The following is a 56,457-nucleotide window of genomic DNA, read 5'->3' on the forward strand; positions in this document are numbered from 1 at the left end:
CCGTCATCGGGTTGATGTCGCCGCCGCGGCACAGTCGCTGACCCGGCTCCGTTCGCGGGGCCGCCGTGGGACAGTGGGCGGCATGGATCGGACCAGCGTGATGGAGTGGGTGCGCGGCTACGAGCGCGCCTGGCGCGACGGCGACGTCGGAGCCGTCGAGCGGCTGTTCACCGAGGACGTGCACTACCGGCGTTCGCCGTACGCGCGCTCGCTGGTCGGGCATGCCGCCGTGCGGGGGTTCTGGCTGGAGGACGAGGGGCTGGCGTTCACGGTGACGGCCGAGCCGGTCGCCGTCGAGGGGCGCTCCGCGGTGGTACGCCTGGAGGTCCACTATGGTCAGCCGGACCCCCAGGAGTACCGGGACCTGTGGGTGTTGCGCTTCGCCGCGGACGGGCGGGTCGAGGACTTCGAGGAGTGGGCCTACTGGCCGGACAAGCTCTCCGTCCCCGGCTGATCCCTACTCCGGCACGAGGATGTGGCGCACGGCCGGGTCGGCGTTCCAGACCCGTTCGGCGTCGCGCAGCGGCACGGCGGTGTACGGCGCGTCGAAGCCGGCCGCCAGCAGTTCGGCCGCACCGGCCACGAGGTCGGCGACGGCCACGCTGCCGACGCCGCTGCCGAGCAGTTCGAGGCCGGAGCCGCGGAGCGTGTCGGCCCGCAGCGGGATCTCGGCGCCGGCGTCGTTGCCGAGCTGCACGTAACGCAGCCGCGGTTCGCCGGTGCGGGAGCCTCGGCCCTCGGTGGCGGCCCGCAGGACCCGTTCGGCCGGCGCGCCCCACACGAAGTCGAGCACCACGTCGACCCCGCGGTCGAACTCGGCCCGCAGCGCCGCGTCGGCCCCGCCGTCGAGCCCGATCCGCGCGTCGGCGTCGAGCCGCGCGAGCCGGGCCGGGTCGCGGCCGACCGCGACGACCCGACCCGCGCCGAGGTGCCGCGCCGTGCGCAGCGCCATGCCGCCCGCGGCACCGGTCGCGCCGACGACGAGGACCGTCTCGCCGCCGTGCAGCGGCGCCCGCCGGGTCAACGCGACCCACGACGCGAGCCCGGCCGCGGCGACCGTCGCCGCCCGTTCGGACGGCATTTCCGGGGGAACCGGCACCGTCGAGCCGGTCGCCACGAGCGACCGCTGCGCCATCGACCCGAACGGCGCCTTCGGGAAGAGGAAGTACACGCGTCGCCCGTTCTCGTCGACGCCCACGCCGTCGACGCCCGGCACGAAACCCGCGGCGGCGCCGCTGGTGTAGTGCGTGCCGGCGGCGAGCTTGCGCACGATCGGACTGAGCGGCGCGGCGTGCACGGTGACGACCGATTCGCCCTCGGCGGCCTCCGGCTCGCGGAACTCCTGATACGTCGGCGTAGCGCCGAACGAGGTGACGACCACAGCTCTCATGTCTCGAACGTAGGTAGCATGATCCGTACGAGCTATGCTCCAGAATCGCGATTTCCTTCGCGATCGTCCGAGGGGGCCGGGTGAACGGGATCGACCCGCTGTCGGAGGTGCTCTCGCTGCTGAAGCCGTACGGCTACCTGACCGGCGGCTTCGACGCGGGCGGCCCGTGGGCGCTCACGCTCGACGACCTGGCCGGGCGGATCAAGTGCTACGCCGTCATGCGGGGTTCCTGCTGGCTGACGCTGGAGGACGCCGCACCGGTCGAACTGTCGGCCGGCGAGTGCTTCGTGCTGGCGAGCGGTCGGGTCGTGACGATCGGGAGTGCTCCGGGCGTTCCCCCGAAGAGAGCGAGCGAGGTGCTCGACCCGGACCGCGCCGGCGAGACCGTGACCTACAACGGCGGCGGCGACGTCTTCCTGGTCGGCTGCCGCTTCGAGGTGAACAGCCCGCACACCGAGGTGCTCCTGCGCACGCTGCCGCCGCTGATGCGGGTCGCCACCTCCGGCGACCGGGCCCGGCTGCGCTGGTCGATCGAGCTGATGACGGCCGAACTGCGCGGGGGCCGGCCCGGCTCCTGGCTGATGGCGCAGCAGCTGGCGCACATGATGCTCGTGCAGGCGCTGCGCCTGTACCTGGCCGAGGGCGGCGGCGACGACGTGGGCTGGTTCGCCGCGCTCGCCGACCCGCAGCTGAGTGCGGCGCTCGGTGCGATCCACGCCGACCCGGCGTTCCCGTGGACGGTGCACGCCCTGGCGGTGCGGGCCGGCATGTCGCGCTCCATCTTCGCGGCCCGCTTCCGCGAACGCACCGGCGAGACGCCGATCGTCTACGTCACCCGCTGGCGGATGATGCTGGCGGGGGAGCGGCTGGTGCGCGGCGGAGAGACGCTGGCCCGGATCGCCGGATCGCTCGGCTACGCGTCGGAGGCGGCGTTCAACACGGCGTTCAAGCGGGTGATGGGCGTCTCCCCGGGCCGCTACGCCCGATCCGGTTCTGGGGTTTTCGGCAGCGTTCGTCGTTGACATTCGTGGCGACGTGGGCCGATCCCGCGCGTCGGGCGGACCCGTTTCCCGCGCACATCACCAGCGGTGATCATCGTCTGACGGCCGGGCCGGTGGTGGTGGGCGACCCGGCCGCGTGCGCACCGGGCGCACAGGGCTCGTGCGATCATCCCCGCCGTGAACACCGAACGGTGCTGGGAGATTGTCGAGGCCGCCCGCGAGGACGTGAAACCCCTGTGGGACGAACGCACGGGCGACGACGACACCCTGGACATCGTTCTGAGCGAGGCGCTGGTGGCGCGGCTGGGCCGGCTGAGCCCGGCGGAGATCGTCGCGTTCGAGTGCCGGTTCGCGGCGCTGTGCGACCGGATCGCCGGCCGCGACGGCATCCACATGGCCGCGCACCTGATCATGCGGTTCGTCGGCGACGACGGGTTCAGCGACTTCTTCGCCGGGCTGGTCGGCCTCGGCCGGCACTGGTACGAGCGCGTGCTGGAGAACCCGGACAACCTCGCCGAACATCCGGCGGTGCGACGCGTCGCGGCGGGCACGCTCGGCGAGTACGTGCTGCTGATGGAGGGCGTGCAGTTCGCGGCCTCGACGGCGTACGAGCAGCTCACCGGCGAGGACGACGCGTTCCACGAGCACGTCGAACGGGTCGCCCGGGCGCTGGCGGACGACCTGGGCCCGGCGCCGGAGCCGTTGCCGAGGCCGCTGCGGATGCCCCGGCTGGAGGCGATGTTCCCGGCGAACCTCGCCGTGCTGCACGAGGTGTACGACGAAGAGTGATCCGCGCGGTGGGACCGGGCCCGGTAGGTATGCTTCGGAGTCCTATGGACGAGCGCGGTGACCTGGACCGGCGCCTTGCCGACGCGGTCGAACGCCTCGGGCACGGCCTGCGTTCGCTCGCCCAGCACAGCGCCCGCGCCCAGGGCCTCTCGCCGCTGCAGCAGCAGGCCGTGCTGGCTGATCGACGTTCCGGTCGAACGTCGTGAGCCTACCGAGACCCCCAACTCCGCCTGCACCCTGGACGGTGCCTGCACGTGACGCCGGGCGGCAATGCGATAGTCGGCCGCATGAGTCGCACGATCGTGGTCACCGGGGCGAGTTCGGGCATCGGGCTCGCCGCCGCGGAACAGTTGGCAGCACAGGGAAATCACCTCGTGGTGGTGGGGCGCGACGAGCGCCGGCTGGCAGCCGCGGTCGCCCGGGTCCGCGCGGCGGGGCAGGGGCGCGCGCCCGGGCAGTTCCGGGCCGACTTCGAACGCCTCGCCGACGTCCGCGCCCTCGCGGATCACCTGCTGTCGACCTGTCCCACGATCCACGTGCTGTGCAACAACGCCGGCATGTACGTCGGGTCCTACCGGCGCACGGAGGACGGCCACGAGGCCACGATGCAGGCCAACCACCTGGGGCCGTTCCTGCTCAGCACCCTGCTGCGCGAACGCCTGCGCGGCGGCCGCATCGTCACCACCGCCTCGGGGCCGGCCCCCGGCTACACGATCGACCCGGACGACCTGGGCGGCGCACCGGAGCGCTACCGCGGCGTCTCCGCGTATACCTCGACCAAGACGGCGAACATCCTCTTCGCCGACGAGGCCGCCCGCCGCTGGCCGGACATCCTGAGTGTGAGCTTCTACCCGGGCCTGGTGCGCACGAACATCGGCGGCACGTCGGCGCTGCGGTTCGTGTTCCGGTACGCGCCGTTCCTGATCAGTGCGGAACGCGGCGGCGGGCACCTGGCGTGGCTGGCCACCGCGCCCGCCGAGGAACTGGCCAACGGCGGCTTCTTCACCAAACGGCGCCTCGCGAAGGCCAAGGGCCGCGTGTTCAACCCCGAGACCGCGGCGCGGCTGTGGGAGGCGAGCGAGGCGGCGGTGCGTTAGCTCCCCGCCAGGATCCCGTCGAGGATGACGCCCCACACGCAGCTGGTGTCCGGCACGCCGCCGGCGCAGCACCTCCTCGGTGATCCGCAGCGCGTGGCGGCCGGTGCGCAGCCGGGCGAGCGCGACCGTCGTGAGTGCCGTCGGGCTGCTGACCCGCGCACCCGCACCCGCACCCGCACCCGCGTCCGCGACCGGGGCCGCAGAGCCGGGCAAGTCCTAGCAGCGGCCGTTGCGGTCCTTGTCGTCGTCGCCCTTGCCGGGTTCGGTCAGCCGGCGCTGCATGGCCGCCTTGGCCGGTTCCGGCATCAGCCGCCCGGAGGCGACCATCGCCTTGTTCACGAACGACGCCGCCACCACGTGGTGCTTGCCGGCCATCAGCGCCTTGAAGCCCCGTTCGGCCACGTCGGCCGGGTCGTCCTTGTGCGCGGTCTCGCCGGCGCGGGTGTCCTCCATGCCGGCCCGGGCGAAGAACTCGGTGTCGGTGGGCCCCGGCATGAGCGCGGTCACCGTCACCCCGGTCCCCTTCAGCTCGTCGCGGATCGACTCCGACAGCGAGTACAGGAACGCCTTCGACGCCGCGTACGTCGCGTAGAACGGCCCCGGCGCGGTGGCCGCGATCGACGACGTGAAGAGCACCCGCCCGTGCCCGCGCGCCACCATGTCCGGCAGCAGCCGCTTCGCCAGCACCACGGGCGAGGTGATGTTCAGGGCGAGCAGGTTGAGCTCGGCGCGCAGGTCCGTCTCCACGAACGGGCCACCCACGCCCACGCCGGCGTTGAGCGCCAACGAGTCGACCGGCCGTCCGGTGGCGGCGATCGCGGCGCAGAGCTGCTCGACGCCCCGCTCCGTGGCGAGGTCGCACCGCACGGGTAACACGGAGCGGCCGTGCGCACCCAGCGACTCGGCCGCGGTGCGCAGTTCCTCGTCCTCGGCCGCGATCACCACGTCGAAGCCGTTCGTGGCGAACTGCTCGGCGAGCGCGTACCCGATGCCGCTCGACGCGCCGGTGATCACCGCGAGCGGCGTCTCGGACGGAACCGTCATCGTCACACTCCTTCGTCGGATGCCCGTGGGTGGCCTCCCTACCCGCCCCTTCCGGCGCCAAACGGTGCGTTACTGTATCGACGACCGTCAGCGATCAATGGGGAGGTTCGCACGGGTGAGCGCCGTGGAGATCGACGCGGTCAGCCGCACGTTCCGGATCGACGGCCGCACGGTCGAGGCGCTGCGCGAGGTCAGCTTCACCATCGGCGCCGGCGAGATCGTCGGACTGCTCGGGAGCAACGGTGCCGGTAAGACCACGTTGACCCGGATCCTGTCGACGCTGCTGCTGCCGACGAGCGGCACCGCGCGGGTCTTCGGTCACGACGTGGTGCGGGACGTGCGCGCGGTGCGGGCGGCGACCGCCGTGGTCTTCGGCGGCGACCAGGGCCTCTACGGCCGGCTGACCGGACGGCAGAACATGACCTTCTTCGCCACCGTGCAGGGCGCGCCGCGGCGCGGGCTGGCCGGCCGGGTCGACACGGCGCTGGGTGAGGCGGGACTCGCCGCGGCGGCCGACCGGGCGGTGCAGACCTACTCCAAGGGCATGCGCCAGCGCCTGCACCTGGCGATCGGCCTGCTCGCCGCGCCGCGCCTGCTGCTGCTCGACGAGCCCACCACGGGGCTGGACCCGATCGAGGCCGAACGGCTGCGCGGCGTGGTCGACGCGCTGCGTTCCACCGGTGTCGCGGTGCTGCTGACCAGCCATTACCTGCTCGACGTCGAACGGCTCGCCGACCGCGTCGTGGTGCTCGCGCAGGGGCAGGTGGTGGGCGACATGACGACCGCCGAGTTCAGCCGCACGGGGGAGTTCGTCGCCACGGTGACGGTGCGCGGCCGGGGCACGCCGCCGGCGCCGACCTCCGCCGCGCGCCTGCTGTCGCTGGGCGAGCCGGTCGTGGACGACGGCATCTGGACCGTGCGGCTGGCGGTGACGGACTGGGGCGTCGACTCGTTCGGCGAACTGAGCGGCCTGCTCGGCGGCGCCGACGTCGTCGACGTGCAGGTGGCGCCGGTGCGGCTGGAGGACGTCTACGCGGAGTTCCACCGGCGGAGCCGCGCGTGAGGCCGGGCGCGGCGCTGTGGATGGTGTGGACGGCGGCCGTCACGCAGGCCCGCATGCAGGGCCTCAACCCGGGGATGATCGTGCTCGGCATCATCCAGCCGGCGGTGTTCCTGGCGATCACGTTGCGCACCGCCGAACGGCTCGACACCGCCACGACCCAGCGGATCACGGTGGCCGTGGTGCTGACCGTGCTGTGGAACACCACCATCTGGGTGGCCGGCGGGATCCTGCGCGGCGAGGTGCGCGGCGGCACCCTCGCGGCCAACCTGACCGGCGCCCATCCCGGGTACCTGATCCTGTTCGGCAAGTGCCTGGGTGCGCTCTCGCACGCCGCGGTGGTGATCGTCGGCTCGACGGCGGCGACGCTGCTGGTGACCCGCACGCCGGTACGCGTCGAACGCCCCGGCTGGGCCCTCGTCGGCGCGGTCGTCGCCCTGCTCTCCGGCACGGTGCTGGGCACCCTGCTCGCGTGCCTGTTCATCCGCACGCACTACGGCACGCAGCTGTCCGGTGTGCTGATGTACCCGATCTACCTGGTGGGCGGCATGCTGATCCCACCCGACGTGCTCCCCGAGCCGGTCGAGCGGTTCTCCGCGCTGATCAGCCTGCGCTGGGCGAACGCGTTCATCACGCACGCCGTGGGCGGGAGCGTGCGCCCCGGCGAGCTGACCGTCCTGTGTGGACTGACGCTCGGCTACGCGGTCGCGGCGGTGTGGCTGTTCGGCCGCGTCACGCACAACGCCCGGAGCGAGGGCCGCCTTGTCCTCGACTGACCTGCTCGGGCGGCTGCGCGGCGTGGGGCGCTTCGCGCTGGTCGAGTTCCTGACGATGAACCCGCCGTCGATCGTCGCGACGGCGCTGCTGCCCCGGGCGGTGGTGCAGACCCTCTTCTTCACGGTGCTCGGCGGCGTCCTCTCCGGCGCCGACGGCCGCCGCTTCGCCTTCGTCGGCGGGCTGGCGATGAGCCTCGTCGCGGTGCTGATCGGCGACGTCGGCGAGGTGCCGGTGGCGGACAAGTGGGCGGGCACGTTCGGTCGGCTGCGCACCGGCGTGCTGCACCCGTTCGTGCTGTTCGTCGTGCGCTGCTGGCCCTATCCGGTGACGGCGACCGCGCTGACCGCCGTGACGATCGTGTGCGTCGGGCCGCTGACCGGCCAGTCGGGCCTGGTGCTGCCGCTGCTGTCCTGGCTGCCGGTGTACCTGTTGATGGCGCTCACCTCCGCGGCGACCGTTCTGGCGGCGGCGCTGCTGGCGCTGGGCCGGCGGGCCGAACTCCTGGCCACCAACGCGGTCAGCTTCGGCATCCTGCTGGCCGGCGGCGTCTTCCTGCCGCCCGGTCGGGTGCCGGTCGTCGACGCGGTCGGCACGGTGCTGCCGATCCGGCACGGGCTGCTGGCGCTGCGGGCGGGGCTCGACGGGCGCCCGTTCGCCGGTGAACTGGCGGCCGAGGCGCTCGTCGGGGCCGGGTGGCTGCTAGTGGCGTTCGTCGTGACGGTGGTGCAGGCCCGACGCGCGCACCGGCTGGGCATCGACGACTTCGCCTGAGCCGCGTGCGGCGTGGTCGCGGGCCGGCAGGAGCACGCGGCGCAGCATCCCGGGGGCGAAGAGCCGGCTCGGCGGACGGGTCAGGTTGATCGTGCGCAGGAACGCCCGGGTGACCGCCGGATCCGTCTCGGTCGCCCGCAGCACCCGCCGCAGGTAGGCGTTGAGGACGCGCACCCGCACCGTTCGCGGCCCCTCGACGGCCGGGAACGCGAGGTCGCCGCCGACCGCGATGTCCCACGGGATGTCGATGACCTTCGCGGCCCGCGCGTAGAAGCGTTGCGGCACCACGGTTCCGTCGCGGCGCACGCAGTCGCGCAGGGCGAGGCTCTCCACGGCGGCCACCGTCATGCCCTGGCCGTAGATCGGGTTGAAGCTGCACAGCGCGTCGCCGAAGGTGAGATAGCCGGCCGGGTGCCGGCGCATCCGTTCGTAGCGGCGCCGCACGCTCGCCGGCGCGCGCGAGCGCAGCGGGGCGGTGAGCGGCTCCGCGTGGTCCACGACGGCGTGCAGGTCCGCGATGGACAACCGGCGCGCGAAGGCGGCGAAGCCGTCGTCGTCCACCGGCGGCGCGTCGTGCGCGAAGCCGACCAGGGTGAGGATCCACCGTTCGCCCTCCAGGGGCAGCATCGCCGCGCCGTACGGGCAGGCCGGGGAGAGGCCGGTCACGATGCCGGCCGATCCGCTGGGCAGCGGCCGCCGGCGGAACTCGCGGGTGACGTAGACGAGACCGGCCCGCACGACCTCCTCCGTCGGGGCGTCGTAGCCGAGGGCGCCGAGCCACACGGCGCTGCGGTTACCGCGGCCGGTGGCGTCGACGACGAGGTCGGCCGGAAGTTCCGCGGTGCGGCCGTCGGCGAGCGTCACCACCGTGGCGCCGGTGACCGTGGTGCGGTCCGGCGAGGCGAGCAGCCCGGTCGCCTCGCAGCCGCCGCGGATGTCCACATTGGACAGCGCGCGCACCCGGGCCCGGATATGGTCCTCCAGCGCCGGACGGCTGGAGCCGAGCATGAGCGAGTCGAGCCGCCGGCGCCGCATCGGCCGGGTGCCGTTGTGCCAGTTGAGGTCGGCGAGGTCGGCCACCAGCGCGCCGGCGGCGGTCAGCTCGGCGGTCAGGCCGGGGAAGAGTTCCTCGACCACCTCGCGCCCCTTGGCCAGGATCGCGTGGGCGTGCAGCCCGTGCGGGACCCCCTTGCGCGGGCCGGTGCCCGCCAGGTCGTCCCGGTCCACCACGACCACCCGGTCGAACGTCTCACTGAGCGCACGGGCGGCGAGCAGCCCGCCGATGCTGCCGCCCAGGACGACGGCCCTCATCGGCCCGGCTCGATCCCGCGCAGCCGGTGCGCGAACTCGGCCAGGTCGGCCGCCGACGCCTCGCCCCGGCTGTCGCCGAACCCGTTGACGAGGCGCACCAGCGCGTCGTACGCCTCGGTGTGGTCGTAGCCGACGTCGTCGGCCATCTGCAGCGACCACCGCCAGTATCCGCGCAGCGTGTCGGCGAGCGGCATCTTGAACGACGCCAGCACGTCCTTGAGGTCCGGCACGGTCCTGGCGAGCCCGTGCCGCGCGACGTAGGCCTCGACGAGCCGGCTGTAGAAGGCGAAGTGCCGCGCCTCGTCCCGGGCCAGCCGGCTCAGCAGGTCGCGCAGCAGCGGCTCGCGCACCACCTCCCGGAAGCGTTGGTAGAACAGCTGGGTCGCCTTCTCCTGCACCAGTGCGTAGGTGAACGCCTGCACCGGTTCGCCGTGCGGCAGCGTGAACTTCTTGCGCCCTTCCTCGGCCAGGTCGACCATCAGCGTGTCCGCATCGGTGATGCCGGCGTCGACCTGGTAGCGGGTCAGCACGGTGGCGTGGCGTTCCTCGTCGTAGGCCCACGCCACCAGGAAACGGAAGTACTCCCGGTTGAAGCAGAACTCCTCGACGCTCTCGGCGCCGGTGAGCGGGAACAGTTCGAGGAAGTAGGTGAGGTAGCCGGGGATGTGGTCCTCGATGAAGGTGAGGAACCGCACCGCCGAACGGTCGTTGCGGGTGAGCCGCTCGGGGCGCAGCGCCGCCCAGTCGAGGTCGTCGACGGCCCACTGCCGGGCGGCGCCGCGGGCGACGGCGTCACCGACGAGCGCCCGCATCTCGCCCAGGTCGACCAGCCCGCGCCACTCCCGCGGCGGGTCCACTGTGGACAGCGGTGCCACGGTGGACACGTCCGGCGCCCCGGTCATGCGGCGGCCCGGCCGGTCGTCGCGAGGTGCCCGCGCACCAGGGCCACCAGGTCGGCGAAGGTCGTCGCGCCGAAGACCTCCTCGTCGCTGAACTCGACGTCCCAGTGGCGTTCGAGGCGGGTAACCACGCGCAGCAGGCGCAGCGAGTCGGCCCCGGGCAGGTCGCCCAGCACGTCGTCGTCGGTGATCTCGGCCGGCTCCAGGTGCAGTTCGTCGGCGAGCAGCGCGCGGATCGTGTCGGCCGCGTCGGTCATGATGACGTTCCCCTCTGATGGTCGAAGTAGGGCTGGAGCGCGGCGAACCCGGCGGCGTCGAGACCGAGGTCCCGGGCCTCCTCCGCGCGGATCGGGGTGTAGGTGCCGCTCGCCGCGACGCGCACCGCACCGTCCACATCGGACACGTCGGCCTCGGCGCGGACGGTCGTGCGGCCGGTGTCGCCGGCCGTGCCGCTCAGCAGCCGCGCGGTGACGAGGTAGCGGCGGCCGGTGTGCAGCGGCGCGAGCATGCGGGTGCGCAGCGTCGCGCAGAACGTCAGCCGCCCCCGTTCGACGGCGACGAGCGTGCCCATCACCTCGTCGACGACGGCGCCGATCACCCCGCCGTGCACGATGCCCGGGTAGGAGGCGAACCGTTCGGGGACGGTGAACCACGCACCGGTGCGCCCGTCGGGCAGGCGCCGCACCGCGAGCGCGAGCCCGTCGGGGTTGTGCGGCGAACAGCCGAAGCAGCGGATCCGTTCGTCGGCGAGCCAGGGGAGCGCGAGCGTTCCGGTCACGGCCGGTCCGCGCCGATCCGCTCGGCGGCCAGGGCGCGCTGCCACTTGCCGCTGGTGGTCCGGGTGAGCCAGCGCGGCCGCACGACGTACACCCGCACGGCGGCGAGGTCCAGTTCGGCCGAGACGCGCCGGGCGACCTCGCGGCGCAGCGCGGCACCACCGTCGGCGTCGGCGACGCTCTCCACGATGACGCCGATGTGCTCGGCACCCTCGTCCGAGGTGTCGGAGAACGCGACGCACCGGCCCCGGTACACGCCCGGGGTCTCGCGCGCCACCCGTTCGACGTCGTCGGGGAAGAAGTTCCGGCCGCGTACGACCACCATCTCCTTGAGCCGGCCGGCCACGAACAGGTCGCCGTCGAGCGTGAAGCCGAGGTCGCCGGTGCGCAGCCAGGCCCCGTCGAACAGCCGCCGGGTCGCCTCCGGGTCGCGGTAGTAGCCGCTCGACACCGCCGGCCCGCCGATCTGGATCTCGCCGAGTCGCCCCTCGCCGACCGGTTCGCCGGACGGGTCGACGATCCGCAGCACGATGCCGTGCACCGGCCGGCCGACGCTCACCACCCGCTTGGCGCCGGGGCCGGGCCCGGGCAGGATGCGCACCGTGCCGCTGGTGGCGAGCGCCGTGCGGTCGACCGGCACCGCGCGCGGCACGCTGCCCGGTTCCGGGAACGTCACCGCGAGCGTCGCCTCCGCCATGCCGTACACCGGGTACATCACCGACGGGTGCACCCCCAGCGTCGCGGTGAACCGCTCGACGGTCTCCGCGCTGACCGGCTCGGAACCGTTGAACGCCAACCGCCAGCGCGAAAGGTCCACAGTGGACAGATCGCCGGGGCGCAGCGCGTCGAGGAGGTAGTCGTAGGAGAAGTTCGGCCCGTTGAGGATGGTGCCGCCGACGGCCGCGAAGTGGCGCAGTACCTCCACCGGCCGCCGCAGGAACGCCGTCGGCGTGAACACGTGCACGTCGCTGCCGTTGAGCCAGGAGGAGAGCAGGCCGATGAGGCCCATGTCGTGGAAGAGCGGCACCCACTGCACCACCACGTCGTCCGGCGTGAGCCGGCCGGAGACGACCACGGCGCGCAGCCCGGCCAGGAGGCTCGTGTGGCTCAGCATCACGCCGCGCGGTGCGCTGGTGCTGCCGGAGGTGAACTGCACGACCGCGAGCGCGTCGGCTGGCACGTCGGGCAGGCGGGTGTCGGACGGTCCCACGCCGGGCGTGATGACGGTCAGGTCCGGCAGCAGGTCGCCGAGCACCGCGCCGAGCGGCCGGAACTCGTTCGCCAGCACCAGGTGCCGCATCCCGGCCGCCTGTGCGATGCGGGCCAGCCGCCGGCCCGTGGCGGCCTCGTCGCCGAACCCGGGCTGGATCGGCAGCAGGCTCACCGCCGCACCGGCCCGCCACAGCCCGAAGAGCGTCACCGGCACGTCGTTCAACGGCGGCAGGAGGACCCCGACGACGTCGCCCGGGACGACGCCGGCCGCGCGGAAGCGGCCCGCCGCAACGGTTGCCGCGCGGTCGACCTCCGCGGCGGTGATCCGTTCGGCGGTGTGCGGGAAGTGCAGGGCGGCCCCGGGTGCGGTGCGGGCCAGGGCCGCGAGGCCCGCACCGAGTGTCGTTGCGGTCATGCCTGCTCCAGACTCGGGTCCGACGTGGCGGTGGAAGGGTTGGTCGACGGGGACGGCCGCCGGTGACGGGTGCGCACGGCGGTGAGGAGTTCGCCGGCGGCGGCGCGGGCCTGCCGGCGGGAGGGCATGTAGGCGAGGAAGAAGACCGCCCGGGTGAACCACGCGAGCCAGCCGGTGAACGGCACGCCGTACAGGTGCGCGGCGCCCTTGCCGACGCCGAGGCACGCCGAGCGGCCCAGCCCCGGATAGCCGAACCGGCGCGGTGTGCGCCCGCGCAGCTGCCGGACCAGGTTCCGGCCGAGGCGGCCGCCGTGCTTGATGGCCCACAGGGCGTTCGCGGGGCTGGGGCGCCCGGAGGCGATGTGCGGCACGGCGGCGAGGTCCCCGCCGGACCAGACCTCGGGACGCCCGGCCACCCGCAGGAACGCGTCGACGCGCAGCCGCCCGTCGGGCAGGCGCGGCAGCTGCTCCGTTCCCGGGACGGCCACCGGGCGCTGGCCCGAGGTGCTGACCACCAGGTCGGCGGGGAGCAGCGTGCCGTCGGCGAGTGCGACGCCGGTCGGGCCGACCTCGCGGACGGCCGTTCCGGTGCGCACCCGCACGCCGTAGCGGTCGAGCTGCCGGTGCACGTAGCGGGCTAGGCCGCGGTAGCGGGGCAGCAGTTCGGGCACCAGGGCCGGGCCGGAGTGCACCAGCTGGATGCGCCGGCCGTCGTCGCGGAACCGTTCGGCGATGGCGGCGCACAACTCGGCGCCGGCGAGGCCGCCGCCGACCACCACGAGATCCCGCCACGGCTGCGCCAGCCGCCGGTGCAGCAGGGCGAAGCCGGCGGGGTCCTTGGCGGAGTAGCCGTGCGCGCCGATGCCGGGCGGCGTGCGGCTGTCCGACGAACCGGCGGCCAGCACCAGCTGGTCGTACTCGACCTCGGTCACGCCGTCGGCGGTGCGCACGGTGGCGCGGCGGCGTTCGAGGTCGACGGCGGTGACCGTGCCGTCGACCAGCGTCGCCGCGGGGCACAGCTCGGCGAGGTCGGTGACGAGCCGCCGCGGCGGCAGCAGGTCGCCGAGCACCTCGCCGGTGAACCCGTGGAAGCGGTGCGTCAGGCCGGGCGCGACGACCGTGGTGGTGACGTCGCCGCGGCGGATCGCGCGGCGCATCGCCCGGTGCGCCCAGACGGTGACGTAGCCGCCGCCGACGAAGAGCACGCGCATCACACACCGACCCGCGCGGCCGAGGGGAACGAGTCGGCGTACCAGCGCAGCGCCTCGGCCGGCGCCGGCCGTCCGGCGAAGCGCGCGGCCGACGCGCGCCCGACCACCCGGTCGGTGTTCGAGCGGTCGAACACCCGGTCGCCCCACATGTACGAGAGGTAGTACGACATGCGGTCGGCCAGCCGCAGGTCACTGTCGCGCAGCTCGGCCGCACTGTCCACAAAGGACACCGGCCCGAGCCCGAACGTCCGGCAGATCTCGGCGATCAGCGTGGTGACCGGCACCGCCGGCGCACCCACGAGATGGAAGATCTCCCCGTGCCGCCCGTCGAGGCCGCAGCGCACCGCCTCGGCGCCGACCTGGTCGACCGGCACGAGGTTGGCGGTGGCGCCCGGGTCGACGTGCAGGCGGATGCCGTCCGGCCCGCGGTGCTGGTGCGCGTAGCGGCTCAGCGCGAACCCGAGCCCGTACAGGCCGCTCAGGCTGCCGCTGACGGCGGCGGTGCGGCTGTGCCCGATCACCACGCTCGGGCGCAGCACGGTGGTGCGGAAGGCGTTCGCCGACAGGACCAGGTTCTCGGCGGCGATCTTGCTCTCCTCGTAGGCGTTGCGCGCCTTGGCGGGGTCGGCGGGGCGTTCGGGGATCACGCCGTGCGCGGTGCCGGCGACGTAGGCGCTGCTGACGTAGTGGAACGCCGCCGCCCCGACCTCGCCGGCGAGGTCGAGCAGGCGCGCGGTGCCCTCGACGTTCGTGCGGTGCACGAGTGCGCGGTCCCGCTCGTGGTAGCGCAGCGAACCGGCGCAGTGCCACACGTGCGCGACGCCGTGGCGCAGCGCGTGGCGGGCCGCGTCGAGCGGCCGGTGCAGGTCGGCCGGGACCACCTGACAGCGGCGCGGGATCTCGGGCACGACCTGCGCCGGCAGGCCGTACGCGCGGGCCGCCTCGGCCAGCCCCGCGAAGAGCCGGGCCGCGGACTGTCCGGGCCGGCCGGAGGGGCGGACCAGGCACGCGACGTGCGCGTCGGTGCGGGTCAGGAGTTCGAGCACGAGGGCGCGACCGACGAATCCGGTCGCCCCCGAGACCGCGTGGCTCGGTGCTACTGGCATGTGGATGGTTCTCCCGTTCGATCGTCGGGGATCCGCGCACCGGCGACGAAGGCCACCACGTCGCGGATCACGTCCGGGTCCTTGAGGATCAGCCGGTGGCCCAGCCGTTCGGTGCTGCGCAGGTGTGCTCCCGGCCAGGCGGCGGCCAGGTTGGCGCCCTCCCGGTAGGGGATCTCGGCGTCGTCGCGGTCGTGCACGATCAGCGCCGGGGTGCGCAGGTCCGGCGCGACGGTGCGCAGGTCCCATCCGTCGGCGTGCGCGTCGAAGTAGCCCAGCAGCGCCGCGCGGGTGCGGGCGTGCAGGCGTGGGCTCAGGCCCAGCGTGCGGGCGAAGCGTTCGACATTGGTGTCGGACTCGGCGAACGGCGACACCAGCGCGACGGCGTTCGGGGTGGCGCCCAGGCGCAGCGCGTACGCGACGGCGGAGGCGCCGAACGAGTGGCCGATCATCGCGTGCACGCCGCCGAGCTGCCGTTCCAGGCGCACCAGCAGCGTGGCGAACTCCACCAGGTCGGTGCGGCGGGCCCGGGAACGCCCGTGCGCCGGCCCGTCGAAGGCCACCACCCGCAGGCCGCGTTCCACCAGCGGGGCGACGAGGCGCGACAGGTGCGAGCCCCGGCCGCCCCAGCCGTGGGCGAGCAGGACGCACGGCCCGTCGCCCCAGGCCCACGCGTCGAGACGTTCCCCCTGAAAGGACAGGGGCACGACGGAGGCCGGCGCGTCCCAGCGCGACGGTGCGGCGCGCGGCAGCGGGGTGAGGAAGAGCCGGGCCGCCTGCCGGCCGGCGAGGCCGGGCGCGACCGCGCCCAGGGCGGTGAGGTACAGGCGGGCGAGCCGCAACAGGGTCGACACGACTAGCTCACCGCCCGGCCGACGCGGTAGTTGAGCCGGAACGTCTCCACCATCGCCGAGTGCCCGGCCGCCGCGAACGCCGCCGTGGCGTCCCGGCCGGCGTGGCGCAGCAGCACGTCCCGCCCGCCCGGATGGTGCCGGGCCCACGCGGTCACGTCGAAGACCTCGCCGGAGATCACCACCCAGAGGCTCTCCGTGCCGTCGTGCTTCGCGATCTCGTCCCACTTCAGCTCCGGCAGCTCGACACGCGGCGCGTCCGCCGGAGCGTGCAGCGGCAGCAGGCCGTGCGGATGGCCGCCGTTGGGGCGGGCCCGGTCCAGCACCGGCAGGTGTGGCGAGCGGTCCGACACGCCCAGCCGTGACGGCTCCGGCGGCCCGCCCGGATGCGCCGGATTGTTCTGCAGGCTCCGCACGAACGCCCCCGCCGGCAGCAGTTCGTTGAGGGTGCCGAGCGTGTAGAAGACGCCGCGGACCCGTTCCCGCTCCCGCGGCGTGGGCTCCGGATAGCCCAGTGCGCGCCGGAACACCGGATGCATCCCCACGCGGGCCGCCGCCAGCACCGCCTCGCGCAGTCCCGGGAAGCCGGCGTCGCCGAGGGAGTTCGACGCGATCGTCTCGAACGTGTCCCGCTTGAGCGGGTGGAAGCCGTCGTTCGCCGTCGAGGCGTCCAGGAACCAGCGGTACATCGCGGCGTAGTCGTCGGTCAGGTCGGCGATGTTCATGTCCCGGCCGAGGCGCACGTAGGCGTGGAAGTAGCCGAGCCGTTCGACCTCCAGCAGCGGCCGGTGCCCGATCCGTTCGATCGCCTCGAGCCAGGTGAACGCGCTGTCCAGCAGCACGTACTTCATGCCCTCCTGCGGGATGAGGTAGCGGCCGTGGATCTCGTTGAGCCGCGCGACGACGGCCCGGCCGCGGCTGCTGTCGGCGCCCCACTCGAAGTAGTTCGCGAAGAGCGTGTAGGTGTCGTGGAACCGCTGCACCGGGCGGTCCTCGGCCTCGCGGGTGCTGCGGAAGAAGAGCGACACCGCGCTCGACTGGGCGATGCGCAGGATGGCCAGGAGTTCGGCGACCCGCGCCTCCACCCGGAACGCCGAGCCGAGCGCGTGGTGGATCCGGTCGCAGTCGCGGATCGGATCCAGGTCGTTCAGCTGCGCGGGCGGTGTGCCGGACAGGAGCCAGTTCACCCGTTCGGCCAGCGCGTCTGTCGGCAATCCGCGGGCCGCCAGGTCGGCCACCTCGTCGGCGACGGCGGCCGCGATGCGGTCCCGGGGCGTGTGCCTGGTCAGGCCGCTGTAGCGGATCAGGAGGTCGAGCAGGGGTCGGCGATCGAATTCGACGTGGTCGGTCACCAGCGTGGAGCACGGATCGGTCACCCCCTGCGAGCGTTCCACTCCGTTCCATCACGAAGACCGCCCGGCGGTGTGGTGCCGCCGGGCGGTCGTGATGCCGTCAGTGGGCGACGAGCACCGGCTCCTCCGCTTCCGACTTCGCCGCGTGGCGTCCCACCCGCCGGCGCTCCTTGAGCCCCTCGACGATCGTGTACAGCGTCGGCACCAGCACGAGGGTCAGCAGCGTCGAGCTGATCAGCCCGCCGATGACCACGATCGCCAGCGGCCGCGAGATGAAGCCGCCGCTGTCGGTGACCCCGAGCGCCATCGGGCTCAGCGCGCAGATCGTGGCGACGGCGGTCATGAGGATCGGCCGCAGCCGGCGCCGCCCGCCCTCGACGACCGCGTCGTGGATGCTCATGCCCCGCGCGCGGTACTGGTTGATCAGGTCCATGAGCACGATCGCGTTCGTGACCACGATGCCGACCAGCATCAGCGCCCCGATCAGCGCCGGCAGGCCGAGCGCGGTGCCGGTGGCCAGCAGCAGGAGCACCGCCCCGGTCGCCGCGAACGGGATCGACACCAGCAGGATCAGCGGCTGCACGATGCTGCGGAACGCGCCCGCCATGATGAGGAACACCAGGGCGACCGCGGCCGCCAGCACCAGGGACAGGTTGCCGAACGCCTCGTCCTGGTCGGCGCTGACCCCGCCGATCGTGTAGGAGGCGCCGGCCGGCAGCGTCAGCGCGGCGAGCCGCTTCTCCAGGTCGGCGGTGACCGCGCCGGTGTCGGCGGTGTCGGGCGTGCCGGTGATCGAGGCGGTGCGTTCGCCGTCGATGTGGGTGATCCGGGCCGGCCCGTCGATCCGCCGCACCTGCGCGACCGCGTCGAGGCGCACCGGCCCGGCCGGGGTCGGGACCGGCATGGCCTTCAGGGCCTCCAGGTCGGCCGGTGCCGCGCCGGTGCGCAGGACGACGTCGCGCTGCCGGCCGTCGATGGTGACCGTGGTCAGGGGCGCTCCGCGGTACACCGCCGAGACGAGGTCGCCGAGCGCGCTGTCGCTGAGCCCGTAGCGGGCCGCGGCCGCCCGGTCGGCCGTGATGTCCACGCGCGGCGCGCCGGTCGTCAGGTTGCTGTCCACATTGATCACCTTCGGGGTGCCGGCCATGGCCGTGCGGACCCGTTCGGCCGCCTCGGTGAGGGTCGCCGCGTCGGCGGCGCGGACGACCACCTCCAGGCCGCCCGAGCCGGTGCCGCCGTCGGTCATGGTCCCGCCGACCGCGACCACGAGCGTCCCCGCGTCGGTCACCGTCGCGAGCCGGTCCCGCACCTTTCGGGTGAACGCCGTGAGCTTCGTGCCGCTCTTCACCGTCACCGTGAAGGTCGCCTCGCCGCTGTCGCTGTCGTCGCCGAAGCCGCTGCCGCCCACGGCGCCGATCGTCACCTGGGTGACGGCCACCTCGGGATACCCGGCCAGGATCGCCTCGACCTTCCGCGCGGCGGCGTCGGTGGCCGCGAGCCCGGTCCCGGCGGGCAGCCGCTGCGACACGGTGATCGACGTGCTGTCGCTCTGGTCGAGGAAGTTCGTCTGCAGCCGCGTCGCCAGCCCGGCGGTGCCGGCGAAGATCACGAGTCCGATCGCGAGCGTGGTCAGCCGCCGCCGCGTCGCGAACTCGATCACCGGCACGTACGCCCGCTGCAACAGCCCGCGCCGCTCCTGCTCCTGGGTGACCGGCCCACCGGCCGGCGGCCGCAGGAACCAGTACGCGAGCACCGGCACCACCGTGAGCGCCACCAGCAGCGAGGCCAGCAACGCCACCGAGACGGTGATCGCGAACGGCCCGAAGAGCTGCCCGATGAGCCCGCCGACGAACGCGATCGGCAGGAAGACCGCGACCGTCGTGAGCGTCGACGCGACGACCGCGCCGGTCACCTCCCGCACGCCGGTGAGCACCGCCTCGCGCCGCGGCTCGCCGTAACCGAGGTGGCGCTTGATGTTCTCCAGCACGACGATCGAGTCGTCGACGACCCGGCCGACCGCGATCGTCAACGCCCCGAGCGTGAGCAGGTTGAGCGTGTAGTCGCGCACCCACAGGGCGAGCAGCGCCACCACCACCGACACCGGGATCGATACGGCCGTCACGAGGGTCGAGCGCACCGACGTCAGGAAGATCAGGATCACGAGGACGGCGAACGCCAGGCCGAGCAGCCCCTCGGTGGTCAGTCCCTCCACCGAGGCCTCGATCTCCGGCGCGCTGTCGGAGGTGACCGTGAGCCGGGCGTCCCCGCCGAGTTCGCGCCGCAGATCGGGCAGCAGGGCGCGGACGTCGTGCGAGATGGAGACCGCGTTGCCGTCCGGGCGCATCGTCAAGGACAGCCCGATGCTCGGCTTCCCGTCGATGCGGGCGAGCGAGGTGATCTCGTCGGGCACCAGGTCGACCGTCGCGACCGCGCCCAGGCGCACCGCGGCGTTCGGCGCCTCCGCGGCGACGAACAGGTTGCGGACGTCCTCGACGGTGCGCAGGGCGCTGCCGACCTGGATCGCCAGCGACTCCTTCGGCTGCGCCAGCGTGCCGGCCGCGACCGTGGAACCGTTGGCGCGCAACGTCTGCGCCACCGCCTCGGCGCTCACCCCGGCCGCGGCCGCCTTCGCCGCGTCGAGCGTGACCGCGACGTGGTCCGTGGTGCCGCCGACGACCTCCACGCCGCGTATCCCGTCGACGCCCTGCAGCCGCGGCACGACGAGCCGCCGGAGCCGCTCGGTGAACTCCCGCGGGTCGGCCGTGCCGCTCGCCGACACCTGCATGATCGGGGCGTTCTCGAAGGAACCGGCGACCACCTGCGGCACGACGCCGGTGGGCAGCTGCGCGGCGACGCCGTTCACCGCGGTCTGCAGGCGGGCGACCATGTCGTCGAGCGGCGTGCGGTAGCCGAACTCCACCTGCACCGTCGCGAACCCGTCCCGGGTCACCGACGTGACCTGCTCCACGCCGTCGACCGACCGCGCAGCCGTCTCGATCGGCGCGGTGACCTGCTGCACCACGATCTCCGGCGGCGCACCGGGCAACTGCGCCGAGACCATCGCCATCGGCAGTGACAGGGGCGGGAACAACTGCTGCTTGAGCTGCGGAACGGCGAACGCGCCGAAGCCGAGCACGATCAGCGTGACGAGCGCGACCAGCCCCCGGTTGGCGAGGCTCAACCGAGCCAATCTGAACATGATGGTGGACCCCTCGGATCGATCGGATCTTTTGTCGGGGTTCACCCTGGCCGCGGCGACCCCCGGCGCGCGTCGTCCGGCGGGCGGCCGCGCGACGCTGCGAACGCGGATCGTCGCGGTGCCGCCTACCGCATCCGGAGCACACCCGTATACCGCGTGCGGACGACGCCCCCGCCGGCCGGCGTTCCTACGATGGCCGGCATGGACCTTGCCGGGTTGCGGCGGAGCAGGGCGTGGCGCACCGCCGGGCGCCATCCACAGTGGACGGACGCGGTGCTCGGCCTGGGCGTGGCCGTGCTGTCGCTGTTCATGGTCTCGTTCAGCCCGCAGGGGCAGGAGCGGCAGGACATCACCGCGTACCACCTGATCGCCGCCGGGGTGGCGTTCGTCGCCGTGACCGTGCGCCGGCGGGCACCGCGGCGGGCGCTGGCCGGCACCGTCGCGGCCGCGGTACCGCTCACGTTCGCGCTCGGCGGCCAGCCGCAGGCCGTCACGGGCACGCTCATGGTCACCGTCTACACCGTCGCGCTGGTCACCGACCGGCGCGGCCTCCTGCTGACCGCCGCCGGCGTGTGCGTCGTCGGCTGGCTGACCTACGTCGCCGTCGGGGACGGCCCCTGGTGGGATCCGGAGAACAGCGCCAATCTCGGGTTCGTCGGGATGGCCGCGGCCTACGGCGACGCGACGCGCAGCCGGCGGGCCTACATCGCCGCCGTCGAGGACCGGGCGACGCGCGCCGAACAGACCCGCGAGGAGGAGGCCCGCCGCCGGGTCGCCGAGGAGCGGCTGCGGATCGCCCGGGAACTGCACGACGTCGTCGCGCACCACATCGCCGTCGTCAAGGTGCAGGCGACCGGCGCCCGGCACATCGGCCCGCGCAGTCCCGAACAGGTCGCGCCGGCGCTCGACGCGATCAGCCGTTCCGCCGACGCCGCGCTGACCGAGATGGCGTTCGTCGTCGGGCTGCTGCGCGACTCGGGCGAACCGGCGGGCACCCGGCCGCCGCGCGGGCTCGCGCAGCTGCGGGAGCTGCTCGCCGACCTGTCCGGGCACCTGAGCGTCGACTACCGCGTCACCGTCGAGGGCGCCTCCACCGGCGCCGGCGAACTGCCCGCCGTCGTCGACGCCGCCGCCTACCGGATCGCGCTGGAGGCGCTGACCAACGCGCAGAAGTACGGCGACGGGACCGCCGACCTGACCGTCGCCTACACGCCGCAGGCCGTCACGCTGCACATCGCGAACCCGGTCGCCGACCCGGCCGGTGCGCGCGGCTCCGGGTACGGCCTCGTCGGCATGCGCGAACGCGCCTCGGCCGTCGGCGGCAGCGTCACCGCCGGGATGGCCGCACCGGGCCGGTTCGCGGTGCGGGCGTCGCTACCCCGGCGGGTGCCGGCGGTGGCGTCGTGATCCGGGTGCTGCTGGTCGACGACCAGCCGTTGATCAGGGCCGGCTTCCGGATGTTCCTCGCCTCGGAGCCGGACATCGAGATCGTGGGCGAGGCCGGGAACGGGCGCGAAGCGGTGCGGTTGGCGCGGACCGGCCGGGCTGATGTCGTTCTCATGGATATCCGGATGCCGGAGCTGGACGGCATCGAGGCGACCCGCGAGATCGCCGCGTCCGAGGACCTCGCGGGGGTAAGGATCTTGATCCTCACCACCTTCGAGAACGACGAGAACGTCGTGCGCGCGCTGCGTGCCGGCGCCGGCGGCTTCCTCGGCAAGAACGCGGAGCCGGACGAACTGCTGCGCGCCATCCGGGTGGTCGCCGCCGGCGAGACGCTGCTGTCACCGGCCGCCACGCGCGGTCTGGTGAGCCGGTTCCTGAGCGAGGTGCAGCCGGTGCCGCTCCCGCCGCCCGAGGGCCTCGAACGGCTGACCGAACGCGAACGCGAGGTGCTCGTGCTCGTCGCGCACGGCATGACCAACGACGAGATCGGCGAACGGCTCTTCCTCTCGCCGCTGACCGTCAAGACGCACGCGAACCGGGCGATGGCCAAGCTCGGCGCGCGCGACCGGGCACAACTGGTCGTGATGGCCTACCAGAGCGGCCTGGTCCCGCTCGCTCCCACCGGCCGACCGGGGCACGGGTAAACCGCTACTTCGGCGGTGGGTGCGGCGCGTACGGTGTGGCGCAGAGAGCTACGCGGACCCGAAGGGGCGAATGTTGCCAGCCGCTGAACTGCGAGGCGTGACTCTGGACTGTGCCGACCCGCCGGCGCTGGCGCGCTTCTACAGTGCGCTGACCGGGATGCGCGAGCTGTTCAGCTCGGACGGGTTCGTCGCCCTGACCGGCGGCTCCGGTTGTGACCTGGGGTTCCAGCGGGTCGACGGATACCGGGCCCCGCAGTGGCCGGGGCAGGACGTGCCGCAACAGCTCCACCTGGATTTCCGGGCCGACGACCTCGACGCGGTGGAGGAGTTGGCGCTGGGACTGGGCGCGGTCAAGCCGGAGCATCAGCCCGGCGACGGGCGCTGGCGGGTGCTCCTGGATCCGGCCGGCCATCCCTTCTGCCTGACGCCCGCCTGACGCCCATCGCGACATCAGAGGTCGGTCAGATGGGCTCAACGCCGCCATGATGGACGCCTCGATGGTGTACGGACACCCTCGCGGTCGCCGGCCTGGTCCGTGCGCTCGTGGCGACCGCGATCGACGACATCCGCGCGGGAAGGCCCGCTGCGCGGGTCGCTGAGCACCTGCTCGACGCCGCGCACTGGCACGCTGCCCACGAGGGCATCGACGGAAGCCTCATCGATCCGCGCCTGGGCACGGCGCGGCCGGCGTGGCAGTTCGTGGACGACCTGTTCGCCACCGTGCGTCCGGCCCTGACCCGTCACGGCGACACCGCGTTCGTGGTGCGGCAACTCGCGGAGCCTTCCGCCGTCTTGCGCGGCGAGGGCGTTTTCTCCCGCAAGCGCCGGGTATCGGGGCGGCCATGAGCGAGACACACGAGGACGCGATCCTGGTCGGCGGACCACGGGACGGCAACCGGCTCGAGTCCCAGGGGCAGCCGGTGGTCGAGGTGGAGATCGACGGGTTCATGCACCGCTACGCCATCACCACCAAGGAACGCGACGGCCGGCGCGTGTACAACTACGACGGCATGATCGACCCCAGCGGCGCCCAACCGGGGGCGCAGGCGCCCGAGGGCGGACTGCATGACCCGATCAGCGGCGACCGGCTCAGCGGTTGATCGCCGTGGCCCGTCACTGGGGCCGCACGGCCTCCGTGTCGCCCGAGACGTCGGCCGGGTCGTAGCCGGCGCGGCGCACCCGTTCGGCGTGGAGGCGTTGTTCGTCCGTCGTCTCCTGGTCGAAGAAGTCGCCGGCGTCGTCGTCCGTCGCCGGCAGGGAGTGGCCGGGCGGACGCAACGACTGTTCGTGCGCCGTCGTCGTGTCCTCGGGCGTCCGCTGTGGTTCCGTCATGGCCGCGCACTGCCCACGTTCATGGCGCACAAACGCGGCCACCGTCGCCCGTTCGGGCCGGCGGTCCCGTTTCGTCTACAACTCCCGGGAACCGCTCGAGCGGCTGCGGGCCGCCAGCACCGGTTCCGCTCGAGCAGCGACACCGAGGTGGTGCTCGCGGCACACCACCAATGGGGCGAGCGCTTCGTCGAGCACCAGGCCGGCATGTTCGCCGCCGTCATCGCCGACCGCGGCCTCCTGCTGGCCTTGGCCCGGTTGCCGAACGGATCGAAGACGAGTCTGCCGTTCGAGTGTCTCGATCTCGTGGTGCGCGGCGAGGATTTGTCGCAACCGGTGGTCACCGACGACCTGTCCGGCGGCCGACTTCTCGTGCGCTCCTTCGACGCCGGGGCGCCCGAGGTCGTAAGACCGAACCGGTGTCAGTAGGAGGCGGCCTTTCCCGCCCGTTTGTCGGTCTGCGCCAGCTTGTCTGCGGCGGGTCGGTCGCGTTGTGCGCGGTCGGGCCGGAGCATCGGGCAAGCGGATGAGGGCTCAACCGAAATGATCCTGGGATGGCGGAGTCGACTAGATCGAGTTCGCCGGCACCGGTCTGCACGTCTACAACGGTGTGGATGCGAACGGCCGCTCGGCCGACGCTGTCCGACAGCTTCCGGAGCACGAGCCGTACGCTTCTCGGGTGCGGACCGTCCCGAATACCGACTCCAGGTGAGCGGGCGCGTGGACCGCCAGGCCTTTCATCGCCGCGTTCTACGCGAGTTATTCGGTGCGTGGCCGGGGCGTACCGTGGTCCGTACGCGAATGAACGGCCTCGGTCACCAGGACGACGCTCCACAGGCACCAGATCATCCGATCGAGGTGCTCGAGATAGCGCCGACCGCACCGGAAGGGGCGTGGGTCTACGCTTCCTGCGGAGCGTGGCAAACTCCGTCTCGAGGACAACCCCTCGCTGAATTCCTCCTTGTCTCCCTGAATTCTTCGGAGCTCCACGTAGAAACTGTCTACGATGTTGTCGCTCTGCACGCCGACAACAGTGGGCCGCTGAGACTCTACGACACGGTGGACTTAGGCCGGCCGTGGCAGCCTGGAAGTGCCTGCGATCACCTTCTCGTCGCCCCGCCGTACATCGTCGACGAAGGAGCTGGCGAATTCGAGATCTTCGGGCTCGCACTCTCGTTGCTCTGGCTGATCCCGATAACGGCGAGCGAGGCCGAGTTCGCGAATCATCACGGCGGTTACCTACTGGGCGAGGAGATTGCCGAGGCTGACGTCGGCGTGTTCCAGGCGGACCGGCCTTCGGTCAGGTGACGGCGGAGTCACCCCCTCCACGCAGCGGCCGGATTGCGATACTTGCCGCCGTGACGGTCAAGGCGCTCATCTTCGACTTCGACGGCCTGTTGATGGACACGGAGACCACCCTCCTGGAGAGCTGGCGCTGGGAGTGGCGACGCCACGGCCTGGAACTCGACCCGACCGGCTTCTTCGCCGAGCACGGCGGCGACGCCAACGAGGCGCGCTACATCGCCCTCGCCGGGGCGGTCGGGGCGGCGTACGACCGGGAGTCGAGCCACGAGCTGCGGATGGCGCACCGGGCCGCCCTGAACGCCGCCCTGGAACCCGCGCCCGGCATCGTCGAATGGCTGGACCGGGCCGCCGAACTAGGGCTACGACTTGCCGTGGCGAGCAGCTCACACTCCGCTCACGTCCTTGCCCTGCTGGAACGGGCCGGACTGCGCGGCCGCTTCGAGGTGCTGGCGACCGGGGAGGAGGTGGCCGCGCACAAGCCCGATCCGGCCGTGTACCTGCTGGCGCTGGAACGGCTCGGCCTGCCGGCGGCGGAGGCGGTGGCGTTCGAGGACACCGCGCACGGCGTCGCCGCGGCGCGCACCGCCGGGCTGCGCTGCGTCGCCGTGCCGAACCCGCACGCCGACCACGCCCGGTTCGGCACGGCCGATCTGCTCCTGACGAGTGCCGCCGACCTGCCGCTGGACGAGGTGCTGGCCGGTTTGGAATCCTGACTATGCTCTGCGGCCATGACCGTGCCGGCCCTCTGGTGGGAACGACCGCGCCGCCTCCTCGTCCGACGCTGGCGGAGCCTCAACCCGCTGACCCGCGACGCGGTCGGCGGCGGCGGCCTCCTCGCGGTATCCCTGGTGCCGGGCATGTCCGGCAGTGGCGCCGACCTTCCCGAGTTCGCGGATCTGCCGATGGACGCGACGGGCTGGGCGCTGCTCGTGGCGCTGTGCGTCCCGCTGACGCTGCGGCGGCGGTGGCCGGCGGTCTGTGCGGTGCTCACGGCGGTGGCGTTCGGGCTGTACCAGGTGCTCGGCTACCCGAACTCGGCCGCGACCCTGGGGTTCCCGTTCGCGTTGTACGCGCTCGGCGCGCATCAGGTGCGCGGGCGGCGGGTGCTGCCGCTGGTGCTGACGTTCGGGTACGTGGCGCTCGCGGTGCTGTTGTGGCGGATGGGCTCCGGTCAGAGTCTGCTGCAGTACGTGGAGTTCTACGGCGTCCTGGCCGGGTTCTGGATCGTGGGCGGGTGGATGCGCACGCAGCGTGCCGCCGCGGAGGCGCATCGCCGCGACAGCATGGCGCTCGCGGTCGTGGCCGAACGCGCAGTGATCGCCCGTGAACTGCACGACGTGGTGACCCACCACGTGACGGCCATGGTGCTCCAGGCGGACGCGGCCGGTCTGGTGCTGGCGACCGATCCGGCATTGGCCGCGCAGGGGACGAAGGCGGTGAGCGACACCGGCCGCCAGGCCCTCGCCGAACTGCGCCACCTGCTGCGCGTTTTGGGCACCGAAGAGCGGCCCGCCGCGCAAAGGCACAGGGCCGTCGAGCCGAAGGGCGCCGGGCAAGGGCTCGCCGGGCCAAGGGCCGCCGAGGCCAAGGTCGCCGCCGAACAATGGGCCGCCGAGGCCAAGGTTGCCCAGGCCAAGGTCGCCGACGAGAGAGCCGCCGAGGAGTGGGCCGCCGAACAATGGGCCGTCGTGGACCAGGGCACCGCCGACACCAGCCCCACGATCGACCGCATCACCGACCTCGTCGAACGCACCCGAACCCTGGGCCAGCCCGTCGAGTGGCACGAGGAGGGCGTCGCCCGCCCGACCGGCGGCGGCGTCGACCTGACCCTCTACCGGGTCGTCCAGGAGTCCCTGACGAACGCCGTCAAGCACGCGCACGGCATGCCGACCCACGTCCGGCTCACGCACTCGGAGCACGCGGTCGCCGTGGAGATCCGCACCGACGGTTCCGCCACCGGGCCGTCCGGCCGGGCCGGCCGCGGCCTCGCCGGCCTGCGCGAGCGGGTGAGCGTCTTCGGCGGCGACTTCGAGGCCGGCCCGACGCCCGCCGGCGGTTTCGTGATCCGGGCGACCGTCCCGTTCGGGGCGGCGCGATGAGCGGTTTCGTGATCCGGGCGGCCATCCCGGAGGGGGCGGCGCGATGAGCGGTTTCGTGATCCGGGCCGCCGTCCCGGAAGGGGCGCCGCGATGAGGATCCTGGTCTGCGACGACCAGCCGCTGATCCGCACCGCGTACGCCACGATCTTCGGCGTTCAACCGGGCATCGAGGTGGCCGGCACCGCCGACGACGGCGAACAGGCCGTGCGTCTGGCGCGGGCGCTGCGGCCCGACGTCGTCCTGATGGACATCCGGATGCCGGTGCTGGACGGGATCGAGGCGACCCGGCGGCTCGCCGGGCCGGAGGTCGCCGATCCGTTGACGGTGCTGGTGGTGACGACGTTCAACCTGGACGAGTACGTGTACCGGGCGTTGCGCGCGGGCGCGTCCGGGTTCCTGCTCAAGGATGCCCAGCCGGCCGAACTGGTCGCCGCCGTGCGGACGGTCGCGGCCGGCGACGCCCTCGTCTCGCCGACGGTGACCCGCCGGTTGATCGGCCATTTCGGGGAACGGATCCGGCCGGCAGAGCCGCCGGACGGGCGCGCGGCGCTGCTGGCTCCCCGCGAGTCCGAGGTGCTGGCGTTGATCGCCCGCGGCATGACGAACGCGGAGATCGCCGCCGAGCTGACGTTGAGCCCGGAGACGGTCAAGACCTACGTGTCGCGCATCCTCACGAAGCTCGACCTGCGCGACCGGGTGCACGCCGTGGTGTGGGCGTTCCGGAACGGGATCGCGCCGATCGAGTAGCGGCGTTGTCCCCCGAGCGAGCCACATCGGATGTCCACGACGGGGTGAAGATTCCGGAGCGTCCCGATCCCTACCGTTCTCGATGGCTTGACGACGTCGAGAAGGGGTCCCGTCCATGCCCGGCACCAGAAGGTTCCGCCTGAAGTTTCCGCTGATGCTGGTCGGCGTGTTCGTGCTCTTCGGGGTCGCGGAGGGGCTGACGGCGGCCCGCGCGGACGACCCGACCTGGGCGGTCTCCGCCGGGTTCACGACCGCGATCCTCGCCGTCGTCGGTTACGCGCTGTTGAGCCGTTGGATCGAGCGGCGCGACCGCGTCCCCGAGGTTTCCTGGTCGAATGCCTTCCGCTGGCTGATCCCCGGCATCGTGCTCGGCGGCGCCGCTTTCGGGACCGTGATGCTGACGATCCGGCTGCTCGGCGGCTGGGGCACGCAGACCCGCGGCGACCTGGAGGGGCTGGCGATCACGGCCGGCATCATGGCGTGCGTGGCCGTCAGCGAGGAACTCCTCTTCCGCGGCGTGCTCACCCGCATGCTTGCCGAACGCTTCAACGGCTGGGTGGCGCTGATCGTCTCGTCGCTGCTGTTCGGCGCCATGCACCTGGCCAACGCGAACGTCACCGCGCTGGCCGCGCTCAGCATCGTGTGCACCGGCGGCCTGCTCTTCGGGGTGCTGTACCTGGCGACCCGTTCGCTGTGGCTGACGATCGGCTTCCACTTCGCCTGGAACACGATGCAGGCCGGCGTGTTCGGGACGGCCTCCTCGGGCGAGGAGTCGACGCACTCGCTGTACCGGACCACGCTCGACGGCGCCGAGTGGCTCACCGGTGGGGCGTTCGGGCCGGAGGCGAGCGCGGTCACGGTGGCGGTCATCACCGTGCCGGCGCTGGTGGTGCTCGTGATCGCGGCGGCCAAGGGTCGGCTGCGGCGCATCACGAACGACGCGCCGCAGCCGAGCGGCCAGGCCGGGCGGGAAGAGCGTCAGTACGTGTAGAAGCCGCGGCCGCTCTTGCGCCCGAGCAGGCCCGCCTCGACCATGCGCAGCAGCAGCGGCGGGGGAGCGTACAGCGGCTCCTTGTACTCCTCGTACATCGACGTGCCCACGGCGGCGCAGGTGTCGAGCCCGATGAGGTCGGCCAGCGCCAGCGGACCCATCGGGTGCGCGCACCCGCCGACCATCGCGGCGTCGACGTCCTCCGGGGTGGCGAACCCGCCCTCGACCATCCGGACCGCCGAGAGCAGGTACGGGATCAGCAGCGCGTTGACCACGAAGCCGGCCCGGTCCTTGGCGAGCACGGTCTGCTTGCCCAGCTGGTCGGCGGCGAACCGGCGGGCCCGTTCCAGCGTCTCCGGCGAGGTCAGCAGGCTCGGGATCAGTTCGACCAGCGGCAGGACCGGCACCGGGTTGAAGAAGTGCAGGCCGATCACCCGGTCCGGCCGGCCCGTGGCGGCGGCCAGCTTCTGGATCGGGATCGACGAGGTGTTGCTCGCCAGGATCGCCTCCGGGTCGGCCACCACCTTGTCCAGCGTGGCGAACGCGGTGGTCTTCAGCTGCTCGTCCTCGATGATCGCCTCGATGACGAGGGTGCGGTCGGCGAAGTCCTCGTACGCCTGCGTGTACCGGATCCGCTGGAGCGTCGCGTCCCGTTCGGCCTCGTCGAGCTTGCCGACCTTGACGGCCTTGCCGAGCGAACGTTCCAGGCGCTCGCGGGTCGCGGTGCAGCGCGCCTCGTCCACCTCCAGGATCAGCACGTCGCAACCGCTGCGCGCGGCCACCTCGGCGATGCCGGAACCCATGATTCCGCCACCCACCACTCCGACAGCCTCGGCCATGTGTCCTCCTTCGTTCCGGCCACCGAGTCTGCCCGGTTCCGCGGCGGAACGCGAAAGAACCGGCGGATCGCTATGCTCCGATGGCGCGAGCGCATCGTCATTCGGGGGAGTCGACGTGGGGCGAAGGCGGTTTCTTCCGGCCGGTGTGGCCGTCATCGGGTTCGTGGCCGCCGCTTTCGGGGTGGTGACGCAGTCCTTCGCCGGTACCGCCGGCGCGGCCGAGCAGGCGGTGTCGCTCTGGTCCGACGCGGACGTGCCGGGCACGGTGGACGTGGACGACGCGCAGCCGGTCGAGCTGGGCACCCGCTTCCGGGCCGACCGTGGCGGTGACGTGACCGGCGTGCGCTTCTACAAGTCCGCGGCGAACACCGGCCCGCACACCGGCTCCCTGTGGGAGGAGGACGGCACGCTGCTGGCGACGGTCACGTTCGGCGGCGAGACGGCGTCGGGCTGGCAGAACGCCACCTTCGCCGCACCGGTGACGATCGCGGCCGACCGCTTCTACGTCGTCTCCTACCACACCACCGCCGGCCACTACTCGGCCGACAACAACGGCTTCGCCCAGGCGCGCGACGCCGGCCCGCTGCACGCGCCGGCCAGCACCCCGGAACGCCCCAACGGCCTGTACCGCTACGGCTCCGGCGGCTTCCCGACGTCGACCTGGGCCGCGACGAACTACTGGGTGGACGTCACGTTCGTCCCGTCGGCGGTCACCACTCCCTCGGCGTCGCCGTCGCCCTCCGTCTCGCCGCCGCCGACCGGTGGCGCCTTCCCGGACGCGGGCAACACCGGTGTGCCGGACGGCGTGCAGCTCACCCCGTACACGGGCTCGTGCAGCTTCCGCACCGACAATCAGGTCATCGACGGCAAGATCGTCGACTGCGCGGACATCCTCGTGTACGCCCGCAACGTGACGTTCCGCAACAGCGTGCTCAACCGGGCCGTCATGACCAACGCCGCCGACGCCTCGGTGAGCGTGGTCGACTCCGAGGTGCGCGCCGGCGCGACGACGTGGGCCGGCGTCGGCGGCAGCAACCTGACCGTGCTGCGCTCGGAGATCACCGGCGGCCAGCACAGCGTCCGCTGCGACGGGAACTGCCTGGTCCAGGACTCCTACCTGCACGACCAGTTCAACGATCCGGACAGCGCCTTCGGCTACCACAACAACGCGTTCCTCACGAACGGCGGCAGCGGCATGGTGGTGCGGCACAACACGCTCTGGTGCTCCCCGCCGGACAACGCGATCGGTGGCGGCTGCACGGCCGACCTGGCGCTCTTCGGCGACTTCGCACCCGTCGAGAACGTCACCGTCGAGGACAACTACCTGCACGCCACGCCCGGCGGCTTCTGCGGCTCCTTCGGCTACAACCCGGGGAAGGCGTTCGGGGACAACCCCACGGGGGTCGTGGTGCGGGGCAACGTCTTCGGCCGGGGCGCCAACGGCCGGTGCGGCGGCGTCGGCCCGACGACCAGCTTCCTCGGCACCGGTGCCGGCAACGAGTGGGCGGCCAACACCTGGGACGACGGCGGCGCGGTCGACCCGCAGTGACGGTCCGGGCCGCCGGTGCGGGGCCCGGGGTCACCGGCGGTCGGCGTCGCCGGTCGGGTCGGGGCGCTCCGGCCCCGTGAGCGGGGCTGCCTCCTCGGCCGCGGTGCGGGCCGCGCGTTCGGCCGCGTCGGCCGCGGACCGGGCGAGCGCCGCCGCGTCGGCCACCTCGTCGGCGGCCTCCCGCACCCGCTCCGGTTCGGCGTCGGGCATGAGCCGGCGCAGCGACTTCAGGTCCCGCGCGCTCGCCTCCGCCGCCGCGGCCGCGTTCGTGGCCGCCTCCGCGGCGACGTCGATCATGCGGCGAACGGCCTGCTTCGGCCGTTCCGTCAGAAGGGGAGGACGCCAGGGCTCGGCGGCCGGGCGCACCGCGGCCTCGATCTCGACGCGCATCCGGTCGATGACCGCGAGCAGTGCGCCGTGCTGCTGCCAGGCGGCGGCGTCGACATGCGGGTCGACGAGCAGCAACCGGCCGAGATGCTCGCGGCGCGCGTGCAACGCCGTGAGGCTCTCGTGCACCTGGGCGCGGGCGTCGTCGTCGCCACCCGCCACGGCGGCCACGCCGCACATCGCCGCGGCCGCCCGCTCCAGAACGTCCGCCAGCGCGGCCCGGGCCTGCGGACCGTACGCCTCGATCTCCTTCTCCGGCGGCAGGTAGAACGTCCGGTCGAAGATCTCCCGGCACAGCGTGCGCAGCAGGATGTACCACAGCTCGATGCCGGTCATCGCGGTGCGCAGCCGGGGCTGGGCCTCGCGGACCTCGGCACCGCGCGGGTTGAGCAGCGCGCTCTGCTCGGCCCGCACCACCGACTTCTCCGCCTTGGCCACGTCCGGCCCCAACGCCCGCGCCTCCTCCAACCGGCGCTGCGCCGCCGCCCGCGACCAGCCCACCCGCAGGTCCCCGGCCAGCTCCCGCAGGAACTCCGCCAGCCGGTTCGCCACCTGCCCGATCGCCTCACCGGCCGGCCGCACGTGCACCGGCGGCGCGATCGCGAAGTTGACGGCGATGCCGACCACGGCGCCGACCAGCGTCTCGTAGACCCGGTTGATCGCCGCGCTCTCGGCGCCGATGCTGCCCACGGCCAGCACCAGCATGGCGCTGATCGGCGCCTCGACCAGGTTGGAACCCAGCCGCAGGTACACCCCGATGATCAGCGACAGCGCCACCACGGCACCGAGGCTCCACCAGTGCAGCCCCACGAACGTGGCGATCGCCACCGCGACCAGCACACCGGCCAGCACGCTGAACATCCGCTGCACCCCGGTGGCGACCGTCTCGTACACGGTCACCTGCACCACGAGCAGGGCCGTCAACGCAGCCAGGATCGGCGCGGCGCTGGTGCCGAGCAGGTCCGCGACGACGTACGCCAGCACCGCGCCGAGCGTGGACTTCGCGGTGCGCAGGCCGGGTACGCGGCCGGAACGGAGGGCGTTGTCGATGATTTTCATCCCGCAACGACGGTAGCGGCTGCCGCGGCGGAAGCGAACGTCACACCAGTCCGTGACGGTGCGCCCAGATCACGGCGTGCACCCGGTCGCGGGCGTTGAGCTTGGCGAGCACCCGGCCGACGTGCGTCTTCACGGTCGACTCGGACAGGAACAGCTCGCCGGCGATCTCCGGGTTCGACAGGCCACGGGCGATGGCGACCAGCACCTCGCGTTCCCGTGAGGTCAGCTCGGCCAGGATGCGGTCGCCGTGCAGCGGGGTGACCGGGCCGTCCCGGTAGTGGTCCAGCAGCGTACGGGTGATCCGGGGCGAGACCACCGCGTCGCCGGCGGCCACCGTGCGGACCGCCGCCACCAGGTCGGCCGAGCGGGCGTCCTTGAGGAGGAACCCGCTCGCCCCGGCGCGCAGGCCGTTGAACGCGTACTCGTCGAGGTCGAACGTCGTCAGGATGAGCACCCGGGTCTGCGGGCAGTGGGTCACGATCTCGCGGGTCGCCTCGATCCCGTCCAGCACCGGCATCCGCACGTCCATCAGCACCACGTCCGGCCGGTGCAACCGGGCCAGCTGGACGCCGGCGCGACCGTCGTCGGCCTCGCCCACGATGCGCAGGTCGGGCTGCCGGCCGAGCACCATCGCCATGCCCTCGCGCACCAGCGCCTGGTCGTCCACGAGGAGCACGGTCGTCTCAGCCATCGGTGTCCTTGCTCGGTTGGGGCAGGGTCGCGCGGACGGACCAGCCGTGCGCGGGTCGGGGGCCGGCGTCGACGGTGCCGCCGTAGAGGGCCAGCCGTTCGCGCAGGGCCACCAGACCCTGCCGGGTGCCGACCGAGGGGGCCGGCCCGGTGCCGCGCCCGTCGTCGGTGACCTCGATGCGGATGGGGTCGGCCCGGTAGTCCACGGCCACGAGTACCCGCTGTGCGTTCTCGGCGTAGCGCAGCGCGTTGGTCAGGGCCTCCTGCACGGTGCGGAACACGGCGGTGCGCACGCTGCGGTCGGTCGGTTCGGGGCCCTGGCGGCGCAGGGCCACGGGCAGCCCGGCGCCGCGGAACGTGCCGGCGAGTGCGTCCAGGTCCTGGATCGCCGGCTCGTCCTCGCCACCGTCGCGCAGCACGCCGAGCAGCCGGCGCATGTCGACCATCGCGTCGCGTCCGATGCCGCCGATGCGTTCCGAGGCCGAACGGGCGCGGTGCGGGTCGCTGTCGGCCACCGCCGCGGCGCCGTCGGCGAGGCGCACCATCACGGTGAGGCTGTGCGCCACGATGTCGTGCAGGTCGTGCGCGATCCTGGTGCGTTCCCGGATCGCCGCCAGCCGCCCCTCCTGTTCCTTCTCCCGCGCGAGCTGAACGGTGCGGTCGAGCAACGCCTGCAGGTACCGCCGCCGGGTGCGCACGTTGGCGCCGGGGAAGATCGCGATCACCGCGATGACGGCGTAGATGATCGCCTTCGACCGCCATTCCGCCGGGTCGCCGTGCGGGATCGCCGGCACGGTCAGCGCGGTCACGGCCAGCACGGCGCCGAGCACCGCGTCGCGGGTGGAACGGTATGCGGCCAGCGCGTAGAGCGCGCAGGCGAGCGCCACCCCGATGAAGTGTCCGGTGCTCATCGCACCGCCGAAGGCCACCGCCGTCAGCGCCCACCACGGCTGCGAACGCCGCACCAGCATCGTCGCCGCCACGACGAGGCAGACGACCGCCCACCGCACGTCGACCGGCTGCGGTATCTGAAGTCCGGCGTTGCTCTCGAAGCTCCACAGCGCGCAGAGCCCCGCGAGGAGCGCGTCGGCCAGCCTCGGATTGCGGGCCCAGAACGCGCGCACCGCGCCCGCCGGTTTCGGCAGGCGCGGTGGCTCAGGCGACGCGCTCACGGTCACGCATCCTTGCGCACCAGGGCCGCCGCGCCAAGAACGAACGGCACCGCCCACCAGACGGTGACGGTGAGGACACCGGCGAGCACCGTGCCGGCCGACGAGGAACCGTCGAAGATGTTGCCGGCCGCCTCGGCGAAACCCAGCCTGTCCAGTTCCAGGTCGAGGCCGCCGCCGATGAGGTTCAGCAGCGACGGGACCACGAAGACGACCCCGAGCACGACACCGACCGCGATCGCCGTGCTGCGAACGGCGAGCGTGACCGCGAAGGCGAACAGCGCCAGCAGCGTGAGGAACCCGACCTGCCGGCCGAGCGCGCCGAAGACGTTGCCGATGGGCGTGTCCAGCCCGAGCGAGTTCAACCGGGGCAGCACGACCAGCCACGAGATCGGCAGCGACACCACCGCCAACAGCGCCGAGGTGACGGCGACGACCAGCGCCTTGGCCGCGATCACCCGTAGCCGCGACGGCGCCGCGACGAACGTCAGCCGGATCGAACCGGTCGAGTACTCCGAACCCAGGGTCAGCACCGCGAGCGTGAGGATCGCGACCTGCACACCGATGTTCGCGATCATGAAAACCACGTACGGTGCCTCGTCCGAGGTCGGCGGGTTCTCCGGCGTGAAGAACATCGTCGGCAGCACCCCGCCGAGCACACCGAGCAGGAGCGCCGCGGCCACCCCCACCCAGAACGCCCGCAGCGAGCGCAGCTTCAGCCACTCCGAGGAGACGAGGTGCGGCATGTTCAGCCGCGCGGTCCGCTGGTCGACGGTCGTCATCGGCTCACCTTCGCGACGTGCCGGCCCTGGTCCTGGGTCAGCGCCAGATAGGCCTCCTCGAGCGAGGCGGCCACGGTCGTGTTCTCGAACAGCAGGATGCCGTGCCGATGGGCCAGCACGGCGATGTCGGGGGAGTCCATCCCGGTGACCTCGAGCGCCCCGTCGGGGAGGCGGGTCACGGCGGCGTCGTGGCGGCGCAGGATCTCCTCCAGTTCGGCCGGGCGGTCGGGGCGCACCCGGGCCACCCGGGTGCCGAAGCGCGCGGTCAGCGCGTCGACCGCGTCGTCGGCCAGCACCCGACCGCGGCCGAGCACGATCAGGCGGTGCGCGGTCTGCGCGAGTTCGCCCATGAGGTGGCTGGAGACGAAGACGGTCCGGCCCTCCGCCGCCAGCGACCGCAGCAGCGTCCGGATCCAGATGATGCCGTCGGGGTCCAGGCCGTTCGCGGGCTCGTCGAGCAGCAGTACCGCCGGATCCCCGAGCAGCGCGGTGGCGAGCCCGAGCCGCTGGCGCATGCCGAGGGAGAAGCCGCCGATGCGCTTGTTCGCCACGTCGGTCAGGCCGACGGTCTCCAGGACCTCGTCGGCCCGCCGGTCGGGGATGCCGTGCGTGCGGGCGAGGACCCGCAGGTGATTGCGCGCGCTGCGGCCCTTGTGCGCCGCCTCGGCGTCGATGAGGGTGCCCACCGAACGCATCGGTGCCGCCAGGTCCGCGTAGCGCCGCCCGTCGACGAGGCAGCGGCCGGACGTGGGACGGTCCAGGCCGACCATCATCCGCATCGTCGTGGACTTCCCGGCGCCGTTCGGTCCGATGAAACCGGTGACGGAACCGGGATCGAGGCGGAACGATATCCCGTCGACGGCGGTGGTGTCACCGAACCGCTTCGTCAGCTCGTGTACTTCGATCATGGCGTCGAAATTACGGACGATGCGGGAACGGGCCATCCACCCGCGGTGCCCTCGCGCGGTGGTACCGCGGTACCACGGCCGGCGGCTTACGCCGGGCTGTACGCGCGGACGGCCGTTCGGACGAACGAGCGGATCAGCGGATCCCGCCGGGCCGTCGCCCACGCCACGACCAGCGGGCTCGGCGGCATGTCCGCCAGCCGAACCCAGCACAGCCCGGCGGGCAGCGGATGCGTGCGCGGCGCGATTCCGGTCACGCCGTTCCAGACGACGGCCTGCACGCACTCGCTGACGGTGCGCACCACCATGCCGGCCGGTCTGGCACCCGGGTCCCGCAGCCCGTTCCAGTACGCCCGCCAGGCCGGGTCCACGCCCTCCGGCAGCTGGAACCAGGGGCGTGACTCCAGGTCGGCGAGGCGGATCGAGTCGCGGCCGGCGAGCGGGTCGTTCTCCCGCAGCACCGCGCCGACCGGGTCGCAGCGCAGCACGTGCGTGCCGATCCCGCTGTCGTCGAACGGCGTCCGGGTGATGGCCACGTCGGCCAGGCCACCGCGCAGGCCGGCGGTCGGATCGGTGAAGTCGGCCTGACGGAACCGGATCGGCGCGCGTGGATGCCGTTCGCGGAACGCCGCGGCGAGGCGCGCGCCGGTGTCGCCGTCGTCGCCGAGCGTGCCCACGGTGAGCGTGGCGGCGCCGGCCGCGACGACCCGCGCACGCGCCTGGCCGGCGTGTTCGAGGAGCGTGCCGGCCTCCGTGTACAGGGCCTCGCCGGCGTCGGTCAGCTCGACCCCGGTCGCCGAACGGTGCAGGAGCACGAGGCCCAGGTCGTTCTCCAGCTGCCGGATGGCGCGGCTCAGCGGCGGCTGGGTCATGTGCAACCGGGCGGCGGCGCGTCCGAAGTGCCGTTCCTCGGCGACGGCGACGAAATAGCGCAGCAGGCGTAACTCCATCACCGGGAACGATACCGGCCCGGTATCGGGCCGACGGATTCGGTTTTGGACGCCCCGCACCGTCGGCCGGAAGAGTTGACGCCGAACGGAACTCGTTTCCATGCAAGGAAAGGCGGCAGCTGTGTGGCACAGAGTGCGCGGTACGGCCGCGTTGACGGTGGCGGGCGGGCTGGCCGTGGCGGGAGCGGTGGTGTCGACCCCGGCCGCCGCGGTGGCGCACACGCGGGTCGCGGCGCACTGGCGGGACGCGACGCCGATGCCGCAGGCGCGCGGCGAGGTCGGGGTCGCCGCGGTCGACGGCCGGGTGTTCGTGGTCGGCGGCACCGTGCGGGACGGCGCCGCCGAACCGGCCTGGGCGAGCACGCTGGTGACCAGTTACGACCCGCGTACCGGCCGCTGGTCCACGCACGCGCCGCTACCGCGGCCGCTCACCCACGTCGGTGTCGCGGGGCTCGGCGGACGGCTGTACGCGTTCGGCGGTTTCACCGGCATCGTGCACCTGCGGCCGCAGCCGGTGGCCTACGAGTACGACGTGCGGCGCGACAGCTGGCGGCGGCTGCCCGACCTGCCGACCGCGCTCGGATCGGTGAGCGTCGCGGCGCTCGACGGCCGGCTGCACCTGCTCGGCGGCCGCGACTCGCATCGGGTCGAGGCGGTGCCCGGCCTGCCGATCGAAGCGGGGTTCGGCACGGTGCGGACCCACCTGGTGTACGACCCGGCCCGGCGGGCCTACGCGGCGGCGCCGCCGCTGCCGGTCGTGCCCCGCGACCACGCCGGCGTCGCCGTGCTCGACGGCCGCATCCACGTGCTCGGCGGCCGCGACGAGGACGTCGCACGGAACCTGGCCCGGCACGACGTGTACGACCCCCGGACCCGCCGCTGGAGCGAGGCCGCACCGCTGCCCGTACCGCGTTCGGCCGGCGCGGCGGTGGTGCTCGACGGCCGGATCGTCTACGCCGGCGGTGAATGCCGGCCGGGCAGCGACACCGAAACCTTCGACGACGTCACCGTCTACCACCCCCGGACGGACCGCTGGTCGTCGCTCCCGCCGCTGCCGCACGGCGGCCGGCACGGGTTCGGCGCCGCCGCGTCCGGTGGGCGGGCGTACTTCGTGGCGGGTGCGCCGGCGTGCGGCGGCGGCGCGACCGCCGACAATCTTCAGCTGGGTCCGCTCACCCGGCGGCCCTGACCGGAGGGTCCGACGGGCAGGTGGCCGCGCGCTCCGGGGCGGCGGCCACCAGCGACGGGGTGCCGTTGTCGACGCAGAGCCGCACGACGGCGGGTTCACCGGCACGGGTGCCGTCCGCGCCGAAGCGCAGGTTCCCCTGGGCGGCGTTGTCCACGCTCACGACGCTCAGGTTGCTGGAGACCGCGTCCCGCGTGTACGGCTGCCCGTTGACGCTCAGCGCGTGGACCGCGTTGGCGGCGGTGAAGAACGCGTCGTGCGCGTTGACCAACCAGGTGTTGGCGAGTTGGGTGTCGTTCAGCCGGAAGTCCCTGAATTGCGGAGCGGCGAACGCACCTTCGAACGCCCGCTGGAAGTCGCGGAAGCCGTCGGTGCCGAGGAGTTGCGCGGGGGTCGACGTCGCCGGGAAGAACAGCTTGATCTTGCCGCGGCTCAGGATCTCCAGCGCCTTCCTGCGTTGCGCCTCGTTCGTCGGATCGATCTCGGGAGTGAGGAGTCGGGTCGCGTCCGTGCCGGCGGCCAGGGTCAGCTCCCGGTTCTGGCAGGGCTGCTCGGCCGCCTGGAGCAGGTTGGCGAGGTCGAGAGCGCGCGCGGTGTAGAAGATCGTGGTGATCGAATGATCGGCGCACATCGGTGCGACCTTGGTGCCGATCTGGCCGGCGGCGTCGTGGCTGCGCATGCTCAGGTCGAACTCGATCGGCAGCGTCGACGGCTTGATGAGCGCGTTGACGTGGTGGACGTTCGTGCAGGCGAACGAGTCCTTCCGGTAGTCGTGCTGGGTCACGTGCCGGGCCGCGCCCGGCTCCAGCAGTCGCTGGGCGGTGAGGTATTTCGAGAGCTTCTCGAGGTACCTCGCGTTGGAGTAGGTGATCCGGTAGAAGTCGTCCAACGGGCGGCTCGGGTCGCTCTTGAGGTTGCAGGTCGCCGGCGCGTTCGCGAAGTTCGTGCGGTCGAACCCGTCGGCGGTGACGAGGTCGGCGACGACCGGCATCCCGTTCACGTTGAACTCCCGGGCCGCCTCGATCGTCTCGGTGCGGCTCAGCGTGAAGCCGATCACCGCCACCGCGCGGGGATTGGACAGCACCTGCGCGGTGACCGACTTCCAGGCCTTGACGTCCTTTCCCGGATCGGCGATGAGCAGCCGGATGAGCGGATCACAGCCGCCGGGCTGGCGCAGGTGGTTCGCCTGCCACTGGGCCACGTACATGCCCGTGAGCTGGTTGTAGGCGCGGCTGCCGGTCAGTTCGTGCCGCCACGGCGCGAACGCGACGACGTCGACCGTCGCCTTGTTCTCGACGGCGCACAGGGTTCGACCGTCGTCGGCCTTCACGGTGCCGGCGTCGACCCTGCGGTTCTCCTCCCGGACGGCGTCGAGCAGCTGCCCGAAACGACCCCCGGCCATCTCGTTGAACTCCGGATCGATCGGCGCGCTCCCGTCGGTGACGCCGACACAGTCGCCCGCCTCCGACCAGATGCGCAGGCCCGCTCCCGAGACGGAGGCGCACGGGTTCCGGGGATCGGACCGCGGGCCGGACGGCCACCAGTGCGCGATCGGCACGGCCGCCGCCGCGACCAGCAGGAGCGCGGCGACCCGGATTCTCTTGCGCCGCCAGAACGGCTTCGCCGGTTCGCGGGCGGGCGGTGGCATGACGGCAGTCATCGTGCGGTCGGACCTCTTCGTTTCCCGATGGCCGGTACGGAGTGCGTGAACAGCAGATAAGCGGTGACGGTGATGGCGAGTCCGCTGACCACCGCGGCGACCCGCCCGGGCACCCCGGGCGCGGAGTACAGGGCGGCCGCGCCGCCGGCGCACAGCCCGCACACGAGGCTGAGCAGCGCCGTCCACGGGTTCACCACCGGGCGGGGCGGCGGTGCGACCGGTGCTGTCGCGAAGTGGTGCAGGGCGCCCTCGGACACGACGAGCTCCGGTTCGGGAGCGATCCGCGGAAGGGTGCCGGTGAGCTGCTCCAGGCGGCGCGTGACGAGCGGGATGCGACTCGAACCGCCGATCAGCACGACGGCGGCGACCTCATCGGGCCCGGCGTCGCTGCCGGCGATCGCGGCGGCGGTGCGGCGCACGGTCTGTTCGATGATGTCGGCGGCCAACTCCTCGAACTCGGCCCGGGTGAGGTCGACGTCGGCGTTGACGGGTTTGAGGAACACCCGGGTGCTGATGTCGGTGCTGAGCCGCTCCTTGGCGAGGCGGGCGTCCTCCACGAGCAGGTGCAGCTGCTGGCGGTCCTCCTCGGTCGTCGGCGTGCGCAGCCGTTGCCAGGCGACGGGGTCGTGCTTCTCGATCTGCCGGCCGAACCACTCGACGATCACCTCGTCGAGGTTGACGCCGCCGGTGTTCTCCAGCCCGTCGCAACGCACCACCTCCCACACCGCCGGGGTGGCGACGCGGCGCACGGTGCTGACGTCGAACGTTCCGCCGCCGAAGTCGTACACGACCAGGAGCGCACCGGGCCGGATGTCGTGGTCCGGACGCCGGGTGACGTAGGTGGCCGCCGCCAGCGGTTCCGAGACGAACTGCGGCGGCGGCAGGCCGGCCTTGAACGCCGCGGCCTCGAGCACGGCCCGGTGCCGGGGACCCCAGGTGTACGGATGGGTGAGGACCAACCGGCCCGGTTGGTGGCCGAGCGCGTTGTGCGCCTCGACCGCGACCCGCTTGAGGACCTGGGCCACCAGGTCGGCGACCGGTACCGCGTAGCCGTCGAGTTCGACGAGCGCCCTGCCGATGTGTCGCTTGGGCGAGGACTGGAAGGCCGCGGGCCGGGCGCGTGCGTAACGGATCGCGTCGCCGCCGACGTAGTAGCCGCCGTCGGGGGTGAGGGCGACCGCCGAGGGCAGCGTGGCCAGGTCGTCGAAACGCAGCGGCCGGACGGTGCCGGAGGCGAGCCGCAGGGCCGCGGTCGTGTTCGAGGTGCCGAAGTCGATGGCGAGGAGGTCGGCCCTCGCGCCGGGCGCCTCGGCCCGGTTGCGGACGAGCGGGAGGTCGCCGACCGTGCCGACGTTGCTGCGCCACGGTTCCGGGAGTCCGCGGGCCGCCAGCCGTTTCCAGAGGTGGTCGAAGAGGTCGTCGAGGGTGAGCGCCGGGCCGCCGTCCGCGACACCGTCGCGGAGCAGGGCGAGGAGTTCTCCGGTGAACGCCGTGTAGCGGGCGTTGGGCGGGGCGACGGCCCCCGCGTCCGGCGAGACGGCCGCGAGCACGTACGTGCCCCGCAGCGGTTTCCGGTCGACGGCCGCTCCCATGCCGCTGAGCGCGACCCCGGCGTGGCAGCAGTCGAGGATCAGGATCCTGCGTCGGGCCGGGCTGCGCGACACCGCCTCCCGGACCAGGTCGAACTCGACCGCGTGCAGGCGGTCGCGGTCGACGGTCTTGGTGACCGTGAGGTGCAGTTTGGAGGCGCCGTCGCGGGCGCACAGGAATCCGTGTCCCGCGTAGTAGACGAGGAGGGTGTCGGTGGCCTCTGCCGCCGCCGCGCGGATCGGATCGATCAGCGCCTCCCGGCTCTCCGGATCGATGACCGATATGCAGTTCTCCGGTGGGAGGCCCCAGTAGTTCCCGTCGCGGAACAGGTCGGTCAGATCGGAGACGTTGGCTCTGACGGCGTCGAGTTGTCTACCGGCCCACGATTCGTCCTCGTACTTCGCGGTGCCGATGATGACGACCCGCGACGCCCGCGGATCAGGGAGCATGCGGTCAGTCCCCGCCGTCGAGCCGTCGCGCGGCGCGATCGATGTCGTCCGGACCCGCGTTCCCGTCCGGTGCCGGTATCTCGCGTTCCGCGCGACGCACGACCGTCGACGACTCCGACCGGCAGGCGCGCCGCCAGGTCGCGATGGCGAGCATCAGTTTCGCCGTCTCGAACGTGGCGGTGACGGCGAGTTCGATGACGAAGGCCGGGTCGCCCATCAGGCCGGTGCCCTGCCGGCCCGAACCGACCTCGGTGAGCACGGCCCGGTCTCCGACGCCGGGGTGGGCCTGCAGCCATTCGATGAGCGAACCGAGTTCGGACTTGGCCTCGGGGCCGGTGAGTTCGATTCGTATTGGAGGTGGCGAGAGCGTCACGTCCAAGGGAACGACATCGCGGGAACGAGGTTCCTCGTTACATATCGGCTCAGAAACGGCCTGATTGGAACATCCGGGCACCGGTTCACCCGCACGGGGCGTGGCTCGTTGTCGGGTGTGCCCACCGAGTGGTTGATGGCTGCCCTTGCCACGATAGGTAACACTCGATCGACGACCCGTTCGGGCGTCAAGGCGTGCCCGGGGGCTTGGGCGTGCGGCGGGCCAGGGAGACTCGGGCCCACTGCGATGCTGATGGTGACCTGAGCACACGGCGATGGGTGGTTCATGAGCGGGGAGAGATCCCGGGCGGCCGTGGAACCGCTCAGCGCCGAACCGGACACGGCGGCTCCGTCGGCGCAGCCCACCGGCGATCGCGCCGTCCCGGGTGGCGTGGCGCAGGCGTTCCGCAGCGGCGAGGGCGGTGCCCCGGCGGTGTCCGCGATGGACCCGGCGACGCTGCTCTGGCTCCAGCAGAACGGCGGAAACGGCTCCGTCGCCGCCCTGCTCGATCCGGCGTCCGCTTCCGCCGGACAGACCTCGTCGGCGGAGCCGGCCGACGCGGAGCCGCTCAGCTCAGAGCCCGCCGACGCGGGGCCGGTCAGCACGGCTCCGGTCAGCTTCGGGCCCGTCAGCGGGGGGCCGGTCGACGCAGGGCCGGTCAGCACGGGGCCCGGCGACGCGGGGCCCATCAGTTCCGAGCCCGTCGGCACGGGGCCCGTCGACCTGTCGTCCGTCGGCGGGGAGCCGGTCAGCACCGCGCTGACGGGGCCGGACCCCAGCGGCGCGACATCGCCCGGACAGGTCCAGCCGCCGCCGAGCGGCGCCGCGTCCGGCGTTCCCCAGAATCCGGACGCACCACCGCTGACGTCGTCGCGGACCACCGACCTGCCGGCGGCGGACCTGCTCGCCGGGCCCACGGCCGGGCCGGTCGCGACCGACGCCGACCAGGCCGGTCCCGACCCGCTGGGCCGGTGGCAGGGCGCCGTCGCCGGTGCCACCGACTCGATCCCCCCGCCGGACCTGTCCGCGGTCGCCGCGGGGCCGGGCCAGCTCGCCGACCAGGCCGCCCAGATCGACCAGGCCCGACGGGCGCAGAAGCCCGACTTCGGCTCGGAGGCCACCGCCCGGGTGCCGGCGCCGCCCGGCGAGCCGCCCCGCGAGCAGAAATTGGACACCTCCGCCGCGGACGCGGCGGTGAAGGCGGTCGAACGGTCCGGCACGGTCCGGCTGAGCGACCAGACGCTGCCGGCGATGCGCCCGATGCCGTCCTTCGGCGGCGGGGGCGGCGGTGGCGGTGCACCGGTGGGCCTGACCGCACCCGGCATGCCGGCCCCGGCGTCCGCGCCGGCGGTCGGCAACGTGCCGGCCGACGCCCGGGCCGACCAGGTCTCCGGCAAGGTCGCCGACGTCACGGCGCCCACCGCCGGCACCGCGAGCGGGGAGCCGATCACCCTCAAGGATTCCGGCGCCGCCTCGCTGCAACCGCCGCCGCCGGCGCAGGTCGAGGCGATCGGCGACGTGCTGGCCCGGATCCGCGGGGACGTGCCCCGCTACGCCCAGGATTTCACCCGCGCGGCCGCCGCCCGGCTGGACCCGAGCGGTTCCGTCGCCGCGCTCGCCGACAAGGCCACCGCGCTCGCGGCCACCCAGGAGGCCGACATCGCGGCCGAACTGGACGGGGTGGCCGCGGCGGCCGGCATCACCGCGGAGCAGCTCGCCGCCAAGGTGGCCGAGCAGCAGGCCCAGGCGAGCCAGCAGGCCGCCACCGCGGCGGCGGACCTGTCCACCGCTTCCTCGGCCGCGCAGGCCGGGGTGAGCGCCCGCGGCGACGAGGAGTCGAAGGAGATCGCCGGTGCCAAGGCGGCGGCCGACGACTACGTGACCCGGCGCGAACTGGCGGCCGACGGCACCCCCGACCCGGCGGTGATCGACGGCCTTCGGGACCGCTACCTCGGCACGGTGGAGTCGACCGCCGCCGCCGCGGTGGCCGCGCTGCGGGCGGCCGGGGAGAACCGGGCGGCCGAGCTGACCCGGGCGGGCGACGGGCAGAAGGCGCAGTACCGGCAGCAGGCGCAGGCGGAGGCCGCCCGGCTGCGTACCGGGGCGACCGACCCGGAGGCCGGCAAGATCGCGGGCCGGCCCGCGCTGAACTGGGGCGACGAGCAGGCCGCCGAGGTCGACGCCACGGTCGCGCGGCTCAGCACCCAGGCCCGGCAGGAGGTCACCGCGCTGCAGGACGCCGTGACGGGTGTGCTGGAGACCTCCCGGAACCAGATCCGGGACTGGGCCGCCAGCAAGCAGGGGCGGCAGCGCAGCTGGTGGGAGCGGCTGCTCGACTCGTTCAAGGACTGGGCCGCCGACAGCCGGGCCGACACCAAGGCGTGGGAGGCGCAGCGCAACGCCCAGACCCGCGACGCGGTGACCGCCGACTTCGACCTGCTGGTCCGGATGCGCGATCAGCTGGCCGCCGGCAACACCGCCGCGGTGACCGCGGAGCTGAGCCGGCTCACCGCCGAGCAGCGCGCGGTGGTCGCGGCGTTCCTGCAGTCCGGCGGGCAGGACCCGGTCGGCGCGGTGGCCACCGGCCTGATCACCCGGCTCAAGCAGCGGCGGGTGCCGGAGCTGACCCAGGAACTGGAGAAGCAGGCCATCGCGGACCTGGCCTGGGAGGACCTGAACGCGTTGGGCCGGGCGCAGGATCCCGCCTTCGACGCCGGTGTGCTGGTGCGCGACGTGCGCGGCTCGGTCAAGGGCGTGGGCACCGACGAGGGCCGCCTGTTCAAGGCGCTCGCCGGCCGAACGCCGATCCAGATCGCGGCGCTGCGCAAGGCGTACCAGGCGGTCTACGACCGCGACATGGACGACGACATCGACAGCGATGTCAGCGGCAGCGAACAGGAACGCGCCGACGCCCTGCTCTCCGGCGACCCGGTGATCGCCGCAGTGGCCACGCTGAACGACGCGATGAGCGGCGCCGGCACGGACGAAGCCACGATCATGCAGACGCTGCGGGGCAAGACGCCGGCCGAGCGCGACGCGATCGTGGCCGCGTACAAGGAGAAGTACGGCGTCGACCTGACCGAGCGGCTGGCCGGCGACCTGTCCGGCAACGAACTGGACCAGGCGAACGCGCTGCTGTCCGGCGACACCGCCCGCGCGGACGCGATCGCGCTGAACGAGGCGATGAGCGGCCTGGGCACCGACGAGGCGGCCATCCACGGCGTGTACGGCCAGATCCGCGAGGAGGTGGAGGCCGAGGCGCGGGCCAAGGGCATGTCCACGGCCGAGATCGCGGCCGAGGTGCGCCGCCGCACCGCCGCGATCGGCCAGCAGTACGGGGCGGCCTACGGCGCCAGCCTCGACGCGGACCTGGCCGACGACCTCTCCGGCGGCGAACTGAACCTGGCCAAGGCGGAGCACGCGCACGACCTCACCGCGATGGACGCCGCGAAGATCCAGATCGAGCACGAGTCCGGGTACACCAGCGACGACGCCGTCAACGCGGTGCTGCGCAACCAGCACGCCCGGGCGAAGACCGAGGTGCTGCGCGACCTGGAGGTGCGGTTCAACGAGGATCCGGCCAACGCCCAGCTGTCCCCGGCGGAACGGGCGGCCAAGCTGGAGAAGCTGCGCGCCGACGCGGAGGCGCAGATCGGCACCCGCGCCAAGGAGAACATGGCCGCCCTGGAGGCGCGCTACGACGCGGACAACCCGATGTGGGGGCCGGGCGGCTTCCAAGCGGTGATCGAACTGGAGATGTCCGGCCACTCGTACGACGAGGCCCGGGATCTGATCAGCTCGGGCGGCAAGCTGACGGACGCCCAGGAACTCAAGTACGCGATCTTCGGCGCCGGCACCAACGAGGACACGATCCGCAAGACCCTGATGGGCAAGTCCAAGAAGGAGATCGAGGACCTGGCCCGGCAGTACAAGGAACTGACCGGCAACGATCTGCGCGACGACCTCGGCGGCGACCTCAAGGGCCGGGACTGGGCCGACGTGGATCTCATGCTCAACGGCACCAAGACGCCGGAGGAGATGCTCGCGTACCAGAAGGCCCGCACCGAGTGGGAGCTGGACGACGGCGTCGGCGTGCTCGGCGACCTGTTCGACAACGAGGAGGCCCGGGTCCTGTCGGCCACCACCGGCGAATCCGAACGGGCCTACGCCGAGTACGCCCGGCTCAAGGAGGCCTACGGCGAGGACGACCCGCGCACGCAGGCCGCCAAGGCCCGGTTCGAACGGTGGACCGGCTACGGCGACAAGGACGTGGAGGAGCACCGCGCCGCCGTGGACTCGGTGACCGACACGATGGCCACGGTCGCGGCGATCGGCGCGGGCATCGCGGTGACCGTCCTCAGCGGCGGCGCCGCCGCGCCGGTCATCGCCGGGCTGGCGGGCGCCCTGGGCACCAGCACCGTCGTGGCCACCGGCCTGGTGGCGGCCGTCGCGGCGACGGCGGCCGGCATCACCGCGCGCCAACTCGGCAAGGGCGCGGCGTACGACGCCGAGGGCATCGCGCAGGATCTCGCGCAGGGCACCGCCGAGGCACTCATCGCGGCGGCCACCGCCGGCACCGGGGCGAAACTGCTGGAAGCGCTGATGAAGTCGCCCGCGTTCGCCGCCATGAAGGAGGCCGCGGAGTCCGGCACACTGGCCAAGCTGGCCAAGGCCGGGCTGGAGAACGGCCTGGAGAGCGCGCTGTCCGGCGTGCCGTCCGGCGCGGCCGGCGCGATCCTCAGCGAGGGCACCTGGCAGAGCGGCGACCCGCTCGGCGCGATCCTCTCGGCCTCCGGCAGCAGCGCCGCCATGGGCGGGCTGACCGGCACGGTCAGCGGCGTGGTCGGCGAGGCCATCGTCGGCGCGATCCGGCGGCCGGCGGCGGACGTCGGCACGGTGCCGACGGACTCCGGCCACGCGCCCACCGACACGGGCCACGCGCCGACCGAGGCCGGCCATGTACCGACCGAGGCCGGGCCCGTGCCGACGGATCCTGCTTCGGTGCCGGCCGACTCCGGTCCTGCGCCGGCTGATGCCGTTCCCGTGCCGGCCGACCCCGCGATAGTGCCGGCCGATCCGGCGGCGGTGCCCGCGGATCCGACCGCTCCCGCCACGAGCGGCCCGACGACGGCGCCCGCCGGGCCGACCGGACCGGCGGCCGGGATCAAGGAGGACCCGGGCGCGTTCCTGGAACGCGGCTACTTCTCGGTGACCGAACAGCCGGGCTACGTGGTTCGGGCCGGGCCCCCCGGCGCCTACTCCGATCACGTCTTCTACAACCTCGACGAGGCGCTGGCCTACGCGCAGGCGCTGGCGCAGACCGGCGAGGCCGCGATCCGGGAGAGTTCGGCCCTGCCGTTGAACTGGCCGGGCGGGCACGCCGGCAACCCGGTGGACGCGATCCGCGTCTTCGAGCTGCCGGCCGGCACGCCGACCGTCCAGGGCGTGGTCGGGCCGCAGGCGGAGAACGCGCCCGGCATGGCGGGCAAGACCTACGAGGGCGGCGGCCCGCAGGTGGTGATCCCGAAGGCCGTGCGCCTCGGCCCGCCGGTGGGCGAATTCCCGGTCGTGAACCCGCCCGCGGCGACACCGGCCGCCACACCCGTGCCGGCCGCGGTCACGCCGGCATCGCCGGTGGACGCGACGGCTGGGCCGGTCGCCCCCGTGGAAACGACAGCGGCGCCGGTCGACGCGACCGCCGGGCCGGTCACGCCTGCGGACACCACTGCCGCGCTGGTCACGCCCGTGGACGCGACCGCCGCGCCGGTATCCACCGAATCGACAACCGCCGGCCCCACACCCGCAGAGCCGGCCGCCACGGCATCCGGCGGCGGCTCGGGCGGCGGCGGCCCGACCCACACCGGCGGCGGCCCCGGCCCGACCAGCGGCGGCGGCCAGGGCGGCGGAGGTCAAAGCGGCGGCGGCCAAGGCGGCGGCCAGGGCGGCGGGAGGCAAGGCCAGCCCGGCGCCGGCCGTCCGGTCGCGTTCGTGGGCGACGACAACGCGGTCACCGTACGGGTGAGCGGCGAGATCGGAGACGCGATCCCGCGCGCCGACGCGCCCGGGTACGAGAAGTACACCGACCCGGGCTCGGCCGTCGGCCTGCCCGACTACCAGCGCGCCCACATGTACGGCCCCGGCTTCGGCGACGAGGTGGCCGACGGCATCATGCTGGCCCACACCGAGGTCAATCAGATGCTCCAGAACCACGGCATCGAGCGGGCGATCCGGCTCCTGCACCGGATCGCCAAGGCGGAGGGCGGCGCGGTGCTGGTGGACGTGGCGGTCACCAGCCATCCGCGGGTCGCGGGGCAGCCGGTGCTGCTCAGGTCGGCCGGCTACCGGGTCAGCCTGCGGCTGCCGGACGGCCGTGTGGTGGTGGCGTTCGAGGCGGACATCGGCGACATCGGGCTGCCCGGCACCCGCAGCGCGGTGAACCCGCCGATCAGCGTCACACTGCGCGACATCGGCAGCGACCGCCCCGAGGTGGCCGACGAACTCGCCGAACTTCTGGAGCGCGATTGACGGCTATCGGTACGGGTCCAGTCCGGCGCTGCGGAACACGTTGATCGTCGAGTCGAGCCTCGATCGGAGATCGGCGTATCCGTTGGCGTCGACGACCGCCTCCGCCTCGCGGAGGAATTCGCCCCGGTCGTTTATCAACGGATGGAACGCGAGCCCCACGAGCACTTCGGCGATCCGGCGCGGATCGTCGAGTTGTCGGCGAAATGACAGTTCGCGTATCAGTGCCGGACCGGACCGCCCGGCGTCTGCCGCATTCCACCAGGCGACCGCCTCGGCCTGCGCGCACGCCGCCGCGAGATGGGTGTTTCCGTGCTGCTCAGCGAGTTCGCCGGCCTGTTTGTAGGCTGCCGCCGCCCCTCGGTGATCGCCCGATCGTTCGCAGGCTGCGGCGAGTGTGATGAATCGTTCGGTGTCCACGAGAATCTCATTTCCCCCGGTTTCCGCCGGCGCATAATAACGCGGTGGAATCGGTGCCGCCCCCGCCGTGTCGGCGATGCGGGGCAACGGTCGCGGCGTTCGGGCCGTGCGGGCCGGTTCGGGCGCTGCCGTTGATGCACGCGCCGACACTGCGGCTGTTTCTGGCCCGCGAATTGGAGGACTCCGAGTGTCCCGGCTGCGGCCAGTTGCTCGGCATCCCGCCCAGCCTCATCGTCGGCTTCGCGCGCGGGCCGGGTCTGGCCTACGTGGGCCCGGCGATGCTCGGTACGGCTGAGCAGTTCCTGCGGCTCGCGGAGAGCTACTGCCTGATCCTCGGTGCCACGGACTCGCTCGACGACCTGCATCGCAAGGTCCGTGAACGGTTGGCACCGGCCTACGAGACGGTCCGGACCATCGCGGCCCTGCCCAGCCGAGCGGCCGTCCGGGACCTGGTCGACCTGCGTCGCGCCGAGTTCGCGACCGATGTGTTCGCCGTGGCGATCGCCGAAGGCTGTCCGGAGCGTGGGGCGCCCCTGCTCGTCGAAGCCCAGGCCCATTGGCTGTTCGGCGTCGCCGCCGATCCGGGTCTCGTTTCGTTGGAACGTTCCCTCCAAACGGCTGTCTGGGGTGACACGGTCCTGCCCGGCGTGCCCGCGCTGCTGGCCGAACGGATCGGCACGGCGACCGGCCTGAGCACGCCGCAGGCGTACGCCCTGGACGCCGCGCTGGCCACCGCCTGTGCGGCAACGGGTGACCCCAACCCGCGCGCCGGGGAGTGGGCCGCCGCCTACGTCCGCTTCCGGCTGGACGCCTCCCCGGCGGAGCGCGACAGGTACACGCTGGCGGGTCCACGCCTGGCCGGCATCCTCGACGCCACCGCCCTGGGCGCCGCCCTCGACGGGCACGACGACGAGGCCACGATCCGCGCGGTGGCGGCCGAAGCCGGTCTGCCGGAAGCCGCCGAACCCGGACTGCGCACGCTGCGGCGGGAGAGGTACCGGCGCTCGGCGCGATCCGAGGAGCCCGCGGCCGACCTGGCGACCGCCGCACCGGCCCTGGTCCGCGACGGCGACGCCGACGGCGCACGCGCCCTGGCCGAACGGGTGCTGGCCGACGTCGACGACGCCGGGACCCGGATCGACACCCTGATCTGGCTCGGCCACGCCCTGCTCGACATGCTGCGACCCGCCGCGGCGCTGCGCGTTCTCGGCCGCACCCCGCAGGACTGGGAGGCGGCGGCCGGCACCGTCGAACGGATCCACCTGCGGGCGCTGCGGGCGCAGGCCGCGATCGAGGCGGAGCCGGGTCCGGCCGGCGAGAAGCAGGCGTTCGACATCCTCGACAGCATTCCGGCCCTCGACCCCGAACTGCGCCACGCCGGCGACCTGATCCGCTTCACCACACAGAAGAACCACCGCACGATCAGTCCGGAACTCGCCGTCGACCTCCTGCGCCCACTCCTGGCCGACGGCACCGACCCGGACCAGCGGACGCTGTTCGACTACGCGGCCGCGCTGGTCGACTGCGGGCGCCCGGGGGAGGCCCTGACGGCGATCGACGCCGCCTGCGCCGCCGGTGCGCCGGCCACACTGCCCCGCCAGGGACTGAACGCGCTGCGCGCCCGGGCCCTCGCGACGAGCGGGCAGCAGGCGGCGGCGTTCCACGTTCTCGACGACCTCCTCGCCGAAGAGACGATCGGTGCGCGAGCCCTGTTCGACGCCGCCGCGACGCTGATCGCCCTCAGGCGCGACGAGTGGCCGCGTCCCGTCGGCCAGCCGCTGGCCCTGCTCGGCCGGCTGAACCGGGCGGCGGAGGACGCCGTGCGCGAGGACGAACGGGCCGCCGCGATCCGGTGCTGGACGTGGATGGCGCTGACCGAGGAGGCGTTCGGGCTCGGTGAGTTCGCCGAGCACCACTGGATCCAGGTCGGCAAGCTCGCCCAACGGCACGGCTACTTCTACGATCCCGCGGCGCTGGCCTGGCTGGCGATGCACCGGTTCGGCGGCGGTGACGACGACAACGGCAGGGCCCTGCTGTACCAACTGCCGGCGGCACTGGCCATCCGGTTCGGGCACGTGCGTGATCTGGCCGCGAGTGTGCGGATGGCCGACCCGATCACCGAGCCGCTGGACCGCACCGCGGCGGCGCTCCTGGCGCGTTCCGAACCGCCGCTGCGCATCCTGCAGTCCGTCGCCGACCTGCGCCGCGGCCTGCTCGACCGGGCGCAGACGCTGCAGGGGCGTGGCCTGCCGCCGGAGGTTCGACGGATGCTCGGCGAGAACCTGCGTTACCCGCAACTGCCGCAGCCGCTGGTGGACTGGCGGGAGCGAATGGGTCAGCTCGGCGCGTTCGTCCTGCTCGACGACGAGCACCTGCGCCGCATCGCGCCGGCGAACGGTTCCGTGGTGGTCGTCGAGTGGGTCGACGAGGACACGGTGCTCGCCACGACCGTCACCGGTTCGGGCGCGGTCACCACGCGCGCGCTCCGGCCGGCCCCCGCGGACCTCGGCCCGGTCGCGCTCAGGATCAGCACCCGCCTGGCGAACTGGTGGCCGACCCGCCCCGGCGACCCCCTCGACATCCCCGGCTGGGCGGACGTGACCGACTGGTACCTCGACCAGGTCGGCGACGCCGCACACGTCGTGATCATCGAACCGCGGCACGCTCCCGGCCTGCCCTGGCACATGCTCGGGGAGTGGACCACGTCGTACGTGTCGAGCTGGGGCGTCCTGCTGGACCTCGCGAGCGCACCCGCGCGTGGCCCGATCGGAGCCCTGGGTGCCGTGGCGGTGCCGCGTGCCCACGAGGACACCGAGATCGTCACCGCGTTCGACGCCTCGATGGAGCGGTCCCGGCGCCTCGCCGACGACACCGGGCGGACGCTGTTCCGGCTGCGCGGGACGGCGGCCGACCGCGGCGCCGTCGACGCGCTGATGGCCTGCACGGATCTCGTGAAGCTGCTCTGCCACGGATACGTCTCGCGGACCGAACGGGACGTGTCGCTGATGCTCGCCGGCGACGGCGGGCTGCCGCTGGCGCACACCGTGGCCACCGCCAGCGAGGCCGGGCGCCGGCACCGGTTCGGCTGGCGGGACGCGCAGCATCTGGACCGCGCACCCGCGCTCGTCCTCACCGCCGCGTGCGAGGTCGGGCAGAGCCACGCCGCGCCGCACGGCGAACGGCTGGGCCTCTTCCGGGCGCTGCGGCACGCCGGCACCCGAAGCTTCGTGGCCCCCCGCTGGGAGGCGCTCGCCGATCGGGTGATACCCATCATCGACGACACGATCGCACTCGTTCTCTCCGGTGAACACTCGCTCGCCGGAGCGTTGGCCACGGCGTCCCGCCGGGCCGAGGCCCACCATCCCCGGTGGGTCGCCTGGACTCTCACTCTCGAAGGAGACTGGCGATGACGTTCGCGCGGTTCCTCGCCGACGGCGACTACGACGGCGAGACCGTCGTCCAGGCGTGCCGGTACCTGGTGGCGATCCAGTCCGACGACCTGCCGACCGATGAGATGCGGCGCGAACTCGCCGACGCGGACAGCGCCGTCGACGCCCTGTCCGCGGACGCCGTCCTGCTGGAGCAGGCCGCGTTGGCGACGCTGTCGATGGCCTGGCAGGGCGACGAGGGGCCGGCCGTCGTCAAGGGCGCCTTCGACGCCGCCCGGGGCAAGCTGCCGGTGATCGAGGTGGGCATCGTCGCGACGGCCGTCATGTACGGGCTGTACCTCGTGATCACCAAGGGCGTTCGCAGCGAACGCACCGTCGTGGAGAAGCGCGCCGACGGCTCCACCGTCGAACGCCGCGCCGTCGAGTACTTCGGCCCCGCCGGCCCCCTCCGCGCGATCACCGGCATCGTCAACCAGAACCAGGGCCCCCAGCAGCCCGGCGGCCCCGTCGTCTAACGGGCCTCGAAAGCGGCGGTGAAGAACGCCAGCTCCAGTTCCATCGCCCGCCGGTAGGCGGCCCGCACCCGCGGACTGTCCGGATCGGCGTGCCGATCCAGCAGCTCCTCCAGGGTGGCGGCGAGTGTCTCGAACCCCGGGTCGGCGTAGGTGTCGACCCATTCGGCGTAGCGGCCGTCGACCGGCCCGTCGGCGAGCCGTTGGCCGAGGTGGGCGTAGAGGCGCATGCAGGGTGTCATCGCGGCGCAGGTCAGGCCGACGCCGCCGAGCGCCGCCGTGGCGAGCAGGAAGTCGGTGTAGGCCGTCGTGGCGGGCGAGGCGGTGACCGCGGTCAGGTCGATGCCCCACCGCTCGGCGTACGAGGCGTGCAGGCGCAGTTCCGCGCGGACGCCGTCGAGCAGGTCCGTGAAGGAGTCCAGCGCCGCCCGATCCGGACTGTGCGCGATGGCCAGGGCATAACCTCGGGCGAACGACTCCAGGAAGAACGCGTCCTGCGCCACGTACCCGGCGAAGCGGTCCTGGGGGAGGGTGCCGTCGGCGATGCCGCGCACGAACGGGTGCGCCAGCGCGGCCTCGGCGAGTCCGGCGTTCTCCCGCCAGAGCGCATCGGCGAGCATCATGACGCCGGCTCCCACGCCATGTCCCAGAACGCGATCTCGGCCTCCACCACCGCGACGAAGTGCGGCTCGGCCGCGCCCCGGTCGGCTCCGGCCAACGCCTCGTCGGCGACGGTGGCCAGCTCGGTGACGTACGCGGCGAACTCCGGTGTCGTCCAGTGCGCCACGAAGTCCCGGTACGGCTCCGCACCCGGCGCCGCGAACGACCAGGCGTCCAGATACACCCGTTCCAGCGCCCACAGCGCGGTGAGCGCCTCCGGGACCGGCACGCCGTCGAGCCCGGTGAGCAGCCGGTCGTAGGCGGCCGTGGCGGGCAGCCGGGTCGCCGACAGGTCGAGCCCCTCTTCGACGGCGACCTTCTCGAACCAGGCGAGTTCGTCGACCAGCGCCGCCGCGCCCGCGACGAGGATCGCCTGCGCCGCGCGGGGCGCCCGGGCGAGCAGCCGGGACTGGAAACGCAGCAGGTCGCCGACGAAGAGGTAGTCCTGAACGAGCCACGTCCGGAACGCCGCTTCGGGAACCGTGCCCGCCGCCACCGCCGCCAGGAAGGGATGGCGGGTCGCGCGGTCCCATCCGGCCGCGTGCCGGGTCGGTAGATCCACAACTGACATGGGGCGACTCTATCGGCCGAGTCGATCCGGCCGGTGGGTGGCGACGGCCTTCAGGCGACGATTGGTGATGGCCGCCAACGCCGTTGCCCGGAGCCGGGCCGCGGGGCGGTTGGACGGCACGTAGATCTGCGACAGCAGACGAGCCCAGCGCTGATGGCTGCGCATGACCGGGCGCAGGTGCCGTTCGTAGTTGGCCAGTGCGGTGGGAATCGACCGCGGGTCGGCGGTCAGGGCGTCGCCCAGGGCCAGTGCGCCCTGCAGGCCGGTCGTCACGCCCATGGCACCGTATGCGGACATGCACCAGGCGGCGTCGCCGACCAGGACCACCCGGTCGCGGTGCCACGTGGGCATGCGCACCTGTTCTGCCGCGTCGACGATGAGGTCCGGGCGTCGGTTCAATTCGGCCAGGGCGTGCGCCACCGCCCCGCCGCCGTTCATGCCCTCGAAGCGGAGCGGGAGCCGGTCCGCCGGATCGGCCGCGAGTTCGTCACGCACCTTGCGGGTCCGGTAGAGAAAGAAGGCGGCCGGCGGCAGGTCGGCGAACGGGAGAATCCACAGTGCCCGTCGCGGCTGCACGGCCATGATCTGTTCGGCGGGACCGTACGAAGGGACCTGTTCGTCGAGCTGGAACGTCCACGACACGATGTGCATCGGGCGCAGGAAGCGCTCATCCGGGCCGAAGACCAGCCGGCGGACTGTCGATCGGATGCCGTCCGCCCCGACGACAAGGTAGAAGTTCTCGGTGTAATCGCGTTCCGCATCGTGCAGAGCGACCGACGCGCCGTCCACGCGGGCGTCGATGTGGACCGGTGTGGTGTCGAACCGGACCTCGACGCGGCCGTCGACGGCCGTCCACAACGCCGCTTCGACGTCGCCTCGCAGGAGAGCGTCGGGGTTTCCCGGCCGGTCGAGGAAGCCGGTGCTCGTGCTGCGGGTGCCATCCTCTCCGACGGCCACGGCTCGGTGGGACAGCGGCGTGCGAAGGTGCATGAGGTCGAGAACGCCGAGTTCCGCCGCAGCTTTCCGACCTTCCGCGAAGAGGCCGATGAAATGGCCGCCGGTCCTGCGCCGCGGCGCCCGCTCGACGATCACCGGTTCCCAGCCGGCCTTCAACAGACGTACGGCGGCCGACATTCCCGCCACGCCGAGACCGACCACGAGGGCTCGTCGTTTGTTTGACGGCACGGTGCCTTCTTCCTTTCGTGACGTGGTTTCAGGGGGCAGCACAGATGAGCTTCGGCGCCGTGGCCCGGCCCGACAAGAACGGCGTTGAAGGTACGTCCGGTAGAAGTAGGTTGTTGACGTTCGCCTACGGTGAGCGAATGACCATCGATGCGCCCAGCCTCGGCAGCTATTTGCGTGCGTTGCGCATGCGCGTCGCGCCGGAGAGCCTCGGCATGCCCACGGTGGGCCGCAAACGCCGGGTGCCCGGCCTGCGCCGTGAGGAGATCGCTCGCCTGGCCGGAGTCAGCGTCTCCTACTACACGAGTCTGGAGCAGGGCCGGGCCACGAACGCCTCACCGGAGGTACTGAGAGCTATCGCCCGCGCGCTGCACCTGGACGACGACGAGAAGAACCACCTGCTCGACCTGGTGGCCGGGCCGGGAGACCGGGCACCCGTTACCTGGCCGGCGCAGTGGCCCGACGCCTCGCTGACCGAACTGGTGGACGCCATGCCGGACGTGCCGGCCGTCGCGCACGATGCCGTCCTGGATCTGCTCGCATGGAACCGTCTGGGCCGGGCGCTCTACGCGCCCTATCACCGCGACGCGGAGACCCGGCCGAATCTCGCCCGGATGGTGTTTCTCGAACCGTGGTGCCGTGAGCTTTACGTCGACTGGCCGGCCAAAGCCGAGGCACTGGCCGGCGCCATACGCGCCGGGGTGGGGCGCGAGCCGAACAACGCGGCGCTGGCAGCCCTCGTCGCGGAACTGCGCGCGAGAAGCACGGACTTCGAGCGGCTGTGGTCCAGCCAC

The 56,457-nt window shown here is 73.1% G+C and carries 53 protein-coding genes and 1 pseudogene (2 of these 54 running past the window's edge); 27 read left to right on the forward strand and 27 right to left on the reverse strand.

Going from position 1 to position 56,457, the window contains the following annotated elements; all coding sequences use genetic code 11:
* Nucleotides 1-41 carry the 3' end of a hypothetical protein gene (locus tag Val02_RS02715; protein WP_203897216.1) on the forward strand. 127 nt of this gene lie to the left of the window's left edge, so the window shows 41 of its 168 coding nt (coding positions 128-168); its start codon lies beyond the left edge, outside the window; it ends in the stop codon at nt 39-41.
* Between the two features lie 41 nt (nt 42-82).
* Entirely contained in the window at nt 83-454 is a 372-nt protein-coding gene (locus tag Val02_RS02720; protein WP_203897217.1) for a YybH family protein, read from the forward strand.
* Between the two features lie 3 nt (nt 455-457).
* Here Val02_RS02720 and Val02_RS02725 read toward each other — a convergent pair whose 3' ends face one another.
* Complete coding sequence (locus tag Val02_RS02725; protein WP_203897218.1) at nt 458-1,390, reverse strand: quinone oxidoreductase family protein; 933 nt, start codon at nt 1,388-1,390, stop codon at nt 458-460.
* Nucleotides 1,391-1,470: 80 nt separating this feature from the next.
* Between Val02_RS02725 and Val02_RS02730 the strand changes: the two genes are divergently transcribed.
* From Val02_RS02730 to Val02_RS02750, 5 genes are all read left to right on the forward strand, one after another.
* On the forward strand, nt 1,471-2,412 hold the full coding sequence (locus tag Val02_RS02730) for an AraC family transcriptional regulator (protein WP_239151735.1): 942 nt from the start codon (nt 1,471-1,473) through the stop codon (nt 2,410-2,412).
* A gap of 156 nt (nt 2,413-2,568) precedes the next feature.
* Nucleotides 2,569-3,180 (forward strand): DUF4240 domain-containing protein, encoded by a 612-nt coding sequence (locus Val02_RS48110; RefSeq protein WP_203897219.1) that lies wholly within the window; start codon nt 2,569-2,571, stop codon nt 3,178-3,180.
* Nucleotides 3,181-3,224: 44 nt separating this feature from the next.
* A complete protein-coding gene (locus Val02_RS02740; protein ID WP_203897220.1) occupies nt 3,225-3,386 on the forward strand; it encodes a hypothetical protein in 162 nt (53 codons plus the stop codon).
* An 81-nt stretch (nt 3,387-3,467) separates the two neighbouring features.
* Nucleotides 3,468-4,277 carry an SDR family NAD(P)-dependent oxidoreductase gene (locus Val02_RS02745; protein WP_203897221.1) on the forward strand — a complete coding sequence of 270 codons (810 nt, stop codon included), beginning with the start codon at nt 3,468-3,470 and terminating at the stop codon, nt 4,275-4,277.
* Nucleotides 4,278-4,356: 79 nt separating this feature from the next.
* Entirely contained in the window at nt 4,357-4,497 is a 141-nt protein-coding gene (locus tag Val02_RS02750; RefSeq protein WP_203897222.1) for a hypothetical protein, read from the forward strand.
* Here the strand turns inward: Val02_RS02750 and Val02_RS02755 are convergent.
* Nucleotides 4,494-5,321, reverse strand: coding sequence for an SDR family NAD(P)-dependent oxidoreductase (locus tag Val02_RS02755; RefSeq protein ID WP_203897223.1), 828 nt, complete (start codon nt 5,319-5,321; stop codon nt 4,494-4,496). The two genes, Val02_RS02750 and Val02_RS02755, sit on opposite strands and share 4 nt — an antisense overlap.
* A 115-nt stretch (nt 5,322-5,436) precedes the next feature.
* Between Val02_RS02755 and Val02_RS02760 the strand changes: the two genes are divergently transcribed.
* From Val02_RS02760 to Val02_RS02770, 3 genes are read left to right on the forward strand one after another with little or no spacing between them, the layout of a single operon-like run.
* A complete protein-coding gene (locus tag Val02_RS02760; RefSeq protein ID WP_203897224.1) occupies nt 5,437-6,384 on the forward strand; it encodes an ABC transporter ATP-binding protein in 948 nt (315 codons plus the stop codon).
* The gene (locus Val02_RS02765) at nt 6,381-7,157 is read left to right on the forward strand and encodes an ABC transporter permease (protein WP_203897225.1); all 777 of its coding nucleotides are present in this window, start codon (nt 6,381-6,383) and stop codon (nt 7,155-7,157) included. The genes Val02_RS02760 and Val02_RS02765 overlap by 4 nt, the downstream gene beginning before the upstream one ends.
* Nucleotides 7,144-7,929 carry an ABC transporter permease gene (locus Val02_RS02770; protein ID WP_203897226.1) on the forward strand — a complete coding sequence of 262 codons (786 nt, stop codon included), beginning with the start codon at nt 7,144-7,146 and terminating at the stop codon, nt 7,927-7,929. The genes Val02_RS02765 and Val02_RS02770 overlap by 14 nt, the downstream gene beginning before the upstream one ends.
* Here the strand turns inward: Val02_RS02770 and Val02_RS02775 are convergent.
* The 10 genes from Val02_RS02775 to Val02_RS02820 all read right to left on the reverse strand — a co-directional run bounded on the left by Val02_RS02775 (nt 7,858) and on the right by Val02_RS02820 (nt 20,258).
* Nucleotides 7,858-9,240 carry an FAD-dependent monooxygenase gene (locus Val02_RS02775; protein WP_203897227.1) on the reverse strand — a complete coding sequence of 461 codons (1,383 nt, stop codon included), beginning with the start codon at nt 9,238-9,240 and terminating at the stop codon, nt 7,858-7,860. The two genes, Val02_RS02770 and Val02_RS02775, sit on opposite strands and share 72 nt — an antisense overlap.
* Nucleotides 9,237-10,124, reverse strand: a complete 888-nt coding sequence (locus Val02_RS02780; protein WP_203897228.1) for an acyl-ACP desaturase — start codon at nt 10,122-10,124, stop codon at nt 9,237-9,239. Before Val02_RS02780 ends, Val02_RS02775 begins: the two co-directional genes overlap by 4 nt.
* Before the next feature lie 14 nt (nt 10,125-10,138).
* Nucleotides 10,139-10,396: an acyl carrier protein gene (locus Val02_RS02785; RefSeq protein ID WP_203897229.1), complete on the reverse strand. Its 258-nt coding sequence runs from the start codon at nt 10,394-10,396 to the stop codon at nt 10,139-10,141.
* Nucleotides 10,393-10,917, reverse strand: coding sequence for a PaaI family thioesterase (locus tag Val02_RS02790; protein ID WP_203897230.1), 525 nt, complete (start codon nt 10,915-10,917; stop codon nt 10,393-10,395). The genes Val02_RS02785 and Val02_RS02790 overlap by 4 nt, the downstream gene beginning before the upstream one ends.
* Entirely contained in the window at nt 10,914-12,542 is a 1,629-nt protein-coding gene (locus Val02_RS02795) for an AMP-binding protein (RefSeq protein ID WP_203897231.1), read from the reverse strand. Before Val02_RS02795 ends, Val02_RS02790 begins: the two co-directional genes overlap by 4 nt.
* Nucleotides 12,539-13,753 carry an NAD(P)/FAD-dependent oxidoreductase gene (locus tag Val02_RS02800; protein ID WP_203897232.1) on the reverse strand — a complete coding sequence of 405 codons (1,215 nt, stop codon included), beginning with the start codon at nt 13,751-13,753 and terminating at the stop codon, nt 12,539-12,541. Before Val02_RS02800 ends, Val02_RS02795 begins: the two co-directional genes overlap by 4 nt.
* Nucleotides 13,753-14,859 (reverse strand): SDR family oxidoreductase, encoded by a 1,107-nt coding sequence (locus tag Val02_RS02805; protein ID WP_203897233.1) that lies wholly within the window; start codon nt 14,857-14,859, stop codon nt 13,753-13,755. Before Val02_RS02805 ends, Val02_RS02800 begins: the two co-directional genes overlap by 1 nt.
* On the reverse strand, nt 14,850-15,710 hold the full coding sequence (locus tag Val02_RS02810) for an alpha/beta fold hydrolase (protein WP_203897234.1): 861 nt from the start codon (nt 15,708-15,710) through the stop codon (nt 14,850-14,852). Before Val02_RS02810 ends, Val02_RS02805 begins: the two co-directional genes overlap by 10 nt.
* Nucleotides 15,711-15,712: 2 nt before the next feature.
* Nucleotides 15,713-17,083, reverse strand: coding sequence for a cytochrome b5-like heme/steroid binding domain-containing protein (locus Val02_RS02815; protein ID WP_203897235.1), 1,371 nt, complete (start codon nt 17,081-17,083; stop codon nt 15,713-15,715).
* A 76-nt stretch (nt 17,084-17,159) separates the two neighbouring features.
* The gene (locus tag Val02_RS02820; protein ID WP_203897236.1) at nt 17,160-20,258 is read right to left on the reverse strand and encodes an efflux RND transporter permease subunit; all 3,099 of its coding nucleotides are present in this window, start codon (nt 20,256-20,258) and stop codon (nt 17,160-17,162) included.
* Between the two features lie 201 nt (nt 20,259-20,459).
* Here Val02_RS02820 and Val02_RS02825 point away from each other — a divergent pair, with 201 nt between their 5' ends.
* The 5 genes and pseudogenes from Val02_RS02825 (at nt 20,460) to Val02_RS02845 (ending at nt 23,448) form a co-directional block, all read left to right on the forward strand.
* Nucleotides 20,460-21,665 (forward strand): sensor histidine kinase, encoded by a 1,206-nt coding sequence (locus Val02_RS02825; protein WP_203897237.1) that lies wholly within the window; start codon nt 20,460-20,462, stop codon nt 21,663-21,665.
* Nucleotides 21,662-22,348: a response regulator gene (locus Val02_RS02830; protein WP_203897238.1), complete on the forward strand. Its 687-nt coding sequence runs from the start codon at nt 21,662-21,664 to the stop codon at nt 22,346-22,348. The genes Val02_RS02825 and Val02_RS02830 overlap by 4 nt, the downstream gene beginning before the upstream one ends.
* Nucleotides 22,349-22,445: 97 nt before the next feature.
* Nucleotides 22,446-22,784, forward strand: a complete 339-nt coding sequence (locus tag Val02_RS02835; protein ID WP_373317853.1) for a VOC family protein — start codon at nt 22,446-22,448, stop codon at nt 22,782-22,784.
* A 74-nt stretch (nt 22,785-22,858) separates the two neighbouring features.
* A pseudogene (locus Val02_RS02840) lies at nt 22,859-23,194 on the forward strand (carboxylate--amine ligase); the annotation flags it as partial.
* On the forward strand, nt 23,191-23,448 hold the full coding sequence (locus Val02_RS02845) for a hypothetical protein (RefSeq protein WP_203897241.1): 258 nt from the start codon (nt 23,191-23,193) through the stop codon (nt 23,446-23,448). The pseudogene Val02_RS02840 and the gene Val02_RS02845, both read left to right, overlap by 4 nt.
* 13 nt (nt 23,449-23,461) lie before the next feature.
* On the opposite strand, the gene Val02_RS02850 is transcribed toward Val02_RS02845, so the two are convergent.
* Nucleotides 23,462-23,680 carry a hypothetical protein gene (locus tag Val02_RS02850; RefSeq protein WP_203897242.1) on the reverse strand — a complete coding sequence of 73 codons (219 nt, stop codon included), beginning with the start codon at nt 23,678-23,680 and terminating at the stop codon, nt 23,462-23,464.
* A 147-nt stretch (nt 23,681-23,827) separates the two neighbouring features.
* On the opposite strand from Val02_RS02850, the gene Val02_RS02855 reads away from it, so the two are divergent.
* The 6 genes from Val02_RS02855 to Val02_RS02880 all read left to right on the forward strand — a co-directional run bounded on the left by Val02_RS02855 (nt 23,828) and on the right by Val02_RS02880 (nt 28,819).
* The gene (locus Val02_RS02855; protein ID WP_239151767.1) at nt 23,828-24,106 is read left to right on the forward strand and encodes a hypothetical protein; all 279 of its coding nucleotides are present in this window, start codon (nt 23,828-23,830) and stop codon (nt 24,104-24,106) included.
* Nucleotides 24,107-24,478: 372 nt separating this feature from the next.
* Nucleotides 24,479-24,985, forward strand: coding sequence for a suppressor of fused domain protein (locus tag Val02_RS02860; RefSeq protein WP_203897244.1), 507 nt, complete (start codon nt 24,479-24,481; stop codon nt 24,983-24,985).
* Nucleotides 24,986-25,035: 50 nt separating this feature from the next.
* The gene (locus tag Val02_RS02865; protein WP_203897245.1) at nt 25,036-25,695 is read left to right on the forward strand and encodes an HAD family hydrolase; all 660 of its coding nucleotides are present in this window, start codon (nt 25,036-25,038) and stop codon (nt 25,693-25,695) included.
* Nucleotides 25,696-25,710: 15 nt separating this feature from the next.
* The gene (locus Val02_RS02870) at nt 25,711-27,081 is read left to right on the forward strand and encodes an ATP-binding protein (RefSeq protein WP_203897246.1); all 1,371 of its coding nucleotides are present in this window, start codon (nt 25,711-25,713) and stop codon (nt 27,079-27,081) included.
* Nucleotides 27,082-27,171: 90 nt separating this feature from the next.
* A complete protein-coding gene (locus Val02_RS02875; RefSeq protein WP_203897247.1) occupies nt 27,172-27,828 on the forward strand; it encodes a response regulator in 657 nt (218 codons plus the stop codon).
* Between the two features lie 115 nt (nt 27,829-27,943).
* Nucleotides 27,944-28,819 carry a CPBP family intramembrane glutamic endopeptidase gene (locus Val02_RS02880; RefSeq protein WP_203897248.1) on the forward strand — a complete coding sequence of 292 codons (876 nt, stop codon included), beginning with the start codon at nt 27,944-27,946 and terminating at the stop codon, nt 28,817-28,819.
* Here the strand turns inward: Val02_RS02880 and Val02_RS02885 are convergent.
* Complete coding sequence (locus tag Val02_RS02885; RefSeq protein WP_203897249.1) at nt 28,807-29,658, reverse strand: 3-hydroxybutyryl-CoA dehydrogenase; 852 nt, start codon at nt 29,656-29,658, stop codon at nt 28,807-28,809. The genes Val02_RS02880 and Val02_RS02885 overlap by 13 nt on opposite strands.
* A 115-nt stretch (nt 29,659-29,773) precedes the next feature.
* Between Val02_RS02885 and Val02_RS02890 the strand changes: the two genes are divergently transcribed.
* On the forward strand, nt 29,774-31,207 hold the full coding sequence (locus Val02_RS02890) for a DUF4082 domain-containing protein (protein WP_203897250.1): 1,434 nt from the start codon (nt 29,774-29,776) through the stop codon (nt 31,205-31,207).
* Between the two features lie 30 nt (nt 31,208-31,237).
* Here the strand turns inward: Val02_RS02890 and Val02_RS02895 are convergent, their stop codons facing one another.
* The 6 genes from Val02_RS02895 to Val02_RS02920 form a co-directional block, all read right to left on the reverse strand.
* Nucleotides 31,238-32,653: an FUSC family protein gene (locus tag Val02_RS02895; RefSeq protein WP_203897251.1), complete on the reverse strand. Its 1,416-nt coding sequence runs from the start codon at nt 32,651-32,653 to the stop codon at nt 31,238-31,240.
* A 40-nt stretch (nt 32,654-32,693) separates the two neighbouring features.
* Nucleotides 32,694-33,344 carry a response regulator gene (locus tag Val02_RS02900; RefSeq protein ID WP_203897252.1) on the reverse strand — a complete coding sequence of 217 codons (651 nt, stop codon included), beginning with the start codon at nt 33,342-33,344 and terminating at the stop codon, nt 32,694-32,696.
* On the reverse strand, nt 33,337-34,515 hold the full coding sequence (locus Val02_RS02905; RefSeq protein WP_203897253.1) for a sensor histidine kinase: 1,179 nt from the start codon (nt 34,513-34,515) through the stop codon (nt 33,337-33,339). Before Val02_RS02905 ends, Val02_RS02900 begins: the two co-directional genes overlap by 8 nt.
* A gap of 2 nt (nt 34,516-34,517) precedes the next feature.
* Entirely contained in the window at nt 34,518-35,294 is a 777-nt protein-coding gene (locus tag Val02_RS02910; protein ID WP_203897254.1) for an ABC transporter permease, read from the reverse strand.
* The gene (locus tag Val02_RS02915; RefSeq protein ID WP_203897255.1) at nt 35,291-36,202 is read right to left on the reverse strand and encodes an ABC transporter ATP-binding protein; all 912 of its coding nucleotides are present in this window, start codon (nt 36,200-36,202) and stop codon (nt 35,291-35,293) included. Before Val02_RS02915 ends, Val02_RS02910 begins: the two co-directional genes overlap by 4 nt.
* 86 nt (nt 36,203-36,288) lie before the next feature.
* The gene (locus tag Val02_RS02920; protein ID WP_203897256.1) at nt 36,289-37,149 is read right to left on the reverse strand and encodes a LysR family transcriptional regulator; all 861 of its coding nucleotides are present in this window, start codon (nt 37,147-37,149) and stop codon (nt 36,289-36,291) included.
* Nucleotides 37,150-37,270: 121 nt separating this feature from the next.
* Here Val02_RS02920 and Val02_RS02925 point away from each other — a divergent pair, with 121 nt between their 5' ends.
* Nucleotides 37,271-38,338, forward strand: coding sequence for a Kelch repeat-containing protein (locus Val02_RS02925; protein ID WP_203897257.1), 1,068 nt, complete (start codon nt 37,271-37,273; stop codon nt 38,336-38,338).
* Here the strand turns inward: Val02_RS02925 and Val02_RS02930 are convergent.
* From Val02_RS02930 to Val02_RS02940, 3 genes are read right to left on the reverse strand one after another with little or no spacing between them, the layout of a single operon-like run.
* Nucleotides 38,322-39,995, reverse strand: a complete 1,674-nt coding sequence (locus tag Val02_RS02930; protein ID WP_203897258.1) for a hypothetical protein — start codon at nt 39,993-39,995, stop codon at nt 38,322-38,324. The genes Val02_RS02925 and Val02_RS02930 overlap by 17 nt on opposite strands.
* Nucleotides 39,992-42,034 (reverse strand): caspase, EACC1-associated type, encoded by a 2,043-nt coding sequence (locus tag Val02_RS02935; protein WP_203897259.1) that lies wholly within the window; start codon nt 42,032-42,034, stop codon nt 39,992-39,994. Before Val02_RS02935 ends, Val02_RS02930 begins: the two co-directional genes overlap by 4 nt.
* A gap of 4 nt (nt 42,035-42,038) precedes the next feature.
* Nucleotides 42,039-42,407, reverse strand: coding sequence for an effector-associated constant component EACC1 (locus Val02_RS02940; RefSeq protein ID WP_239152320.1), 369 nt, complete (start codon nt 42,405-42,407; stop codon nt 42,039-42,041).
* A gap of 285 nt (nt 42,408-42,692) precedes the next feature.
* Here Val02_RS02940 and Val02_RS02945 point away from each other — a divergent pair, with 285 nt between their 5' ends.
* Nucleotides 42,693-48,932 carry a polymorphic toxin type 4 domain-containing protein gene (locus tag Val02_RS02945; protein ID WP_203897261.1) on the forward strand — a complete coding sequence of 2,080 codons (6,240 nt, stop codon included), beginning with the start codon at nt 42,693-42,695 and terminating at the stop codon, nt 48,930-48,932.
* Nucleotides 48,933-48,935: 3 nt separating this feature from the next.
* Here the strand turns inward: Val02_RS02945 and Val02_RS02950 are convergent, their stop codons facing one another.
* Nucleotides 48,936-49,349: a hypothetical protein gene (locus Val02_RS02950; RefSeq protein ID WP_203897262.1), complete on the reverse strand. Its 414-nt coding sequence runs from the start codon at nt 49,347-49,349 to the stop codon at nt 48,936-48,938.
* Between the two features lie 134 nt (nt 49,350-49,483).
* On the opposite strand from Val02_RS02950, the gene Val02_RS02955 reads away from it, so the two are divergent.
* Nucleotides 49,484-52,759 (forward strand): CHAT domain-containing protein, encoded by a 3,276-nt coding sequence (locus tag Val02_RS02955; protein WP_203897263.1) that lies wholly within the window; start codon nt 49,484-49,486, stop codon nt 52,757-52,759.
* Entirely contained in the window at nt 52,756-53,253 is a 498-nt protein-coding gene (locus Val02_RS02960) for a hypothetical protein (protein WP_203897264.1), read from the forward strand. The genes Val02_RS02955 and Val02_RS02960 overlap by 4 nt, the downstream gene beginning before the upstream one ends.
* Here the strand turns inward: Val02_RS02960 and Val02_RS02965 are convergent.
* From Val02_RS02965 to Val02_RS02975, 3 genes are read right to left on the reverse strand one after another with little or no spacing between them, the layout of a single operon-like run.
* Nucleotides 53,250-53,873 carry a TenA family protein gene (locus Val02_RS02965; protein ID WP_203897265.1) on the reverse strand — a complete coding sequence of 208 codons (624 nt, stop codon included), beginning with the start codon at nt 53,871-53,873 and terminating at the stop codon, nt 53,250-53,252. The two genes, Val02_RS02960 and Val02_RS02965, sit on opposite strands and share 4 nt — an antisense overlap.
* Nucleotides 53,870-54,481: a TenA family protein gene (locus tag Val02_RS02970; protein ID WP_203897266.1), complete on the reverse strand. Its 612-nt coding sequence runs from the start codon at nt 54,479-54,481 to the stop codon at nt 53,870-53,872. Before Val02_RS02970 ends, Val02_RS02965 begins: the two co-directional genes overlap by 4 nt.
* Nucleotides 54,482-54,490: 9 nt before the next feature.
* Nucleotides 54,491-55,639 (reverse strand): FAD-dependent monooxygenase, encoded by a 1,149-nt coding sequence (locus Val02_RS02975; protein WP_203897267.1) that lies wholly within the window; start codon nt 55,637-55,639, stop codon nt 54,491-54,493.
* Nucleotides 55,640-55,710: 71 nt separating this feature from the next.
* Here Val02_RS02975 and Val02_RS02980 point away from each other — a divergent pair, with 71 nt between their 5' ends.
* A protein-coding gene (locus tag Val02_RS02980) for a helix-turn-helix domain-containing protein (protein WP_203897268.1) crosses the window boundary here: on the forward strand, nt 55,711-56,457 show its 5' portion. 210 nt of this gene lie beyond the right edge of the window; 747 of the gene's 957 nt are visible here — the first part of the coding sequence; the start codon lies at nt 55,711-55,713; its stop codon lies beyond the right edge, outside the window.

The organism is Virgisporangium aliadipatigenens (assembly GCF_016863615.1).
Classification (GTDB): domain Bacteria; phylum Actinomycetota; class Actinomycetes; order Mycobacteriales; family Micromonosporaceae; genus Virgisporangium; species Virgisporangium aliadipatigenens.

Bases quoted from the DNA above. Each gene is read 5' to 3' on its own strand.
- Val02_RS02965 (WP_203897265.1), bottom strand. From the start codon at position 53,873: ATGATGCTCGCCGATGCGCTCTGGCGGGAGAACGCCGGACTCGCCGAG.
- Val02_RS02880 (WP_203897248.1), top strand. From the start codon at position 27,944: ATGCCCGGCACCAGAAGGTTCCGCCTGAAGTTTCCGCTGATGCTGGTC.
- Val02_RS02930 (WP_203897258.1), bottom strand. From the start codon at position 39,995: ATGACTGCCGTCATGCCACCGCCCGCCCGCGAACCGGCGAAGCCGTTC.
- Val02_RS02885 (WP_203897249.1), bottom strand. From the start codon at position 29,658: ATGGCCGAGGCTGTCGGAGTGGTGGGTGGCGGAATCATGGGTTCCGGC.
- Val02_RS02805 (WP_203897233.1), bottom strand. From the start codon at position 14,859: ATGCCAGTAGCACCGAGCCACGCGGTCTCGGGGGCGACCGGATTCGTC.
- Val02_RS02740 (WP_203897220.1), top strand. From the start codon at position 3,225: ATGGACGAGCGCGGTGACCTGGACCGGCGCCTTGCCGACGCGGTCGAA.
- Val02_RS02800 (WP_203897232.1), bottom strand. From the start codon at position 13,753: ATGCGCGTGCTCTTCGTCGGCGGCGGCTACGTCACCGTCTGGGCGCAC.
- Val02_RS02725 (WP_203897218.1), bottom strand. From the start codon at position 1,390: ATGAGAGCTGTGGTCGTCACCTCGTTCGGCGCTACGCCGACGTATCAG.
- Val02_RS02900 (WP_203897252.1), bottom strand. From the start codon at position 33,344: ATGGCTGAGACGACCGTGCTCCTCGTGGACGACCAGGCGCTGGTGCGC.
- Val02_RS02960 (WP_203897264.1), top strand. From the start codon at position 52,756: ATGACGTTCGCGCGGTTCCTCGCCGACGGCGACTACGACGGCGAGACC.
- Val02_RS02785 (WP_203897229.1), bottom strand. From the start codon at position 10,396: ATGACCGACGCGGCCGACACGATCCGCGCGCTGCTCGCCGACGAACTG.
- Val02_RS02720 (WP_203897217.1), top strand. From the start codon at position 83: ATGGATCGGACCAGCGTGATGGAGTGGGTGCGCGGCTACGAGCGCGCC.
- Val02_RS02920 (WP_203897256.1), bottom strand. From the start codon at position 37,149: ATGGAGTTACGCCTGCTGCGCTATTTCGTCGCCGTCGCCGAGGAACGG.
- Val02_RS02955 (WP_203897263.1), top strand. From the start codon at position 49,484: ATGCACGCGCCGACACTGCGGCTGTTTCTGGCCCGCGAATTGGAGGAC.
- Val02_RS02845 (WP_203897241.1), top strand. From the start codon at position 23,191: ATGAGCGAGACACACGAGGACGCGATCCTGGTCGGCGGACCACGGGAC.
- Val02_RS02895 (WP_203897251.1), bottom strand. From the start codon at position 32,653: ATGAAAATCATCGACAACGCCCTCCGTTCCGGCCGCGTACCCGGCCTG.
- Val02_RS02945 (WP_203897261.1), top strand. From the start codon at position 42,693: ATGAGCGGGGAGAGATCCCGGGCGGCCGTGGAACCGCTCAGCGCCGAA.
- Val02_RS02910 (WP_203897254.1), bottom strand. From the start codon at position 35,294: ATGACGACCGTCGACCAGCGGACCGCGCGGCTGAACATGCCGCACCTC.
- Val02_RS02850 (WP_203897242.1), bottom strand. From the start codon at position 23,680: ATGACGGAACCACAGCGGACGCCCGAGGACACGACGACGGCGCACGAA.
- Val02_RS02870 (WP_203897246.1), top strand. From the start codon at position 25,711: ATGACCGTGCCGGCCCTCTGGTGGGAACGACCGCGCCGCCTCCTCGTC.
- Val02_RS02860 (WP_203897244.1), top strand. From the start codon at position 24,479: ATGAACGGCCTCGGTCACCAGGACGACGCTCCACAGGCACCAGATCAT.
- Val02_RS02875 (WP_203897247.1), top strand. From the start codon at position 27,172: ATGAGGATCCTGGTCTGCGACGACCAGCCGCTGATCCGCACCGCGTAC.
- Val02_RS02915 (WP_203897255.1), bottom strand. From the start codon at position 36,202: ATGATCGAAGTACACGAGCTGACGAAGCGGTTCGGTGACACCACCGCC.
- Val02_RS02825 (WP_203897237.1), top strand. From the start codon at position 20,460: ATGGACCTTGCCGGGTTGCGGCGGAGCAGGGCGTGGCGCACCGCCGGG.
- Val02_RS02820 (WP_203897236.1), bottom strand. From the start codon at position 20,258: ATGTTCAGATTGGCTCGGTTGAGCCTCGCCAACCGGGGGCTGGTCGCG.
- Val02_RS02935 (WP_203897259.1), bottom strand. From the start codon at position 42,034: ATGCTCCCTGATCCGCGGGCGTCGCGGGTCGTCATCATCGGCACCGCG.
- Val02_RS02970 (WP_203897266.1), bottom strand. From the start codon at position 54,481: ATGTCAGTTGTGGATCTACCGACCCGGCACGCGGCCGGATGGGACCGC.
- Val02_RS02755 (WP_203897223.1), bottom strand. From the start codon at position 5,321: ATGACGGTTCCGTCCGAGACGCCGCTCGCGGTGATCACCGGCGCGTCG.
- Val02_RS02795 (WP_203897231.1), bottom strand. From the start codon at position 12,542: ATGACCGCAACGACACTCGGTGCGGGCCTCGCGGCCCTGGCCCGCACC.
- Val02_RS02745 (WP_203897221.1), top strand. From the start codon at position 3,468: ATGAGTCGCACGATCGTGGTCACCGGGGCGAGTTCGGGCATCGGGCTC.
- Val02_RS02775 (WP_203897227.1), bottom strand. From the start codon at position 9,240: ATGAGGGCCGTCGTCCTGGGCGGCAGCATCGGCGGGCTGCTCGCCGCC.